This window comes from Streptomyces sudanensis, from assembly GCF_023614315.1.
In the GTDB taxonomy this organism is placed as follows: domain Bacteria; phylum Actinomycetota; class Actinomycetes; order Streptomycetales; family Streptomycetaceae; genus Streptomyces; species Streptomyces sudanensis.
Genome location: NZ_CP095474.1, coordinates 3,194,429 through 3,235,030, shown reverse-complemented (window position 1 = coordinate 3,235,030; position 40,602 = coordinate 3,194,429). Strand labels below are relative to the sequence as shown.

At 73.9% G+C, this 40,602-nt stretch carries 41 protein-coding genes and 1 pseudogene (1 of these 42 running past the window's edge); 16 read left to right on the top strand and 26 right to left on the bottom strand.

Annotation, left to right across the window (positions count from 1 at the left end; all coding sequences use genetic code 11):
• The first annotated feature begins 164 nt into the window (after positions 1 to 164).
• The 4 genes from MW084_RS15090 to MW084_RS15075 all read left to right on the top strand — a co-directional run bounded on the left by MW084_RS15090 (position 165) and on the right by MW084_RS15075 (position 3,011).
• Positions 165 to 791, top strand: a complete 627-nt coding sequence (locus tag MW084_RS15090) for a DJ-1/PfpI family protein (RefSeq protein WP_029553483.1) — start codon at positions 165 to 167, stop codon at positions 789 to 791.
• A gap of 272 nt (positions 792 to 1,063) precedes the next feature.
• Positions 1,064 to 1,936, top strand: coding sequence for a putative protein N(5)-glutamine methyltransferase (locus MW084_RS15085; protein WP_010470417.1), 873 nt, complete (start codon positions 1,064 to 1,066; stop codon positions 1,934 to 1,936).
• Positions 1,937 to 2,544: 608 nt separating this feature from the next.
• Positions 2,545 to 2,766 (top strand): hypothetical protein, encoded by a 222-nt coding sequence (locus MW084_RS15080; protein ID WP_158684317.1) that lies wholly within the window; start codon positions 2,545 to 2,547, stop codon positions 2,764 to 2,766.
• Entirely contained in the window at positions 2,763 to 3,011 is a 249-nt protein-coding gene (locus tag MW084_RS15075) for a hypothetical protein (protein WP_010470421.1), read from the top strand. Before MW084_RS15080 ends, MW084_RS15075 begins: the two co-directional genes overlap by 4 nt.
• Here MW084_RS15075 and MW084_RS15070 read toward each other — a convergent pair.
• Positions 3,002 to 3,424, bottom strand: a pseudogene (locus MW084_RS15070) (peptidase); the annotation flags it as partial. The gene MW084_RS15075 and the pseudogene MW084_RS15070 overlap by 10 nt on opposite strands.
• Before the next feature lie 157 nt (positions 3,425 to 3,581).
• The gene (locus MW084_RS15065; protein WP_010470423.1) at positions 3,582 to 4,517 is read right to left on the bottom strand and encodes a LysR family transcriptional regulator; all 936 of its coding nucleotides are present in this window, start codon (positions 4,515 to 4,517) and stop codon (positions 3,582 to 3,584) included.
• 213 nt (positions 4,518 to 4,730) lie between these two features.
• On the opposite strand from MW084_RS15065, the gene MW084_RS15060 reads away from it, so the two are divergent.
• A complete protein-coding gene (locus MW084_RS15060; RefSeq protein WP_010470424.1) occupies positions 4,731 to 5,228 on the top strand; it encodes a hypothetical protein in 498 nt (165 codons plus the stop codon).
• Positions 5,229 to 5,695: 467 nt separating this feature from the next.
• On the top strand, positions 5,696 to 6,571 hold the full coding sequence (locus tag MW084_RS15055; RefSeq protein WP_010470425.1) for an alpha/beta fold hydrolase: 876 nt from the start codon (positions 5,696 to 5,698) through the stop codon (positions 6,569 to 6,571).
• A 124-nt stretch (positions 6,572 to 6,695) separates the two neighbouring features.
• Here MW084_RS15055 and MW084_RS15050 read toward each other — a convergent pair whose 3' ends face one another.
• Positions 6,696 to 8,420, bottom strand: a complete 1,725-nt coding sequence (locus tag MW084_RS15050; protein ID WP_010470426.1) for a SpoIIE family protein phosphatase — start codon at positions 8,418 to 8,420, stop codon at positions 6,696 to 6,698.
• Between the two features lie 378 nt (positions 8,421 to 8,798).
• Entirely contained in the window at positions 8,799 to 10,082 is a 1,284-nt protein-coding gene (locus MW084_RS15045) for an adenylosuccinate synthase (protein ID WP_255114827.1), read from the bottom strand.
• A gap of 173 nt (positions 10,083 to 10,255) precedes the next feature.
• On the opposite strand from MW084_RS15045, the gene MW084_RS15040 reads away from it, so the two are divergent.
• The 5 genes from MW084_RS15040 to MW084_RS15020 all read left to right on the top strand — a co-directional run bounded on the left by MW084_RS15040 (position 10,256) and on the right by MW084_RS15020 (position 14,544).
• Complete coding sequence (locus MW084_RS15040; RefSeq protein ID WP_010474330.1) at positions 10,256 to 11,131, top strand: hypothetical protein; 876 nt, start codon at positions 10,256 to 10,258, stop codon at positions 11,129 to 11,131.
• Between the two features lie 94 nt (positions 11,132 to 11,225).
• Positions 11,226 to 11,413 (top strand): hypothetical protein (locus MW084_RS15035; protein WP_275563633.1); only part of this gene is annotated, 188 nt, incomplete at its 5' end.
• A gap of 58 nt (positions 11,414 to 11,471) precedes the next feature.
• A complete protein-coding gene (locus MW084_RS15030; RefSeq protein ID WP_029553782.1) occupies positions 11,472 to 11,924 on the top strand; it encodes a hypothetical protein in 453 nt (150 codons plus the stop codon).
• Positions 11,921 to 14,002, top strand: a complete 2,082-nt coding sequence (locus MW084_RS15025) for a hypothetical protein (protein WP_010474332.1) — start codon at positions 11,921 to 11,923, stop codon at positions 14,000 to 14,002. Before MW084_RS15030 ends, MW084_RS15025 begins: the two co-directional genes overlap by 4 nt.
• Entirely contained in the window at positions 13,999 to 14,544 is a 546-nt protein-coding gene (locus MW084_RS15020; protein WP_010474333.1) for a hypothetical protein, read from the top strand. Before MW084_RS15025 ends, MW084_RS15020 begins: the two co-directional genes overlap by 4 nt.
• Positions 14,545 to 14,617: 73 nt before the next feature.
• Here the strand turns inward: MW084_RS15020 and MW084_RS15015 are convergent, their stop codons facing one another.
• Positions 14,618 to 15,130 carry a GbsR/MarR family transcriptional regulator gene (locus MW084_RS15015; RefSeq protein WP_010474334.1) on the bottom strand — a complete coding sequence of 171 codons (513 nt, stop codon included), beginning with the start codon at positions 15,128 to 15,130 and terminating at the stop codon, positions 14,618 to 14,620.
• 92 nt (positions 15,131 to 15,222) lie between these two features.
• Here MW084_RS15015 and MW084_RS15010 point away from each other — a divergent pair, with 92 nt between their 5' ends.
• Positions 15,223 to 16,119 carry an ABC transporter ATP-binding protein gene (locus tag MW084_RS15010; RefSeq protein WP_010474336.1) on the top strand — a complete coding sequence of 299 codons (897 nt, stop codon included), beginning with the start codon at positions 15,223 to 15,225 and terminating at the stop codon, positions 16,117 to 16,119.
• Complete coding sequence (locus tag MW084_RS15005) at positions 16,116 to 17,738, top strand: ABC transporter permease (protein ID WP_010474338.1); 1,623 nt, start codon at positions 16,116 to 16,118, stop codon at positions 17,736 to 17,738. Before MW084_RS15010 ends, MW084_RS15005 begins: the two co-directional genes overlap by 4 nt.
• Before the next feature lie 784 nt (positions 17,739 to 18,522).
• On the opposite strand, the gene MW084_RS15000 is transcribed toward MW084_RS15005, so the two are convergent.
• From MW084_RS15000 to MW084_RS14935, 14 genes are all read right to left on the bottom strand, one after another.
• Positions 18,523 to 19,182 carry a response regulator gene (locus MW084_RS15000; protein ID WP_010474339.1) on the bottom strand — a complete coding sequence of 220 codons (660 nt, stop codon included), beginning with the start codon at positions 19,180 to 19,182 and terminating at the stop codon, positions 18,523 to 18,525.
• Positions 19,179 to 20,474 (bottom strand): sensor histidine kinase, encoded by a 1,296-nt coding sequence (locus MW084_RS14995; RefSeq protein ID WP_010474340.1) that lies wholly within the window; start codon positions 20,472 to 20,474, stop codon positions 19,179 to 19,181. The genes MW084_RS15000 and MW084_RS14995 overlap by 4 nt, the downstream gene beginning before the upstream one ends.
• Before the next feature lie 401 nt (positions 20,475 to 20,875).
• Positions 20,876 to 21,775: an alpha/beta hydrolase gene (locus MW084_RS14990; protein ID WP_010474341.1), complete on the bottom strand. Its 900-nt coding sequence runs from the start codon at positions 21,773 to 21,775 to the stop codon at positions 20,876 to 20,878.
• A 93-nt stretch (positions 21,776 to 21,868) separates the two neighbouring features.
• Positions 21,869 to 23,107 (bottom strand): kynureninase, encoded by a 1,239-nt coding sequence (gene kynU / locus MW084_RS14985; protein ID WP_010474342.1) that lies wholly within the window; start codon positions 23,105 to 23,107, stop codon positions 21,869 to 21,871.
• Positions 23,100 to 23,954, bottom strand: coding sequence for a tryptophan 2,3-dioxygenase family protein (locus tag MW084_RS14980; RefSeq protein WP_029553784.1), 855 nt, complete (start codon positions 23,952 to 23,954; stop codon positions 23,100 to 23,102). Before MW084_RS14980 ends, kynU begins: the two co-directional genes overlap by 8 nt.
• A gap of 194 nt (positions 23,955 to 24,148) precedes the next feature.
• Positions 24,149 to 24,562: a DUF3151 domain-containing protein gene (locus MW084_RS14975; RefSeq protein ID WP_010474344.1), complete on the bottom strand. Its 414-nt coding sequence runs from the start codon at positions 24,560 to 24,562 to the stop codon at positions 24,149 to 24,151.
• Positions 24,563 to 24,588: 26 nt separating this feature from the next.
• Positions 24,589 to 25,758 carry a MalY/PatB family protein gene (locus MW084_RS14970; RefSeq protein WP_275563632.1) on the bottom strand — a complete coding sequence of 390 codons (1,170 nt, stop codon included), beginning with the start codon at positions 25,756 to 25,758 and terminating at the stop codon, positions 24,589 to 24,591.
• Between the two features lie 77 nt (positions 25,759 to 25,835).
• Positions 25,836 to 26,918, bottom strand: a complete 1,083-nt coding sequence (gene fbaA / locus MW084_RS14965) for a class II fructose-bisphosphate aldolase (RefSeq protein ID WP_255119573.1) — start codon at positions 26,916 to 26,918, stop codon at positions 25,836 to 25,838.
• 108 nt (positions 26,919 to 27,026) lie between these two features.
• The gene (pyrE, locus tag MW084_RS14960) at positions 27,027 to 27,572 is read right to left on the bottom strand and encodes an orotate phosphoribosyltransferase (protein WP_010471761.1); all 546 of its coding nucleotides are present in this window, start codon (positions 27,570 to 27,572) and stop codon (positions 27,027 to 27,029) included.
• A gap of 35 nt (positions 27,573 to 27,607) precedes the next feature.
• Positions 27,608 to 28,399 (bottom strand): aldose epimerase family protein, encoded by a 792-nt coding sequence (locus MW084_RS14955; RefSeq protein ID WP_029553589.1) that lies wholly within the window; start codon positions 28,397 to 28,399, stop codon positions 27,608 to 27,610.
• Positions 28,400 to 28,410: 11 nt separating this feature from the next.
• Positions 28,411 to 29,346, bottom strand: a complete 936-nt coding sequence (locus MW084_RS14950; RefSeq protein ID WP_010471757.1) for an SRPBCC domain-containing protein — start codon at positions 29,344 to 29,346, stop codon at positions 28,411 to 28,413.
• A 191-nt stretch (positions 29,347 to 29,537) separates the two neighbouring features.
• On the bottom strand, positions 29,538 to 30,074 hold the full coding sequence (locus MW084_RS14945) for a DUF2617 family protein (RefSeq protein ID WP_010471753.1): 537 nt from the start codon (positions 30,072 to 30,074) through the stop codon (positions 29,538 to 29,540).
• Positions 30,075 to 30,459: 385 nt separating this feature from the next.
• The gene (locus MW084_RS14940; protein WP_158684339.1) at positions 30,460 to 30,651 is read right to left on the bottom strand and encodes a hypothetical protein; all 192 of its coding nucleotides are present in this window, start codon (positions 30,649 to 30,651) and stop codon (positions 30,460 to 30,462) included.
• A gap of 24 nt (positions 30,652 to 30,675) precedes the next feature.
• Positions 30,676 to 30,936, bottom strand: coding sequence for a hypothetical protein (locus MW084_RS14935; RefSeq protein WP_086024588.1), 261 nt, complete (start codon positions 30,934 to 30,936; stop codon positions 30,676 to 30,678).
• 144 nt (positions 30,937 to 31,080) lie between these two features.
• Between MW084_RS14935 and MW084_RS14930 the strand changes: the two genes are divergently transcribed.
• The gene (locus MW084_RS14930) at positions 31,081 to 32,265 is read left to right on the top strand and encodes a pyridoxal phosphate-dependent aminotransferase (RefSeq protein ID WP_010471750.1); all 1,185 of its coding nucleotides are present in this window, start codon (positions 31,081 to 31,083) and stop codon (positions 32,263 to 32,265) included.
• A gap of 55 nt (positions 32,266 to 32,320) precedes the next feature.
• Here the strand turns inward: MW084_RS14930 and MW084_RS14925 are convergent, their stop codons facing one another.
• Positions 32,321 to 32,860, bottom strand: coding sequence for a type III secretion system chaperone family protein (locus MW084_RS14925; RefSeq protein ID WP_029553588.1), 540 nt, complete (start codon positions 32,858 to 32,860; stop codon positions 32,321 to 32,323).
• Between the two features lie 142 nt (positions 32,861 to 33,002).
• Entirely contained in the window at positions 33,003 to 35,603 is a 2,601-nt protein-coding gene (gene clpB, locus MW084_RS14920; protein ID WP_010471746.1) for an ATP-dependent chaperone ClpB, read from the bottom strand.
• A gap of 126 nt (positions 35,604 to 35,729) precedes the next feature.
• Between clpB and MW084_RS14915 the strand changes: the two genes are divergently transcribed.
• Positions 35,730 to 36,143 (top strand): pyridoxamine 5'-phosphate oxidase family protein, encoded by a 414-nt coding sequence (locus tag MW084_RS14915; RefSeq protein WP_010471744.1) that lies wholly within the window; start codon positions 35,730 to 35,732, stop codon positions 36,141 to 36,143.
• Positions 36,144 to 36,276: 133 nt separating this feature from the next.
• On the opposite strand, the gene MW084_RS14910 is transcribed toward MW084_RS14915, so the two are convergent.
• On the bottom strand, positions 36,277 to 36,594 hold the full coding sequence (locus tag MW084_RS14910) for a Rieske (2Fe-2S) protein (protein ID WP_010471742.1): 318 nt from the start codon (positions 36,592 to 36,594) through the stop codon (positions 36,277 to 36,279).
• 334 nt (positions 36,595 to 36,928) lie between these two features.
• Between MW084_RS14910 and MW084_RS14905 the strand changes: the two genes are divergently transcribed.
• Complete coding sequence (locus MW084_RS14905; protein ID WP_255129612.1) at positions 36,929 to 38,014, top strand: helix-turn-helix transcriptional regulator; 1,086 nt, start codon at positions 36,929 to 36,931, stop codon at positions 38,012 to 38,014.
• Between the two features lie 113 nt (positions 38,015 to 38,127).
• Here the strand turns inward: MW084_RS14905 and MW084_RS14900 are convergent, their stop codons facing one another.
• The 4 genes from MW084_RS14900 to dnaK all read right to left on the bottom strand — a co-directional run.
• On the bottom strand, positions 38,128 to 38,580 hold the full coding sequence (locus MW084_RS14900; RefSeq protein WP_010471738.1) for a heat shock protein transcriptional repressor HspR: 453 nt from the start codon (positions 38,578 to 38,580) through the stop codon (positions 38,128 to 38,130).
• Positions 38,581 to 38,584: 4 nt separating this feature from the next.
• Positions 38,585 to 39,760 (bottom strand): molecular chaperone DnaJ, encoded by a 1,176-nt coding sequence (gene dnaJ, locus MW084_RS14895; RefSeq protein ID WP_010471737.1) that lies wholly within the window; start codon positions 39,758 to 39,760, stop codon positions 38,585 to 38,587.
• A 75-nt stretch (positions 39,761 to 39,835) separates the two neighbouring features.
• Positions 39,836 to 40,495, bottom strand: coding sequence for a nucleotide exchange factor GrpE (gene grpE, locus MW084_RS14890; RefSeq protein WP_010471735.1), 660 nt, complete (start codon positions 40,493 to 40,495; stop codon positions 39,836 to 39,838).
• A protein-coding gene (gene dnaK / locus MW084_RS14885; RefSeq protein ID WP_010471734.1) for a molecular chaperone DnaK crosses the window boundary here: on the bottom strand, positions 40,492 to 40,602 show its end. The gene runs 1,740 nt beyond the window's last position; 111 of the gene's 1,851 nt are visible here — the last part of the coding sequence; its start codon lies beyond the right edge, outside the window; it ends in the stop codon at positions 40,492 to 40,494. The genes grpE and dnaK overlap by 4 nt, the downstream gene beginning before the upstream one ends.

Genomic DNA, 40,602 nt, shown 5'->3' with positions numbered 1-40,602 from the left:
GNCGNNNNGNNNGACGGGCGGCGGTGAAAGGCGCTTGCGGCAACGGGCGGAGCCGGGTTTCGTGTGCGGTGAGCGCCACGACCGGCACGGTGCCGGGCCGCCCGCTCCCCGCGGACGCCGAGCGGCGGGGGCACGGGCGCGGGCGCGGCACCCGGGAGACCTCCGTGACCAGTACCACCGCCCACCGCGGGACCGTCCACCTCGCCGTCTACGACACGTTCGCCGACTGGGAGACCGGCCACGCGACGGCCTGGGCGGCCCGCGGCGGGTACCGGATCCGCACGGTCGGCCCGACGGCCGCCCCGGTCACCACGATCGGCGGCCTGCGGATCACGCCCGACCTGGCCCTGGCCGACCTGCGCCCCGGCGACAGCGCGATGCTGGTCCTGACCGGTGCCGACCTGTGGGACGAGGGCGACGACCTGGCCCCGTTCGCGGCGAAGGCCCGCGCGTTCCTCGACGCGGGCGTCCCGGTCGCGGCGATCTGCGGCGCGACCGCCGGGCTGGCCCGCGCGGGACTGCTGGACGACCGCCCCCACACCTCGTCCGCCGCGGTCTACCTGGCGGCGACCGGGTACGGGGGCGGCGGGCACTACGTGGAGGCGGACGCGGTGGCGTCCGGGGACCTGATCACCGCCGGGTCGACGGAGCCGGTCGCGTTCGCTCGCGAGGTCCTGGGCCGGCTGGGCGTGTTCGAGGGCGAGCGCCTCGACGCCTGGTACCGGCTGTTCCACCACTCCGACCCGGCCGCGTACGAGCTCCTGAACTCCGAGGAGGAGGACGGTTCCTGAGAGTGCGTGGGAGGGAGCCGCGCCGGGGTGTGTTCCGCCCGGACCGGCCGGCTCCCGGCACTCCCCGGGGCCGGCCGGTTCGGCCGGCGGAAGGCCGTTGTCGGATAGGGTGTCCCGAACGCCACGAGGACGTACGAGGAGTGGGGAGGTGGGACCGGTCAACGCCAGGCAAGGACGGGTGCTCCCCTCCGAGGGCGGCACGGCGGTCACGCCGCGACCGTGACACGACCGCCGGGAGCACACCGCGTACGCGGCCCCCGAGAGGTTTCCACGTGTCCACGATCCCCGCGCCCCGCACCCCCGGAGGACCCGCTTCCGGCGCCGCCCCGGCATCCGCCGGCCGCACCTGCCCGACCGGGTCGGCCGGTGTGGCCGGCGCCCTCCGCGCCGCCGGGTGCGTCTTCGCCGAGGAGGAGGCGGAGCTGCTGCTCGCCGCCGCCCGGACCCCCGCCGAACTGACCGCCATGGTGGCGCGCCGCGCCGCCGGGCACCCCCTGGAACACGTCGTCGGCTGGGCCGGCTTCGGCGGCCTGCGGATCGCCGTCGACGAGGGCGTGTTCGTCCCGCGCCGCCGCACCGAGTTCCTCGTCGAGCGGGCCGCCGCACTCGTCCCGCACGGCGCCCGCCCGCTCGTGGTCGACCTGTGCTGCGGTACGGGAGCGCTGGGCGCCGCCCTGGTCACCGCCCTGGGCGGCGCCGCCGGCCTGCACGCCTCCGACATCGACCCGGCGGCCGTGCGCTGCGCCCGCCGCAACCTCGCGCCCCTCGGCGGGCACGTCCACCGCGGCGACCTGTACGACGCCCTGCCGCCCGGCCTGCGGGGCCGCGTCGACCTGCTGCTGGCCAACGTCCCGTACGTACCGACCGACCAGGTCGCCCTCCTTCCGCCGGAGGCCCGCCTCCACGAGGCCCGCGCCGCCCTCGACGGCGGCGCCGACGGGCTGGACGTGCTGCGGCGGGTCGCGGCGGACGCGGCACGCTGGCTGGCGCCGGGCGGGAGCCTGCTGTTCGAGACCGGCGCGGCCCAGGCCCCCGCGGCCGTCCGGATCGCCGAGGCGTCCGGCGGGCTCGCCGCCCGGGTCGCGACCTGCGAGGACCGCCGCGCGACGGTGGTCGTCGCGACCCGGGCGCACGACGCGGCCTGACCGGGACGCGGACCGGGGGCGCGTGCACGGACGGGGGGACGGGCCTGAGCGGGAGCCGCGCGTACGGGCCTGAGCGGGGCCGCGCGTACGGGCCGGGGCCCGCGGCCCGTGGTGGCGGCGCCGTCGCGCGGAACCGCCCTGCCGCCCCGGCGGCTCCCCCCGGCGGCTCTCTCCCGGCGCCCGCGCCCATCGGTCCGCGCCCGCCGGTCCGTGCGCTGCCGGTCCTCCCCCGCGGGGCCGCGCTGTGGGGCCGTGGGGCGGGTAGGCGGGAGGGAGGAAGCCGAGGTGCGTACGCATGTGCGGTGATATGCGAAGATCCGGAGGGCGGGTCCTCATCTTCCGTGAATCACCGTGCCCCATCCAGCGGTTGGCAGGAGAGCAGTCATGAGCGACAGTCCCCGGCGGCCCGGGCCCGGGCCCGACCGCGGCAGCGGCGGTCCCGTCGGGGCGGCTCCCGACCGGCGCACACCACCCTCCGGCGGCCCCGGCGGCGGGCGCACCGGGGCCGCCGCCCGCGTGCGCGCCGTCCGCGCCCGGGGCTCCCGGAAGCCCGCCGCGCCCCCGGCCCGGAGGGCGCCCCTCGCGGGCGCCGCGGTCCTGTGAGGACCGTGATCGCCGGGCGGCTGGTCGAGCTGCCCGGCACCATCGCGGCGATCCGGGCCGCCCTGGACGAGGAACGGGCGCGGATGTTCGACGCGGAGATCCCGCACGTCCCCGTGGCGGAGCTGCCGCTCGCACTCGCCCGGTGGGCGCTGTCCACGACGGACGCCGACCGGGAGGACGCGGAGCTGTTCGACCGCCTGGCACGCGGCGAGGGCGTACCGGAGTGAGCCGCTACCACCTCCAGTACGCGCCCCCGGCGGACCTCGCCCTCGACTCCATGGACGCGTCCCTGCGCACCCGGTTCGACGCCGGGATGCACGCCCGGCTGGTCCCCGACCCCTACGGGTACGACTCGGTGCCGATAGGCCCGGACGAGGACCGGCGGGAGGCGACGGTGTCGGGCGTGGTGATCCGGTACTACGTGAGCCGCGGCGTCCGCACGGTCACGGTCGTCCGGGTCGTCTACCTCTGAGGGGCCCGCTCGCCGCCGGCCCCGTGGAGGAGCGCGGCGAGCCGCGGCGCCGGGGCGGGCGATCCTTCCGCGCGGGCGGGCACCCTGCCGCAGAACTCCGCCTCGATCACGTCGGTGTACAGCGAACCGTCGCGCAGCCAGTCCCCGTTGACGTCGAACGCGAGCCGGTGCCCCCCGTCCACCGTGCCGACCATCGCGGACAGGGAGCCGTTGGCGCGTCCGCTCTTGCCGACCGCCCTCACCCCGCAGGACAGCCGCGCGAACTCGACCCCCGGCCCGTACCCGATCCCCCCGCCCGCCGGTACTTCCCGGAGGAGCTCCCGCATCTGCGCGGGCGGGAGCAGCTTCCCTCCGAACAGGGCGCGGTGGAAGCGGTCGAGGTCGCCGGTGGTGGTGATGACATCACCGGCCGCGCTCCGGATGACGCCGGGTCGGTCCCCGGAGGTTGACCACCGCGGCGCACGCCGAAGTGCGCGGCGTGCGGCCCCGGGTGACGCAGTGCCGGCAGGGCGGTCGGCTGCCGGGACGGGTGGTCGCGGTCGTGCGGGCCGTCCGCCTCCGGAGGGCTCCTCACACGGCGGGGGACGGGGCCGTCGTCTCCCACCACCACCCCGGCGTCCCGTCGGGGCGGCACCCGACCGCGGTGGTACGGGTGCGGGCGCGCAGGACGCGCAGGAGCGCGGCGAGGGCCGGCGGGGCCGGCCGGGAGGCGGACCAGGCGAGCACGGCGTGGCACGGCGGCAGGTCGGAGACCGCGACGTACCGGATGCCGGGGCGGGGCATGAGCTGCCGGCAACTGGCGGGGATGAAGCGGATGCCGTGCCCCAGGCCGACGTGGGTGATGCACGCCTCCAGGGTCGTGACGGCATGGGACGTGTAGGCGACGGGCGCTCCGCCGGGACGCGGGTCGGCCGCCCAGAAGGCGCGCCACTCGGGGTTCAGGGCGGGTGAGAAGCCGATGACGGGGAGGCCGTCGAGCTCCGCCAGGGCGACCTCTGCACGGTCGGCGAGCGGGTGGCTCCCGGGCAGGCACACGTACCGCTCCTCCGTTCCCAGCCGGAGCGTGCGGACGCCGTCGGGCACGGGCGCGTAGCAGACGACCGCGTCGACGCCGCCGTCGAGCAGGGCCCGCACCTGGCCGACGTTGTCCACGTCCCGCCACTCGACGACGGGGGCGCCGTCGTGGCGCCGGAGCGCGTCGAAGAGGATCCGCAGGGCGGGCAGCGCGGACAGGTAGGAACCCAGCACCAGGCGGTCGGTGTCGTGCCGGGACGCCTCCCGCGCGGCCTCGCGCAGCGCGTCCGCGGCGCGCACCGCCGCGCGCACCGACGGCAGCAGCGCCTGCCCGGCCCCGGTGAGCCGGACACGGCGCGTGGAACGCTCCACCAGGGCGACGCCGAGGAGTTCCTCGAGGGCCCGGATCTGCCGGCTGAGCGCGGGCTGGCTGACGAAGACCCGGTCGGCCGCCCGGCCGAAGTGCAGTTCCTCCGCCAGTGCGAGGAACATGCGCAGTTGTTGCGTACTCGGATCCGTGGGCATCGCTCCCCCGCCTGCCGCCCGGTCGCCGCCGTCGATGAACGCAGGGTATCAATACCCTTTTTTCGCGCATCAATTGAGCCTTCCGCAACGGGCTTTCACGGGTCCAGGATGAAGGGGAATCGAAAAGGAGCGGCGAATTCGGCGGCAGCCGGTCCACCGCTCAGGGGGAAAGGCAGTGACATGCAGGTGAAGTCATGGCCGGCGAGGGCTCTTTCGGTCGCGGTCGCGACCCTGGCCCTGTCGGCGGGCGCCCTGACGGGTGCCGCCCGAGCCGACTCGCACGCCGGCTCGCAGACGCGGACGGCCTCGGCCCCGGCCGGGGCAGCGGGCGGTTTCTACTGGAAGTGCACGCACAAGAGCGCTCCCAGTCGCACCGATCCGGGAGGGCGCGACGCCTGGATCAACTACGACGCGCCCAACAAGAGGGACCGGGCCGGAATGAGGTTCACGGCCGACGGCGAAATCGTCACGGTGTGGAACAACAGCCGGATGGCCATGGAATACGAGGTCTATTTCCAGGGCACCAAGGGCCCGATCGTGTGGCGTTGGATCCTGGAGCCCGGCGGCCGCCACCACACGGCGAACCTCTCGATCGCCGAGGGGCACCGGGTGCAGATGTCGGTCCTGCCGTGGCAGATCACCCTCGGCAGTTGCGTCGACAACGGCGGCCGCACCTGAGCCGCCGTCACGGGCGGGCCGTACGACGGTGGCGGCCCCGGTGAGGCGCACGTGCCCGGCGGGGCGCTCGCCGCACCCGGGGACGGGTGCGCCCCGTACGGCCTCCCCGCCGGGAGCACGACGTCGATCCGGCCCGGCCCGCCGCCTCGACCGGCTTCCCCGCCCCGGCGGGGGCGCGGTCGCGGCCGCGGCCGGAGGAGCGTGGGTGCCGGAACCGGCTCCGGCGCGGCCCGCGGCACGACCGGCCCCCACCCCNGCGCCGGGGACGGGGTGGCGGGCCACCCGGCGCGAGAGGCCCCGCGTCCGGCCCCGGAGACGGGGGACGGTGGGCGGTGGTCGATTCGCCGGGGCGAGCGGGCCGGGGTGTGGAAAAGCCGTGCGGGCGGCCCGGCGGGTGCGTTACGGTGACTGGCGAGACGATACGTCTCGTCTGATTTCTGATCCGATCGCATCCGAGGGAGCGCACCGTGCACCGTGAACACCTCGTCGACGCCGCGCCCGGCGTCCGCCTGTGGGTGGAGGAGCGGGGGGACGCCGACGCGCCGGCGCTCCTGTTGATCATGGGCGCCCAGGCGTCCGGCGTGGGGTGGCCCGACGAGCTGGTGGACGCGCTGGCCGCGCACCACCGGGTCGTCCGGTACGACCACCGCGACACCGGCCGCTCGACCTGGTCGTACGAGACGCGGCCGTACGCGATCACCGACCTCGCGGACGACGCGCTGGCGGTGCTGGACGGGCTCGGGGTGGAGCGGGCGCACGTCGTCGGCATGTCCCTGGGCGGCATGCTGGCCCAGCTCCTGATCGCCGACCACCCGGAACGGCTCCGCACCGCCACGCTCCTCGGCACCTGCGCGCTCAGCACCACTCCGTACACCGCGCCGGACGGGACCGTCACACCGGTCGGGGAGCTGCCGCCGATCGACCCGCGCATCCTGGACATGTGGGCCCACCGCCCCGTGGACCTCGCCCCGGAGGACGAGATGGCCTGGCGGGTCGAGCACTGGCGGCTGCTGAACGGCGACGCGATCCCGTTCGACGCGCAGGCCGCGCGGGAGACGGAGCGGCGCGTGCTCGCCCACACCGGGCACGCCCGGATCAGCACCGCGCACGGGCGGGCCGACCACTCGGGGATGCTCCGCACCGAGGCCCTCGCCGCGACCGACGTGCCGACGCTGGTCGTGTCCGCCCCGGCCGAACCCGTCTTCCCGCCGCCGCACGCGCGGCACCTGGCGCAGGTGATCCGCGGTGCGCGGCTGGTGGAGGTCCCCGGCATGGGGCACGCGCTGCCGGGGCCCGTGCTGGAGCCGCTGGCGAAGGCCATCCTCGACCACACGGCGGCCTGACCCGGGCCGTACAGCGGGCCGCGCGGGCGTACGGCCCCGGACCGGCCGCGCGGTCCCGGATCCGGCCCGGGTCCGGGACCGCGCCCGCGCCCGCGCCGTACGACCGCCGTCGCCGCGGCGGCGGTCAGTCCGGGATCCGCAGGACCAGCAGCGCCACGTCGTCCTCGTTCTGCTCCGGTCTGGCCCGCTGGAGCAGTTCGTCCGCGAACGCCTCCACGGGCCGGTGCGCCAGCGCCGCGGCGTGTCCGCGCAGCCGGTCCAGGCCCTCGTCGAGCGAGCGGCCCGGTTCCTCGATCAGGCCGTCCGTGTAGAGCATCAGCGTCGATCCGGGCGGCAGCTCCGCCGTCGCGTCCGCACGGGCCACCCGCCCCTTGTACGCACCGAGGCCCAGGAGGACGCCGTGGCCCTCGGAGAGGTACCGCGCCGCGCCGTCCCGCGTGACCAGCAGCGGCGGCGGGTGCCCGGCGTTGGTCCAGGACAGCCCCCACCGCCCGTCGGCCGACACGGACATCCGGCCGAAGACCAGCGTGGCCATGGAGACCTCCGCGATGTGCAGCGACGCCTGGTCCAGCCACTCGACGATCCCGCTCGCCGGCCCCTGCTGCGCCCACGCGTACGCGCGCAGCATGTTGCGCAGCTGCGCCATGCCCGCCGCCGCCTCCAGGTCGTGACCGACCACGTCCCCGATCGCCAGCGCCAGCGCCCCGTCGCTCAGTACGAACGCGTCGTACCAGTCGCCCCCGACGTGCGAGGCGTCCGGCGCGGGCAGGTACCGGGCCGTGATCCCCAGCCCCGGCACGGTCGGCAGCTGCGGCAGCAGATGGCGCTGCATGGTCTCCGCGACCTTGCGCTGCCGCTGGTACAGCCGGGCGTTGGCCAGGGCGAGGCCCGCCCGGCGCGTGATGTCCTCCAGCAGGGCCACGTCGGCCGCCGTGAACGCCTCCGACCGCTCGGAACGGCCCAGGGTGAGCGCCCCGAGGATCTCCCGCAGGCCCCGGATGGGCGCGATGACCGCCGAGTGCATCCCCGTCGCCTCGAACAGGCGGCGCTGCTCCAGCGCGACCTCCGAGTCCGGCGGACCCTGGTACGTCTCCGGGCCCGCCAGCGCCGACGACTCGCCGCGCAGCGCCCGTGACAGGGGCATCGGCGACTCCGCCGGCACCGGCGGCATCGGGCCCTCCAGCTCCTCGACGTGCACCAGGGTGTCGTCCTTCGCCTGCACGACGGCGGTGCGCCACACCTCGTCCGGCTCCCTGAGCAGGTCGATCACCGCCCAGTCCGCGAGCCGGGGCACCACCAGGCCCACCAGCCGGTCCAGGGCCTCGTCCACGTCGAGCGTGGACGTCAGCGCCGTGGTCGTCTCGGCGAGCAGCGCCAGCCGGTCCAGCTCCGACAGCGACGCGGAGGGCCGCCGCGGGGACCGGGTGGCCGGGGGCGCGGAGTCGGGCGGATGGAAGAGCACCAGGGTGACCGGTTCCCGCCCCTCCTGGTCCAGGCAGGTGACCAGCCACGACAGCGGGATCAGCGATCCGTCGCCGCGCTCCGCCCACTCACCGGGGCTCTGGGCCGTGTGCCCGGCGAGGGCGGCCTTCCGCAGCGCGCAGTGCGCCCTCGGGGTGGGGTCGCCGTGCCGGTCGCGGTGGAGCAGCTCGTGCGCGTCCCGGCCGACGAGCTCCGCGGCGGGCCGGCCCAGGATCTGCTCGGCCGAGGCGTTGACGGCGGTGATCCGGCCGCTGTCGTCCAGCAGGCAGGCGCCCGCCGCGAAGGCGTCCAGCACCGCGGCGAGCGTCCCGCTCGCGAAGTCCGGCGACTCCCGGCCGGACGCGCCCGCCGTCTCCGCGGCCGTCATCTGCTCGCTCGCCTCCCGCCCGCCCTGTCCGGGAGCCGTCTCCCGGTGCTTCTTCCTGCACCCACTCTCCCCCACCACCGGACGCCGACGCCACGGCCCCCGGGCGCGGACCGCGAACCGGACCTCCCGCCACGGCGGAGTCGAACCTCACGGAACGTACGGCACCCCCGCCCCGCCGCGTCTCCGCGGGCCTGCCGCGCCCGCACCGGTCCCGCCGGACGCGCCCGCCGCGAGCGGAGGGCGGGCGTCCGCGAAGCGGCCCGGTGACACCCGCGCGCCCCACGGGGCGCGGCCCCGGCGGCGGGGCGGGAGACGGGCGAAGCCCCCGTACCGGGCCGCCGGCGCGGGGGCTTCGCGCGGGCCGCGCCCGCCGCGGACCTACAGGAACGAGTTGATCTCGATCGTCTCGGTGCGGCCGGGGCCGACGCCGATCGCGGAGATCGGGGCGCCCGACATCTCCTCCAGCGCCTTCACGTACGCCTGCGCGTTCTTCGGCAGGTCGGCGAAGGTCTTCGCCTTGGAGATGTCCTCCGACCAGCCCGGGAGGTACTCGTAGACCGGCTTGGCGTGGTGGAAGTCGGTCTGCGAGTACGGCAGCTCCTCGACGCGCCGGCCGTCGATCTCGTACGCCACGCAGACCGGGATCCGCTCCCAGCCGGTCAGGACGTCCAGCTTGGTGAGGAAGAAGTCCGTCAGGCCGTTCACGCGCGTCGCGTACCGGGCGATCACCGCGTCGAACCAGCCGCAGCGCCGGTCGCGGCCGGTGGTGACGCCCCGCTCGCCGCCGATGCGGCGCAGCGCCTCGCCGTCCTCGTCGAACAGCTCCGTGGGGAACGGACCGGCGCCGACGCGGGTCGTGTACGCCTTCAGGATGCCGATGACGCGGCTGATCTTCGTCGGGCCGACGCCGGCACCGGTGCAGGCGCCGCCGGCGGTCGGGTTCGACGAGGTCACGAAGGGGTACGTGCCGTGGTCCACGTCGAGGAGCGTGCCCTGGCCGCCCTCGAAGAGGACGACCTTGCCCTCGTCGATCGCGTTGTTCAGGATCAGCGTCGTGTCCGCGACGAACGGCCTGAGCTGCTCGGCGTACTGGAGCATCTCCTCCACGACCCTGCCGGCCTCGATCGCGCGCCGGTTGTAGACCTTGGCGAGGAGCTGGTTCTTGACCTCCAGGGCCGCCTCGACCTTCTGGGCGAGGATCGACTCGTCGTAGAGGTCCTGGACGCGGATGCCGACGCGGTTGATCTTGTCGGCGTAGGTCGGGCCGATGCCGCGGCCGGTCGTACCGATCTTCCGCTTGCCGAGGAACCGTTCCGTCACCTTGTCGAGGGTGACGTTGTACGGCGTGATGAGGTGGGCGTTTCCGCTGATCAGGAGCTTGGAGGTGTCGACGCCGCGCTCGTTCAGCCCGCTCAGCTCGGAGAGCAGGACGGCCGGGTCGACGACGACGCCGTTCCCGATCACGGGGGTGCATCCGGGGGAGAGGATGCCGGAGGGAAGGAGATGCAGCGCGTACTTCTGGTCGCCCACGACGACCGTGTGGCCGGCGTTGTTGCCGCCCTGGTAGCGCACCACGTAGTCGACGGATCCACCGAGGAGGTCGGTGGCCTTTCCCTTGCCCTCGTCACCCCACTGAGCACCGAGCAGCACAAGTGCGGGCACAGGCGTACACCCCTTCCGGGCGGGGCATGTCCAAGGCCAGGGGCGGAGAACGCCGTACGTCGGCGTACGACGGCAGCCCGAGCCGCTGGACCGGTGCCCCGGAATAGACGAAGCCCCTGGCGCAATAGCGCAAGGGGCTCTTGCACAAAGATGCTACCCGAGGAAGGACCGAGGTGTCGGCTCCCGACCAGCTCCTGGTGGTCATCGACCCGGTAGCGCGCCGTTGCGACGGCGAATCCGTGCGGATCGCGAGGGACGTGCTGTGCGGCGGCGCGGCCGCGAAGGTGTGCCTCCCCGACACCCCGCAGGAGTTCGCGCGGGCCCTGGCGCGGCGGGGCGCCCGGCGGCCCGTGGTGGTCGGCGACGACCGGGCGCTGGTACGGGCCGTGGCGCTGCTGCACCGGGGCGGCGAGCTGGGCGGGCAGGCCCTGGCGCTGGTGCCGGTGGGGCCGCGCGAGACGGTGTGCATCGGCGTGTCGCTGGGGGCGCCGCCGGGGGCGGTGACGGCGGCGCGGGCGGTGCTGGACGGGGTGGCGCGGCGGCTGGACCTGCTGGTGGACGACGGGGGCGGGGTGGTCGTGGGCGGGGTGCGCGTCCCGGAGGGACCGCCGTCGCCGGAGCCCCCGGCGGCGCCCGGGGCGCGGTTGCGGCCCCCGGCCGGCGGGACGCCGGTGCCGTCGGCGTGGGGGACGTACCGTTCGCTGGTGCGGACGCTGGTGAGGCCGGGGGCTGGGCGGGCGCCGCGGACGTGGCGGCGGCTGCGGGTGGAGGCCGACGGGCGGCTGCTGGCCGACGTGGACGACCCGGTGGAAGGGGTGACGGTGCTGGCGCGGGGCGGGGTGGCGGAGGTCGTGGTGCGCCCCCGGGCGGACGCGCCCCGGTGGTCGGCCGCCCGGGCGGTCACCGTGTCGGGCCCGGGCGGTACGGGCTTCCGCTACCGGGCGGACGCCGAGCCGGCCGGTCCGGTGCGCAGCCGTACGTGGACGGTCCGCCCGGCCGCCTGGTCCCTGCTGGTGCCGGCCCCGGCCCTGTCGCCGAGCGGGGCGTAGGGGGCCGCGGCGACGGGTCCGGAGCCCACCGGCAGGTGAGCGGGCTCCGTGGAGCGCGATCCGACGGGCGGCGCGGTGGCGGGGGCCCGGGGNNCGGGCGGCGCCGTGGCGGGTTCGGGTGCTGAGCCTGACGGTACTGAGACCGACGAATGTCGCGCGCTTGAGCCGCCCACCGCGACCGCGACCGACGCCGGCCGAAGCGACGACCGGCTTGTTCCCGTCATGGCTCCATCCGGTAAATCCCGTCCGGGCGTTGTTAAGTTGGCTTTCCACAACCGCTGAACAAGACAGAGTCAGGCGCAGAGGCGGTACAGGTCGACACGGGGGAGGTGTCCCGTTCGTGGCATGGGACGAGTGGGAGCGACTCAAGAGGGAAGCCGCCGACAGGCAACCGACGGCGATGCGGCTGAACCAGGTCGCACCGGACGGCGGCGGATCGCCGTCGCCGCAGGGTGACCTCAAGGTCAACCAGCAGGACCTGGCGGCGGTCGGCGACAGCGCGTTCAAGCTGTTCGACCGCCTCGGCAAGGACGGCCGCGACGCCTGGTCAGCAAGCCAGTCCGCCGCGAGGGACCTCACGACGCAGGGCTTCGCGCTGGGCGGCGCCCTCGACCATGTGCAGGAACGCTGGGAGAAGCAGCTCAAGACGCTGCTGGACGCCTGCGCGCACATCTCCAACCACATGGATTACACGAAGAACGCGCACGCCGGCGACGAATACCACATCGCGACCACCGTCAGCAGCATCGCGACGCTGGAGGCGGGCTTCTCCGAAGGGACGCGGCGCCGATGAACCTGGACACGCTGCGCAACGCAGAGTTCGGCCGGCTCGACCAGGCCATCACCGCCTGGAACGGTGTCGTGACCAAACTCAAGGCGTTGGAGACCGAAGCCCGCGACGACCTGAAAGCGAAAGCCGACAAGGCCAACTGGGCCGGTGTCAACGCAACCGTCACCCGGGGGTTCGTCACGAAGACGGCCGGGGAGTTCGCCGACGCCCACGCGCAGGCCAAGACCATCCACGACGTCCTCAAGGACACTCGGGACGAGCTTCAGGGCCACAAGGAGGAACTGGACCGGGTCCTCGCCCGGGGGCTGAAGAAGAACCTCACGGTGACGTCCACCGGGGACGGCGGCTTCACCGTCACGATGAACATCCACCCGGACCGGGCCGCGAAGGGCCACGACGTGCCCGACCACTCCCCGCAGGACATGGAGCACCTGCGGGACGACGTGGCGCGCATCCTGGGCCGTGCCACCGACAGCGACGACTCCGCGGCGAGGGTGCTGCGGGCCGTCGTCGACCAGGCCGAGTACGGCTTCTCCGGCGCCGGGTACAAGGACCGCGACTCGGCGGCCGACGCGCTGAAGAAGGCGGAGGAGGCGGCGAAGCTCATCGCGGAGAAGGGCGACGGGATGTCGCCCGAGGAGTTCCAGCGGTTGAACTCGACGCTCGCCCTCTACAAGAACGATCCGCTGTTCCAGGAGGAGTTCGCCACCACGCTGGGTCCCAGGCGCACCCTGGAGTTCTGGTCGGACCTGTCCAGCCCGGACAGCCCGAACGAGTTGTCGCGCACGCAGCTCAACCAGCTGGGCGAGTTCCAGAAGAACCTCGGCCTCGTGCTGGGCGGCGCCACCCAGTCGGACAGCCCCGCCATGCGGAGCTGGGAGAACGACATGGTGAAGCTCGGCAGCGAGCGCTTCACCTCGCGCCACGGCGACGCCTACGGCTTCCAGATCATGAGCAACCTCATGCGCACGGGCGACTACGACGACCGGTTCCTCAACAAGTACGGCACCGAACTGGTCGCCATGGAGAAGAAGATGCGGCTCCCGGACCGCTACTACCTGATGGAGCCGGTCCCGAAGATGAACTTCATCGGGGACGCGGAGTTCGGCCGCGACCCGATGACCGGTTTCATGACGGCCCTCTCCAACAGCCCGGACGCGGCGACGGAGTTCTTCAACGCGAAGAAGCCGCAGGACAACGCCCAGTGGGTCCTCGCGGACCGCCCGTCCTTCGACGACTCCCCCCTGAAGGACGGCCCGAACGAGGCCCTGGACGCCACGGGCCGTGCCATGTTCGCGGCCGTGTCGGGGGTGTCGGACCCGAAGGCGCCCGGTGTCGAGTTCCCGCCGCACTCGCCGGAGCACCGGGAGGCGATGAAGCGGACCCTGGGCATCCTGGCCGGCACGGGCAACGACTTCCCGGCCGAGTTCCGCGACGACATGGCCCTCGCCTTGGGCAACCACGGCGACTGGGTGCACAAGGCGATGAGTGCACCGCTCGTCGAACACGAGCTGAACTCCGAGGAGCTGATGGAGGTCAGCAAGCAGATCTCGCGGAACAAGGACGCCTACACCGAACTCGTCCGACAGATGCACGGGGCCGTCACGGCCGACATCTACACGGAGAAGGCGCACCCGGAGGACAGCCTCGACCGCGCCGGCCGCACGGTTGGTTTCCTGGAGGAGGCCCGCTACCAGGCGACCAACGACGAGAAGGGTGAGAAGCTCACCGACGCGTCGTGGGAAAAGGTCGGCAGGTACCACATCATCGGCGGCCTCGTCACCCCGTGGCACCCCGCCGGCGACGCGGCGCAGCGGGTCGTCGACGCGGTCACGTCGAAGATGCTGGAGGACGAACAGGCTCGGATCAACGCCCAGGCCACCGCGGACCACACCGAGACGTACAAGAACCGCAGGCAGGAACTCCAGAACCTCGCCGACATCTGGTACGCGCAAAACGAGAAGTGGGCGGAGGATCCGACACACGAGGGTTACTCGAAGGGACACGGCATCTACGCGCAGATCGAGGCCGCCGCGAACGACGGCAACAAGAAGGCCGAGGGGGTGTCGGGCAACCAGTGAACAGCACCCGGCGCGCCACCGCCTGCGTCATCACCTGCTGTCTCGCCCTGTCGCTCGCCGCGTGCGGCGGTGGGCGCGAGTACGCCGTCCCGAAGGAGGCGTGCGGGGTGCCTCTCGACGCGAGGAAGCTCGACCCGTTTCTCCCGGACGGCAAGGAATTCGAAGAAGTGGGCGAGCCCTTGGGCGCGCGTGACGGGACGTACCCGAGAGGCTGCGACCTCCGGGTGGACGGCTCGACGGTGGTCTTCCTCCACCTCTACCGGGAGGAGGAGCTCGTGGACCCGATGGGCGAGCTGGTGAGCCACCAGTTCGAGAACAGGGAGAAGATCGCGCACCTGCCCTTCGGTGGCCTGGGTGCCGTGGGCGATCGAAATGCCCTGGTCAGCACCAGGTGCGCTATCCCAGAGGCGGAGTACCTTGTCGTGGACATGGATTTCACCGACAAGGCCGACGGTGACGTCGCCGAACGCCGCCGGGATATCCAGGGCTTCGCCCTCGACTTCGTCCCGAGGCTGAAGAAACAGCTCGGCTGCACGAAGTGACCCGTGGCGGTGGGCGGCCGGCACCACGGGTCGGCCGTCCACCTCCACGGTGCCCCGTCGGGGCCCCAGCCCTTCAGGCGGAGGACGGCGGGCTCGCGGACTTGCGTTCGCGCCAGCGGGCCATGATCTGGAGCAGTTCGTCGTGGAGGAACTCGAAGAACTCCGCCGTCTCCGCCAGCCGCTCCCCCGCCGCCGTGTCCGTCCCGAGGGTTTCGGCGCCCTCGCGGAGGGTCTTCCGCCAGCGGACCAGCACCTCGTCGCGGCGGGTGAACACCTCGTACCACATGCCCTCGTGGAGTACGTACCGCTCACGGCGGGAACCCGGGTCGCGCTCGCGGCCGATCATGTCGACCTGCGCCAGGTAGCGCACCGCGCCCGAGACGGCGGCCGGGCTGATCCGCAGCCGCTCGCCCAGCTCGGCTGCGGTCAGGGCCGCTTCCTCCGAGGCGAGGAGCGCGGCGAAGACCCTGGCCGCCATGCGCTGCATCCCGGCCTGCGCCAGCTCCCCGGCGAAGCGCTCGACGAAGCGGCCCACCGCCTCCTCATCACGCTCCGGCCGCTCCGCGAGCCGGTCATCGGTCCCCATGCGCCCATCGTCTCCCGTCGTCCGTGGATCCGGCCGATTTTATACACTTTCTTAACTTCACAAATCTGTGAAAGAAGGCGTAGCGTCGAACCATGACGAACGCCATCACCGTCACCGGACTGCACAAGTCCTTCGGGCGTGCCCGCGCGCTCACCGGCCTCGACCTGACCGTCGCCACCGGCGAGGTCCACGGCTTCCTCGGCCCCAACGGCTCCGGCAAGTCGACTACCATCCGGATCCTCCTCGGACTGCTCCGGGCCGACTCCGGCACCGCCCGCCTCCTCGGCCGCGACCCCTGGCAGGACGCCGTCGAACTGCACCGTCGCGTGGCCTACGTCCCCGGTGACGTGACGCTCTGGCGCAACCTGTCCGGCGGCGAGGTGATCGACCTGTACGGCAGGCTGCGCGGCGGCCTGGACAGGGCGCGCCGCGCCGAGCTGCTCGAACGGTTCGAACTGGACCCGACGAAGAAGGGCCGCACGTACTCCAAGGGCAACCGGCAGAAGGTCGCCCTCGTCGCCGCCTTCGCGTCCGACGTGGACGTGCTGGTCCTGGACGAGCCGACCAGCGGCCTCGACCCGCTGATGGAGGGCGTCTTCCAGACGTGCGTCCGGGAGGAACGGGACCGGGGCCGCACGGTCCTGCTGTCGTCGCACATCCTCAGCGAGGTGGAGAGCCTCTGCGACCGGGTGAGCATCATCCGCAAGGGCCGCACCGTCGAGTCCGGGTCGCTCGCCGAGCTGCGCCACCTGACCCGCACCAGTGTGGAAGCCGAGCTGGCCGCCCCACCGAACGGGCTCTCACAGCTGCCCGGCGTCCACGACCTGCGAGTCGAGGGCAACCGCGTACGGCTCCAGGCCGACACGGACCGGCTCGACGCGGTGCTGCGCTGCCTCACCGAGGCGGGCGTGCGGTCGCTGACCAGCGCGCCGCCCACCCTGGAGGAGCTGTTCCTGCGCCACTACGAAGACGAGGCGGTGGCCCGGTGAGCGCCACCACCACCAGGGCCGCCGCCCCGCCCACGGCGGCCGGCGGCCCGCGCCACCTGGCCGGTACGGGCGCGCTGCTGCGCCTCGCGCTGCGCCGCGACCGGGTGATGCTGCCCGTGTGGGTGCTGGCCCTCGGCGTGGTCGTGGTCAGCGGTGCCGGGTCGATCGACGCCCTCTACCCGACCGCCGCCGACCGCGCCCAGGTCGCCACGTCGATGACGGCCAACAGCTCGCTGCGATCCCTGTACGGGCCGGTGTACGGGGACTCGGTCGGCGCGCTGGTCGCCTGGCGGTTCGGGGTGTTCGCGTCGGTCCTCGCGGCCGTGATGAGCCTGATCATCGTCGTCCGGCACACCCGCGAGGAGGAGGAGACCGGCCGCCAGGAGATGCTGTCGGCCGCCGTGGTGGGGCGGCGGGCACCGCTGACCGCCGCGCTGCTCGCCGCGCTGGTCGCCGACACCGCGCTGGCGCTGATCGTCACCGTCGGCCTGGCCGGGCGGGGTGCGGGCGGTGCGCTCGCGCTGGGCCTGGCGGTCGGGCTGACCGGCATGGTGTTCGCCACGATGGCGGCCGTCGCGGCGCAGCTGACGGAGAGCGCCCGGCTCGCGAAGGGCCTCACGGCCGGGGTGCTGGGCGTCGCGTTCGTGCTGCGCGCGGCGGGCGACGCGGGTGACGCCGGGGGTGGTTCGCTCCTGACGTGGCTCTCACCGGTCGGCTGGGCGGAGAACGTCCGGGCGTTCGCCGGGGACCGCTGGTGGGTACTGCTGCTGTCGGTCGCCGCCGTGCTGGTGCAGGGCTTCCTCGCGTACGGGCTGACCGGGCGCCGCGATGTCGGGATGAGCTTCCTGCCGACCCGGCCCGGGCCCGCCGAGGGGCGGCTCGCCACGGCGGGCGCGCTGGCCTGGCGGCTCCAGCGGGGCGGGCTCGCCGGGTGGGCGGCCGGGTTCCTCCTCGCGGGCCTCGTGTTCGGCGGGATGGTCGAGGGCGCCGCCGACCTGGTCGGGGACAACGAGCGGGCGCGGCAGATCTTCGAGCGGATGGGCGGCGCCCGGGCCATCGGCGACGCGTTCCTGAGCGCGCTGCTGGGCCTGTTCGGGATGATCGCCTCGCTGTACGCGGTCGGGTCGGTGCTGCGGCTGCACGGCGAGGAGACCTCGCAGCGCGCCGAACCGCTCCTGGCGAGCCCGGTCGGCCGGGTGCGCTGGGCGGCCGGGCACCTGGTGATCGCATTCGCCGGGTCCAGCCTGCTGCTGTGCGCGGCCGGGGCCGGAATGTACCTCTCGTACGGGCGGGACCTCACCGGAGTGATGGGCGCTGCGGCCGTGCAGCTGCCCGCCGTGTGGCTGCTGGGCGCGGTGGCGGTACTGCTGCACGGCGCCTTCCCGAAGGCCGCGGTCGCGGCGTGGGGCGTGGCCGGTCTCGCGGTCGCGATCGGCTGGATCGGTCCGGCGCTGGACCTGCCGCAGGCCGTGCTGAACCTGTCGCCGTTCGGGCACCTGCCGAAGCTGCCCGGCGCCGACATGGCGTGGCGGCCGGTGCTGGCCCTGCTGGCCGGAGCGGCGGTGCTGGTCGCGGCGGGGCTCGCGGGACTGCGGCGCCGGGATGTCGTCACCCCCTGACCGGAGGCTCTCCGGCCGGCGGCTCGTACCGGGTGCGGTTCGTGTGGCCCGCGGTTCGCACGGCCGCCGCTTGTACGGACCGCGGGCCGTACGGGCCGCCACCGACAAGGGCCGTCGTTCACACGGGCCTCCGCTCCCACGGGCCGGCCGTCCCCGCGGGCCCCACCGGGCACGGGCCGAAGGCCCGGTGCACGGCGCGGGACGTACGGCATGGGGACGGGACGGAAGCGAGACCGGTGGGCGGGACGTACGGCATGGGAACAGGACGGAAGCGAGACCGGTGGGCGGGACGTACGGCATGGGAACAGGACGGAAGCGAGACCGGTGGGCGGGACGTACGGCATGGGGACAGGACGGAAGCGAGACCGGTGGGCGGGACGTACGGCATGGGGACAGGACGGAAGCGAGACCGGTGGGCGGGACGTACGGCTGTCGGGCGGAGGCCGGTGCGGCGGGCCCGCGGGGTGACGGGCCGGCCACCGGCGGGGCACCGGCCGGCCATCGGGGCGAAGTGCCGCACGCGGCCGAGCGGAGATCCTCCGGAAGCGGGAAGCCGGAAGCCGGAAGCCGGAAGCGGGAAGCGGGAACAGGCCGGTCCGTCCCGCCGTCCCGGCCCGTCCCCGCCGTCCCGCCGAAGTCCGACTCGCCGTCGAAGGGGCCGGGCGATCACCGCCCCGGGACCGGGACCGTCCGTTCCCGCATCACGCCGGGCCCAGGACGCCGGACCGGGGGCACCGCGCCGGATACGCGACGTCCGGCCGGGCGCACCGTACCGGGGCGGTGCTCAGCCGGGGGTCACCAGGCGGGCCTCGTAGGCGAAGACCGCGGCCTGGGTGCGGTCGCGAAGGCCCAGCTTCACCAGGATCCGGCTCACGTGCGTCTTGATCGTGGACTCCGCCACCACCAGGCGCGCCGCGATCTCCGCGTTCGACAGGCCCTGCGCGATCAGTACCAGGACCTCCACCTCCCGTTCCGTCAGGGCACCGACCTGGGACAGCGCCGCTGACCGCGGCGACTCCACGCGCTTGGCGAACTCGGTGATCAGCCGCTTCGTCACCGTGGGCGCCAGCAGCGCCTCCCCCGCCGCCACCACGCGCACCCCGTCCGCCAGCTGCTGCGCCGACGCGTCCTTCAGCAGGAACCCGGACGCCCCGGCGCGCAGCGCCTGGTACACGTACTCGTCCAGGTCGAAGGTGGTCAGTACGAGCACCTTCGCGTCGCCGTCCGCCGCGACGATCTCCCGTGTCGCGTCGATGCCGTTCATCTCCGGCATGCGGATGTCCATCAGCACCACGTCCGGCCGCAGCACCGCGGCCCGCGCGACCGCCTCGCGGCCGTCGACCGCCTCGCCGATCACCTCGATGCCCGGCATCGCGTTCAGCAGGACGGAGAAACCCTCCCGCACCATCATCTGGTCGTCCACGACCAGGACCCGGATCGTCATGCCGCCCCGTCCCGCGCCACCGGTATGAACGCCGCCACCTCGTACCCGCCGTCCTCCGTCGCCCCCGCCGTCAGCTCGCCGTCGAGCATCGCGACCCGCTCCCGCATGCCGGTGATGCCGTGCCCGGCACCCGGCGACGGCTTGACCAGGCCGCGCGGCGGGCCGTTCACGACCCGCAGCCCCAGTCCGCCCAGCACGTAGCCGACCTCCACGCGGGCCGCCGCGCCCGGCGCGTGCCGCAGCACGTTCGACAGGGCCTCCTGCACGATGCGGTACGCGGACAGCTCCACGCCCTGCGGCAGTTCCCGCACCGCGCCGGTCACCACCTTCTCGACGCCCAGCCCGGCGTCGCGGACGTTGGCTATCAACCGGTCCAGATCGGCGAGGGTGGGCTGCGGGGCCTCGGGCGCCTCGTAGTCCTCCGCGCGGACGACGCCGAGGACGCGCCGCAACTCGGTCAGCGCGGCCACCGCGTTCTCCCGGATCGTCAGGAACGCCTGCTCCAGCTCGGGCGGCGGGTTCTCCACCCGGTACGGGGCGGCCTCCGCCTGGATGGCGACGACCGACATGTGGTGGGCGACCACGTCGTGCAGCTCCCGCGCGATCGTGGTGCGCTCCTCCAGCAGGGTGCGCATCGACCGCTCCTGCGCGGTGGCGGTCCGCTGCGCCGTCACCTCCTCCCGCGCCGCGCGCCGCACGTGCCACACGGTGACGACGAGCAGGGCCATCGCGGCGAAGAACAGCAGCTCCGGCGTGCTGGCACCGCCGTACCAACCGCCGAACAGGCCCTCGACGCACACCCCGTACACGCCGGTGACCACCCACATCCACGCCCCCGCGCGGGGCCGGCTCCGGGCCGCGACGACCGTCATGACCAGGATCTGCGTGAGGAAGGTGACGGGCAGCCACGGCCCACCCCCGCCGGCGACGAACGCGTACGCCGTCGCGGCCGACAGCGACGTCCAGAACGCGGCGACCGGCCGGACCAGCGTCATCAGCACGGCCACCGCCGGGAGGAGCCCGGCGAGGAAGAAGTCCGTCGTGCTGTACCCGATGGCGAAGACCAGCAGGGCTCCCGCCCCGACCACGGCGTGCGGGGCCCACACGCCGTACCGGCGCAGCCTGTCGGGCAGCCGCCGGAGGACGGGGCCGTCCGCGGCCAGGGGTGAAAGGGGCCGGTAGGCGAGGGCGTCCCGCAGGAGGTCCTCGCGCAGTCCCCGGAGCATCTCCGCCGCGTAGCGGAACTCGGGGCTGCGGCCGGCCGGAGCGATGCGCTGCGTCGTCTCGGTCACGAGAGTCACCGTACGGGCGCGACCGCCGCACGGCGTCGGACTGGAGAGGGTTTCCCGATGTCCCCCCTGAGTACTACGGGGCTCCCTGACGAGAAGGCCGCCGCGCCTTCTCGCATCCCGGCGGACCCCCTGCCGGAGGGCCCGCGCCGCAGGGCCCGTAGGGGCAGACCCGTGCGGGGCCCCGTGCCGGAGGCCCCCCGCCGGGCGCCCGAGGGGAGAACCGGCCTGGAGGACCCCCTACCGGAGTACGAGGTCCTCGTACGGAAAGCCGTGCCCCGTTCCACGGCGACGTGCCCGGCGCGGACCGCCCCGGGACCCTCCCGCCCGCGCCGGACGGAGGACCGGCCACGGGCCGGAACGGGCGAGGGCCGACCGGCGGCCGAACCGGCCGGATCGCGCCGTCACCGGGCGAGCCGGGTGATCTTCTCCGCGACCACGCCGCACGCGTCCGCCGCCGGGTCGATCAGCGGGAAGTGCCCCACGCCGTCCAGTACGGTCAGTCCGACCGCGCCGCCCGCCCGCGCGGCCGCCTCGGCGTACGCCTCGGCGACCGGCAGCGGCACCACGGTGTCCTCGCGGCCCTGCACGACGACGGTGGCGATGCCCGTGGGCGGCAGGACGGCGGGATCCGCCGACGCGGCCCGCTCCTCGAAGCCCTCCTCACCGCCCAGGAGCTGCGTCACGGCGCCGCCGCACACGCCCAGCTCCACGGCCCGCCCGAAGTGCGCGATCGGCGCGAGCGCGACGACACCGCGCAGCTCGGGCGGTTCCGGCCGCCGCCACGGCGACCCGGCGGGCAGGACGTGCCGGGCGGCGGCCCACAGCGCGAGGTGGCCCCCGGCGGAGTGGCCGGTGACGACGGTGCGGCGCGGGTCCGCCTGCGGCAGGTGCTCGGCGGCCAGCGCGGGCAGCGCGTCCAGTGCCGCCGCGACGTCGTCGAACGTCTCGGGCCACCGCCCCGCCACCGGTTCGGCGCCCGAGGGCGCGGGGAGGGCGGCGCCGCGCCGGTACTCGACGTTGGCGACGGCGAAGCCGCGGCGGGCGAGGCGGTCCGCGAAGGGGGAGACGTGCCACCGGTCGTACGGCGCCCGCCAGGCGCCGCCGTGCAGGACGACGACGAGCGGGACCCGGCCGCTCCGGTCACGGGGCGCGTAGAAGTCCACGACCTGATCGGGGTGCGCGCCGTACGGGGCGGTGGCGTCGGGCGCGACGGCCGGGTGCGACAGGGCCGACGCCTCCTCGGCCGCGTCACGAGCGGCGGCATCGCGAGCGGCGGCATCGGGAGCGGCGGGGTCGGGCATGCTGCTCAGCCTTTCGGTGACGGGTCCAAACCGGCCCGGCCTGCGGCGACCGCGCCGGGGCGAGGGTCTCCGCAGGCCGGGTCGAACGGCGGGCTACCGCCCGGCGCACACCTCCGCGAGCACGCGGGCCGCGCGCTCGGCGTCGGCGAAGCCGACGTACAGCGGGGTGAAGCCGAACCGCAGCACGTCGGGACGGCGCAGGTCGCCGACGACACCGCGCTCGATCAGCCGCGCCATGACGACGGGCGCGTCGTCGCAGGACAGCGCGACCTGGCTGCCGCGCTCCGCGTGCGCGGCCGGGGTGAGGGAGGTGAGCCGCCCCTCGGGGACGTACGCGCCGACGCACTCCAGGAAGAAGTCCGTCAGCGCGAGGCTCTTGGCCCGCACCTCGTGCACCGACACCCCGTCCCACACGTCGAGCGCCGCCTCCAGCGCCAGCATCGACAGGATGTCGGGCGTGCCGACCCTGCCGCGCCGCGCGCCGTCCACCGCCGCGTAGCCCGGGGACATCGCGAACGGGTCCGCGTGCGAGTTCCAGCCGGGCAGCGGCGAGTCGAAGCGCTCCTGGTGGCGCTGCGCGACGTACAGGTACGCGGGGGAGCCGGGCCCGCCGTTGAGGTACTTGTACGTGCAGCCCACGGCCAGGTCGACGCCGTTCGCGTCCAGGTCGACGGGGAGGGCGCCCGCGCTGTGGCACAGGTCCCACACCGCGAGGGCGCCCGCGTCCCGCACGGCGGCGGTGATGCCGGGCAGGTCGTGGAGGCGTCCGGTGCGGTAGTCGACGTGGTTGACGAGCGCGGCGGCGGTGCGCGGCCCGACCGCGGCCGGCACGTCGCCCGGCGCCACGGGCACCAGGCGGCGGCCGGTCATCCGGGCGGCGGACTCGGCGATGTACCCGTCCGTGGGGAACGTCGTCGCGTCCACGACGATCTCGTCCCGGTCGTCGCCGGCCATGCGCACGGCGCCGACCAGCGCCTTGAAGACGTTCACGCTGGTCGAGTCGCCGACGACGACCTGGCCCGGCGCCGCGCCGACGAGCGGGGCGATCCGGTCGCCGATCCGCTCCGGCGCGGTCCACCAGCCGCTCTCGTCCCACGAGCGGATGCGCAGCTCGCCCCACTCGTGGGCGACGACGTGCGCCATCCGGGCCGGTACGTGGCGGGGCAGCGCGCCGAGCGAGTTGCCGTCGAGGTAGACCGCGCCCTCGTCGAGCGCGAACAGGTCGCGCCGCTTCGCCAGCGGGTCGGCGGCGTCCAGCTCGGCGGCGCGCGCCGCCAGGGCCGGGGCGGCCGGGACGTCCCGGCCGTCGGTGGTCCGCAGGGCGTCAGACATGGCTGCGCGCCGTCCACAGCTCGGGGAACACGTTCTTGCGGGCCCGCTTCTCCAGCCAGGCGACCCCGGCGGAGCCGCCCGTACCGGTCTTGGAACCCATCGCACGGCGGGTGGCGACCAGGTGGTCGTTGCGCCAGCGCCACACCAGTTCGGCCACGTCGGTGAGCGCCTCGCCCAGCTCGACCAGGTCGCGGTGGTCCTCCGGGGAGGCGTACAGCGCGGCCCAGACCTCCTCGACCTGCTGCGACGGCTCGTACCGCTGCGTCAGGTCCCGCTCCAGGACCTCCGCCGGCACGGGCAGCCCGCGCCGCGCCAGCAGCCGCAGCACCTCGTCGTACAGGCTGGGCTCGGCGAGCGCCTTCTCCAGCTCGGCATGGACGCGGGGCGTGCCCCGGTGCGGCACCAGCATGGACGCGGACTTGTCGCCGAGCAGGAACTCCAGGCGGCGGTACATCGCCGACTGGAAGCCGGAGCCCTCGCCGAGCGCGGAGCGGTACCGGTTGAACTGCCCGGGCGTGAGGCGGGCGATCGGGTTCCAGGAGGCGTTCAGCGCCTCCAGCTCGTGCGTCGAGCGGCGCAGGGCTTCCATCGCGTCGGGGATCCGGTCCTCGCCGAGCGCGCGGCTCGCGGTCTCCCACTCGTGGACGATGACGGTGAACCACAGCTCCATCACCTGGGTGGTCACCAGGAACACCATCTCTCCGGGGTCGTCGGAGCGCAGGTGCTGGAGGTGGGTGAGGACGTCCGCCTGGACGTAGTCCTCGTAGGGCGTGGTGCCCGCGAAGTCCAGGTTCGGCATGTCCGAACCGGTCTCGGGGGCAGTAGGGGGGGTAGGCGAAGTAGACATCGCTGTCTCCGTCAATGCGTGCTACCGGGTAGCGGTCCGCTCCTTCTCTGTGTGGTGGAGCCCCGGTCCCCTCGGGACCGGGCGTGATCCGCGCCTCGGTCCCGGTCGCATCATGACATGAACGCCCCGGCGATGTAACGGGCTCCTCCGCCACACCGCGGGCCCGGCGGCGACGGGCCCGCGGCGGCGGGGCCTCAGCCGAGGGTGTCGGCGGCGAGCGGGGAGGAGTCGCGCAGGAACGCCGAGCAGCGCTCGTACTCCTCCTGCTCGCCGATCTCCCGCGCCGCCCGCGCCAGGGCGTGCAGGGAGCGCAGGAAGCCGCGGTTCGGCTCGTGCTCCCACGGCACCGGGCCGTGGCCCTTCCAGCCGCTGCGGCGCAGCGCGTCCAGGCCCCGGTGGTAACCGGTGCGGGCGTAGGCGTAGGACTCGACGACGCGGCCCCCCTCGTACGCCACGTCCGCGAGACGGGCCCAGGCGAGCGAGGACGCCGGATGCTTGGCGGCGACCTCCTCGGGCGCGGTCCCGGACTCCAGCAGCTCGCGCGGCTCCGGGTCATCGGGCAGGTGGGTGGGGGGCGGTCCCCCCAGGAGGTTCTCGTGAATGGCCATGGCCCCAGTCTGCTACGGCCGGCCGGTCAGGCCGCCATGCGGGTCAGGGTGCGGACCAGCGCGTCGATCCCCCGCTCGGCCTTGCCGCGCGGGCAGCCCAGGTTGATCCGTACGAACCCCTTCGTGCCGTAGGTGGCTCCGGGCCGTACGGCGACCTTCTCGCGGGCCACCAGTTCGTCGTTCAGCGCCTCGTCGTCCACGCCCAGCGGGCGCAGGTCCAGCCACGCCAGGTACCCGGCCTGCGGCGGCGCGTACAGGGCGCGTCCGGGGAAGGCGTCCTCCAGCCGGTCGGCCAGCAGCCGCAGGTTGGCCAGCACGTACGGGCGCAGCCGGTCCAGCCAGGCCGCGCCGTGCCGGTAGGCGGCGGTGTGCGCGGCCAGGCCCAGTGCGGACGGCGAGTTCAGGCCCTCGCCGCGCTCCGTGCGCCGCTCGAACTCGGCGCGGTCCGCGGGATCGGCGACGATCCCGTAGGCGGCGTTGAGCGCGGGGAAGTTGAACGCCTTGGACCCGGAGGTGATCAGCGCCCAGCGCGTGCCCCCCGGCGCCACGACCGTCCACGGCACGTGCCGGTGCCCGTCGTGCGTCAGGTCCGCGTGGATCTCGTCGCTGACGACCGCCACGCCGTACCGCTCCGCCAGCGCCGCGAAGTCCCCCAGCTCCGCCTCGGTCCACACCCGGCCCGTCGGGTTGTGCGGCGAGCACAGCAGCAGCATCGTGCTGTCGGGCCGGGCCAGTTCCCGTTCCAGGGCGGCGGTGTCCCCGACGGGGACGCCCCGCAGTTCCCGCCCGTGCGCGTCGAGCGCCTTGAGGAAGCCGTCGTACGTGGGGACGTGCGCCACCACCCCGTCGCCGGGCCGCGTCCACATCCGCAGCAGCTGCGCCAGCTCGCTCAGCACGGACGGCCCGAAGACCAGCGCCGCCGGGTCGACGGCGACGCTGTGGCGCGTCGCCCACCAGTCCCGTACGGCCTCCGGGAAACCGGTGTGCCGCCAGTCGGTGTAGCCGAAGACGCCCCGCTCGACGCGCTGCCGGACGGCGTCCAGCACCTCGGGCGCGAGGAGGAAGTCCATGTCGGAGACGGTGAACGGGAGCAGGTCCGGCTCCCCGTACAGCTCGGGCAGCACATCCCACTGGAACGAGGCGGTGCCGCCCATCGGGACCACCGTGTCGAAGTCGTACGTCGTCTCGTGCGCCATGTTCCCCTCCTGCGGAGCGGGCCCGGCACCGCGCCCCCGCACGGTGCCGGGCCCCCGGCCTGCGGTCCCGGTGGCGCCTACTTCAGCCTCGTACCCGCCGAGCGCAGCGCCTGGCACGCCTCGACGACACGCTTGGCCATGCTCGCCTCGGCCGCCTTGCCCCAGGTGCGCGGGTCGTACGCCTTCTTCGAGCCGACCTCGCCGTCGACCTTGAGGACGCCGTCGTAGTTCCGGAACATGTGGTCCGCGACCGGGCGGGTGAAGGCGTACTGCGTGTCGGTGTCGATGTTCATCTTGACGACGCCGTTCTCCAGCGCCGTGGAGATCTCCTCCTGCGTGGAGCCGGAGCCGCCGTGGAAGACGAAGTCGAACGGGTCGGCCTTGCCGAAGCGCTCGGCGACGCCCTGCTGGAGGTCCTTCAGCAGCTCGGGGCGGAGCACGACGTTGCCCGGCTTGTACACGCCGTGGACGTTGCCGAAGGAGGCGGCCAGCAGGTAGCGGCCCTTCTCGCCCAGGCCGAGGGCCTCGGCGGTGCGGATCGCGTCGTCGACGGTGGTGTACAGCTCGTCGTTGATCTCGTGGGAGACGCCGTCCTCCTCACCGCCGGTCGGGGTGATCTCGACCTCGAGGACGATCCTGGCGGCGGCGGCCTGGGCGAGCAGCTCCTGGCCGATCGCCAGGTTGTCGGCGAGGTTCTCGGCGGAGCCGTCCCACATGTGCGACTGGAACAGCGGGTTCCCGCCCTTGGCGACGCGCTCGGCGGAGAGGGCCAGCAGCGGGCGGACGTAGCCGTCCAGCTTGTCCTTCGGGCAGTGGTCGGTGTGGAGCGCGACCGTGACGTCGTACTTCGCGGCGACGATGTGCGCGAACTCGGCCAGGGCGACCGCACCGGTCACCATGTCCTTGTTGTGCTGCCCGCCCAGGAACTCCGCGCCACCGGTCGAGACCTGGATGATGCCGTCGCTCTCCGCCTCCGCGAAACCGCGCAGGGCGGCGTGCAGGGTCTGCGACGACGTCACGTTGATGGCCGGGTAGGCGAACTTGCCTGCCTTCGCCCGGTCGAGCATCTCGTTGTAGACCTCGGGGGTTGCGATGGGCATCTGTCCGCTCCTTGTGATCTGCGGTTGCGTGGCTGATCCCTGACCTGGGGGCGACGTCATCGCCGCACCCATCTTCCCAGAAGGGCCCCNNCGGAGCCCGCCCCCCGGACGCCCGGAGGCGTGCGCCGTTTCACGTGAAACGGCGCACGCCTCCGGGGTCGCGGAACCTCAGGCCAGGCCCAGCTCGTCCAGCGCGTAGGCGTACCGGTACGGCACACCGGCCGTACCGGCGATCTTCTCGCCGGCGCCGGTCGCGCGGTCCACGATCGTGGCGACCGCGACGACCTCGGCGCCCGCCTCCCGGACCGCCTCCACGGCCGTCAGCGGGGAGCCGCCGGTGGTGGAGGTGTCCTCCACCACCAGCACGCGGCGGCCCCTGACGTCCGGGCCCTCGACACGGCGCTGCATCCCGTGCGCCTTGGCGGCCTTGCGGACGACGAACGCGTCCAGTGCGCGACCGCGCGCGGCGGCGGCGTGCAGCATCGACGTGGCGACCGGGTCGGCGCCCAGGGTCAGGCCGCCCACCGCGTCGTAGTCGAGGTCGGCGGTGAGGTCGAGCATGACCTGACCGACGAGCGGCGCGGCGGCGCCGTCCAGCGTGATCCGGCGGAGGTCGACGTAGTAGTCGGCCTCCAGCCCCGAGGAGAGGGTCACCCTGCCGTGCACCACGGCCTTGTCCTTGATCTGCTGGAGCAGATTCGCTCGTACGTCCATGTCCCGAGCTTAAGCCGCCCCGGACGGGCCCCGTGTCAGAGGCGGCGCCACGTCCAGGTCGAGGCGATCTCCAGCGGGTCGATGGGCGTGACGAGGCGCGGTGCCGTGTTGAGCCCGTTCGGCGGGCCCGACTGCGGTTCCACGCACACGGCGGCCTCCTGCTCGTCGTACACGACGACCCACGGGACGCGGCTGGTGACCCTCACCTCCAAGCGCTCCGGCCAGGTGAGGGTGACGTCCACCCCGTCCGGCATGCCGAAGCAGTCGTCCCACGGCCCGGGCCGGGGTTCGACGCGGCGGCCGGTGGGGAGGTGGTCCTCGCCGCGCTCCTCCTGCCACTCGGGCGCGAAGTCGATCTCGACCGCGCTGCCGTCGAGGACGCGGTTGAACCACGGATGCCAGCCGGCCTGCGCCGGGAAGGAGTCGCCGTACGTCTCGACTCCCAGGTTCAGGGTGAGTGCGGCGTCGGTCAGCTCGAAGGTCTGGGTGACCCTGCCGGGGTACGGCCACGGCTCGGCCAGGTCGTAGGTGAAGGCCGCCTCCGTCTCCCCGGTGCGGGCCGTGCGCCAGGCGGTGTCGCGGCCGGTGCCGTGGATGGCGTGCGGCGGGGAGTTGAGCGGCAGCCGGTGCCGTGTCGCACCGTTCAGGAACCGCCCCCGGTCGGTCCGCCCGCACCAGGGGACCATCGGGAAGCAGCCGTACCGCTCGCCCTGGCGCAGCAGTTCGGTGCCGGCCACCTTCAGGCTCGCGATGCGGCAGCCGTTCTCCGGCACGATGGTCAACTCGACGTCTCCGGCGGCCAGCCGGACCTCTTCGCTCATGCTCACACCACCCGACCTTACGTGCGCCGGGACCGCCTCCGGCGGCGCAGCGCACGGCCGAGGACGACCACCGAGGCGAGGACGAGTGCGGCGGCGGGGGCAAGCCAGCGCAGCACGCCGGTCCCGGCGGTCGTGTCGGGACCCGGCACGGGGGCGTACCGGCCGCGCGGCGGGGCGTGGTCGACCTCCTCGGCGCTGCGTCCGATCATCGTCCGCCGGGCGTGCGCGGCCTCGGCGGGCGGTTCGGTGTCGTCGACCGGGAAGTCGTCCGCGTCGAACGGGTCGAGCGAGGAGGGCGGAACGGACGCGCCGAAGACCCCGGGCGGCCCCTCGGAGGCGTCACCGGATCCCCCGTCGCCGACGCCGTCGAGGTCCGGGCCGTCCGGGTCGACGCCGTCGAGGTCCGCGCCGCCGAGGTCCGGGCCGTCGATGCCGCCAGGGTCCCTACCGCCGAGGTCCGGGCCGCCCAGGTCGACGCCGTCGAGATCCGGGCCGCCGAGGTCCGCGCCGCCGCCCGGTGTCCGGTCCGCCTCCTGCGCCAGGGCCTCGCCGAAGCGGTCCAGGAGGCGGCGCGCCGTCGTCGCGAGCGTGTCACCGGGGAGTTCCGCCAGGCGGCCCTCCGCTCTCGCCGTCCCGGTGAACGCCAGGACGGTGCCGCCCTCGGCGGGGACGAGCCTGGTGGTGAGCGTGACCTTCACCCCGCCGCTGCCGCGCGCCTCCACGCCCTCGCCCTCCAGGCCGCACCCGCCGTCGTCCCGTACGGCGAGGTGCAGCGCGCCCCGGTAGGTGACGGTCTGCCCGCCGGCACGCACCTTGAGGCGGCCCGCCAGCGGATCCGCCGACGCGTCGGCGTCCTGCTGGAGTCCCGGGACGCAGCGGGCGACGCGCACGGGGTCCGTCAGGACGGCCCGGAGGGACTGCACGGGAACCGGAACGAACACCTCATGCTCCATGACAGCCGAGCCTACCCACGCCGGACCGTCACGCACCCCCGCCGTACGCGGCCCGCCGTGAAGTCGGCGGACCGCGGCGCGCGGACCTGCGGGCCGTCCTCACGAGGCCCTTGCGGCGCCCCGCTCGGAAGGCCGGGCCGACGAGGTGCGGGGACGCCCGGACGCCCCCGCCGTACGGCTCCCCGCGGCGGTCACCCGTGCGGCTGCCCGCGGTGCCGGTCCCGCGGCGCGAACCCGACACTGGTGCGGGTCACCACCAGCTGCCTCTCCTGCGGGTACGCGTGCCAGGTGCGCCACCGCACCCGGTCCCCGTCCCGCTGCGCCAGCATGGCCGTGAACGCGTGCGGCGAACCCGGGAACGTACCAGCCAGGCCCTGCGGGTGATCCGCGACGAGTGCCAGCAGCTCCTGCGCGCGTTCCGCGAACGCCCCGGGCGACAGCGCCTCCACGTGCGCCGCGAACTCGTACTCCCGGCCGCCGACCTGCCTGGCCACGCCCAGGGGCAGCGGCGTGGAGCTGCCGGGCATGCAGGCGACCGTCTCCGAGCAGGTGGCGCCCCCCTCTTCCAGCAGCACCTGGTGGGACGCCCCGAGGAGCCTCATCTGGAGCCTGGCCCCGCCCAGTTCGAGGTCGAGGACGGCGAGGGCGGGAAGCGCCTCCCTCCCCAGCGTCCAGGCCAGATCGGCCGCACGCGTGTCGGTGTACGCAGTCTGAAGGGTGGTGAGCATGGGTCAGCTCCGCAAGCACGATGACGTGACGGTGGACCGGGGGGTGGCGTCGTCCCGCGAGACGCTCCGGGGAATCGAGGTACCGGCTCGGAACCCGCGCGGGGCCCGAGGGCTCGAAGCACTCGACAACGAGCCAACCACGAACCGGTGTTGCCCATAGCGCCTTTGACCAAGTCGGCCGCGAATCCGCCCCCCGAGAGCGCTTGGCGGCGCAACTGTTCACCCTTCAGGGGGGATTGGGGAATCCTTGTTCAGACGAACACCGGCTCCCCGGGTCTCCATGCCCACCGGGTCTCCATGCCCCCGGGTCTCCATGCCCACCGGATCCCTACGCGGCCGGCCCGGACTGCGGGCCGGCCGCGCCCTTCGGTCGCCGTCGTGTCCGTCAGTCGCCGCTCCCGCAGCCGCGGGACGGGTCGCCGTCGGAGCCGGCCCACGGGCCCGCCCCGTCGGCGTCACTGGCCGCACCGCCCCGGCCCCCACTGCCGTGGCCCTGCGGGGAGCGACCCCCCATGAGTACCGCCAGCCCCGTCAGGAGCAGCAGGACCGCACTGCACACCACGATCGCCCCACTCATGTCGAACACTTTCCCCCCCTCGTCTCAGGAGCCCCCGCCGCAACCACCGCCGCACGACGAACCGCCGTCCGACGACGAACTCCCGCCCGACGACGAACTCCCGTCCGACGACGAACCACCGTCCGACGACGAACCGTCCCCGGCCCACCAGCCGCCCCCGCCGGACGACGACGAGACGCGCCGACGGCTCCCGCTCCGCCCCCCGGCGCCCGCCCGCGCGACGGCGACGGTGATTCCCAGGAGCCCCACCAGCACCATCACCCCGATGACCGCAGCCAGTCCCATCCCGTGTCCTCTCCCCGTGTGATGTGTGCCCGGGAGATGCCCGCCCCGGCGACACGCCCAATCCGCACTTGAGGAACTCCAGAGGTTCGGGCCGCCCGCGCGCCCCTCCTTGAGGCGGCTCCCGCTTGCCCCCAGGATGACGCCATGACCAGAGCAGCGCTCAACCGCCGCCTCACCGGCTTCGGCACGACGATCTTCGCCGAGATGTCCGCCCTCGCGGCCGCCACCGGCTCCATCAACCTCGGCCAGGGATTCCCCGACACCGACGGCCCCGAGGAGATCCGCGAGGCGGCCGTCCGCGCCCTGCGCGAGGGCCTCGGCAACCAGTACCCGCCCGGCCCCGGCGTCCCGGAGCTGCGCACCGCGATCGCCGACCACCAGCGGCGGCGGTACGGCCTCGAGTACGACCCCGACACCGAGGTCCTGGTCACCGTGGGCGCGACGGAGGCGATCGCCGCGGCCCTGCTGGCACTGGTGGAACCGGGAGACGAGGTCATCGCCCTGGAGCCGTACTACGACTCGTACGCGGCGTGCATCGCCATGGCGGGCGGCACGCGCGTCCCCGTCCCGCTGCGCCCCGACCCGGCGGGCGGCCGGTTCGTCCTCGACCTGGACGAACTGCGGGCGGCCGTCACCGACCGCACCCGGCTCCTCCTGCTCAACACCCCGCACAACCCCACCGGCACCGTCCTCACCCGCGAGGAGCTGGCCGCCGTCGCGGCGCTCGCCGTCGAGCGGGACCTGCTGGTCGTCACCGACGAGGTCTACGAGCACCTGGTCTTCGACGGGGCGGAGCACGTGCCGATCGCGACGTTCCCGGGGATGCGGGAGCGCACGGTGACCGTCTCGTCCGCCGGGAAGACGTTCTCCTTCACGGGCTGGAAGGTCGGCTGGCTGACCGCGCCGCCCGAGCTGACGGCCGCCGTGCGCACCGCGAAGCAGTACCTCACGTACGTGGCGTCGGGGCCGTTCCAGTACGCCGTCGCGGAGGCGCTGCGGCTTCCGGAGTCGTACTTCGACACGCTGCGGGCGGACCTGGAGGGCAAGCGGGACATCCTCGCCGCGGGGCTGGCGGCGGCCGGCTTCACGGTGTACCGGTCGCGGGGCACGTACTTCGTCACCGCGGACGCCGCCGCGCTGGGCGAGGAGGACGGGGTCGCGTTCTGCCGGTCGCTGCCCGAGCGGTGCGGGGTCGTCGCCGTCCCCAACGCGGTCTTCTACGACCGCGCGGACACGGGGCGGACGCTGGTCCGGTTCGCGTTCTGCAAGAAGGAGGCGGTGCTGCGGGAGGCGGCCGACCGCCTCGCCCGCCTCCGGCCGGGGCGGTGACCTCCTGCGGCCACCGCCTCCGGTCGGACCGCGGCCGTGCGGGCCGCGGGGCCGCTCAGGCCTCGTCGCCCTCGGCGGGCTCGCCGCCCTCACCGGGCTCCAGGCCCAGCTGCTCCACCATCCACTTGTCGAACTCGATCGACGCGCGGACCCAGCTGACGGTCGACGACACGAAGTGCTCCAGGCTGACGCCCATGCCGATGAGCATCTGCGCCTCGCCGATGAGCCGGACGGTGGCGCCGCCCTGCTCGTCCTCGTGGAGGTGGGTGTAGACCTTGGGCCACAGGGTGCGGCGGTTCCAGTCGTCGACGAGTTCGAGGATCTTGGCGCGGTCCTCGGACGGGTGCGGGCGGTCGTAGAACGTGCGCACGGAGAAGACCTGCTGCTCCGCCTCGCCGCGGAACATGAAGTAGGTGCGGAAGTCCTCCCACGGCGCCGCGAGGTCGCCCTCGTCGTCGACGACGTACTTGAGCTCCATCTGCTCCAGGAGCTGCTTCACCAGGTCCTGGTCGGGGACGACGGGGCCCGCCGGTCCTGCGGCCTGAGGCTGGGGCTGTCCCCCGAAATTCGGAATCGAGGACGGGTCGATGCTCACCGGGTAATTCCCTTCGTACGGATACCCGCCATCCTCCCCCATCCCGGCCCGTCGGTGGCAACCCCGAACGGCTCCGATCCACCGCGGTCCGTGCCGCGCCGCCGCCCCGACAGGGTGGCGGCGCGGCACGGGCCGGCGGGGATCACCGGACCGGCGCCACCGACAGGTCGCCGTCCTCCCGGTCCACGCGGACCGTGTCGCCGTCCCGGATCTCGCCGGACAGGATCTCCCGCGCCAGGCGGTCCCCGATGGCCGTCTGGACCAGGCGGCGCAGCGGCCGCGCGCCGTACGCCGGGTCGTTGCCCTCGTCGGCGAGCCACTCCAGGGCCGCCGGGGTGACGTCCAGGGTGAGGCGGCGCTCCGCGAGGCGGCGGGCCAGCCGGCCGATCTGGAGCCGCGCGATGTGGGCGAGCTCGTCGCGCGTGAGGGCCGAGAAGACCACGATGTCGTCCAGCCGGTTCAGGAACTCCGGCTTGAAGGAGGCGCGGACCACCTCCAGGACCTGCTCCCGCTTCTCCGCCTCCGTCGTCGTCGGCTCCATCAGGAAGTGGCTGCCCAGGTTGGAGGTGAGCACCAGGATGGTGTTGCGGAAGTCGACCGTCCGCCCCTGCCCGTCCGTGAGCCGGCCGTCGTCGAGGACCTGGAGGAGGATGTCGAAGACCTCCGGGTGGGCCTTCTCCACCTCGTCCAGCAGGATCACACTGTACGGGCGGCGGCGCACCGCCTCCGTCAGCTGGCCGCCCTCCTCGTAGCCGACGTACCCGGGGGGCGCGCCGACGAGGCGGGCGACGGAGTGCTTCTCGCCGTACTCCGACATGTCGATGCGGACCATCGCCCGCTCGTCGTCGAAGAGGAAGTCCGCGAGCGCCTTGGCCAGTTCCGTCTTGCCGACGCCGGTCGGCCCCAGGAAGAGGAACGAGCCGGTCGGCCGGTCGGGGTCGGCGATGCCCGCGCGGGTGCGGCGCACGGCGTCGGAGACCGCCCGGACCGCCTGGGCCTGCCCGATCAGGCGCCTGCCGAGCTCCTCCTCCATGCGGAGCAGCTTCTGCGTCTCGCCCTCCAGGAGCCGCCCGGCGGGGATGCCGGTCCAGGAGCCGACCACGTCCGCGATGTCGTCGGGGCCGACCTCCTCCTTGACCATCTTGTCGGTGCCGCCGGTCGTCTTGGCGGCCTCCTCCTCCGCCTCCGTCGCCGCGGCCAGTTCCCGCTCGACGGCCGGGATCTCCCCGTACAGCAGCTTGGACGCCGTGTCGAAGTCGCCGTCGCGCTGGGCGCGCTCGGCCTGCCCGCGCAGGTCGTCGAGGCGCTCCTTCAGCTCACCGACGCGGTTGAGGCCCTGCTTCTCCTTCTCCCAGCGGGCGGTCAGACCGCGCAGCTCCTCCTCCTTGTCGGCGAGGTCGCGGCGCAGCTTCTCCAGGCGCTGGACGGAGGCGGGGTCGGTCTCGCTCTTCAGCGCCAGCTCCTCCATGCGGAGGCGGTCGACGGCGCGCTGCAGCTCGTCGATCTCCACGGGCGACGAGTCGATCTCCATCCGGAGCCGGGAGGCCGCCTCGTCGACGAGGTCGATCGCCTTGTCGGGGAGGAAGCGGGATGTGATGTACCGGTCGGAGAGCGTCGCCGCGGCGACCAGTGCCGAGTCCGCGATCTGCACCTTGTGGTGGGCCTCGTACCGGCCCTTCAGACCGCGCAGGATGGCGATCGTGTCCTCGACGGTCGGCTCGGCGACCAGGACCTGCTGGAAGCGGCGCTCCAGCGCCGGGTCCTTCTCGATGCGCTCACGGTACTCGTCGAGCGTGGTGGCACCGACCATGCGCAGCTCGCCGCGGGCCAGCATCGGCTTGAGCATGTTGCCGGCGTCCATGGCGGAGTCGCCGCCGGCGCCCGCGCCGACGACCGTGTGCAGCTCGTCGATGAAGGTGACGATCCGGCCCTCGCTCTCCTTGATCTCGGAGAGGACGGTCTTCAGCCGCTCCTCGAACTCGCCCCGGTACTTCGCCCCGGCGACCATGGCGCCCAGGTCGAGGGAGACGAGCCGCTTGTCGCGCAGCGACTCGGGCACGTCGCCCTTCACGATGCGCTGGGCGAGGCCCTCGACGACGGCGGTCTTGCCGACGCCGGGCTCGCCGATGAGGACGGGGTTGTTCTTGGTGCGCCGCGACAGCACCTGGACGACGCGGCGGATCTCCTGGTCGCGGCCGATGACCGGGTCGAGCCTGCCCTCCCGGGCGGCGGCCGTGAGGTCCGTGCCGAACTTCTCCAGTGCCTTGTACTGGCCCTCCGGGTCCTGGGTAGTGATGCGGCGCGTGCCGCGGGAGCCGGTGAAGGCGGCCAGCAGCTTCTTCGCGTCGGCGCCCTGCCGGGTGAGCAGTTCGCCGGCCGGTCCGCCCTTGGCGGCGATGCCGATGAGCAGGTGCTCCGTCGACAGGTACTCGTCGCCGAGCTCCCGGGCGCGGGCCTGGGCGTCGGCGACGACGGCCAGCAGGTCGCGGTTGGGCTGCGGCGGGGCGACGGTCGACCCGGTGACGCTCGGGAGGGCGGCGAGGAGCCGCTCGGCGCCCGAGCGCACGGCGGCCTGGTCGGCCTCGACGGCGGCGAGCAGGTCGGTGAGGTTCTCGTTGTCCTGGCCGGAGAGCAGCGCCAGCAGCAGGTGCGCCGGGGTCAGGTCCGGGTGTCCGTCGGACACGGCGCGGCTGGTGGCGGCGTTGAGGGCGTCCCGGCTCTTGTTGGTCAGCTCGGCGTCCACGTGTGCTTGGTCCTCCTCGGGTGCCGGTGCGCCTGCACACCGGCTTTGACTCAGCCAACGTCCACAAAATTGAGTCTATTCCACTCAAGGTGGTGGAGGCCAGCGACCGCCGGTAGGTTCCGGCCCATGGCCATCGACCTGCGCAACCCCGACCCCTCCTACGTCAGCTTCTGGCGGGAGCGGCACATGTGCACCCTGACGACCCTCCGCCCGGACGGCACCCCGCACGTCGTGGCGGTGGGCGTGACGTACGACCCCGAGGGCGGCGAGCGGGGCCTGGCGCGCGTGATCACCAACAGGAACAGCCGGAAGGTGGCCAACATCCTGGCCGCCGGCCCCGGCGGGGCGCGGGTCGCCGTGTGCCAGGTGGACGCGGGCCGCTGGGCGACGCTGGAGGGCCGCGCGACGATCCGCACGGAGCCCGAGGCCGTCGCGGACGCCGTCGCCCGGTACGCGCGGCGGTACGGCCGCACCCCCGCGCCGAACCCGGACCGGGTCGTGGTGGAGATCGCCCTCACCCGGGCCATGGGGCGCGCCTGAGCGCGTGCGCGGCTTCGGGGGCGCGGCCCGTTCCGTACGCGCGCAGCACAACGGCGCCATCGTGTTTCAGGTCCACGATGGCGCCGCTGTGTGGGGGAAGCACCTGAACGATCTGGAACGACGGGGGAATCGCTCAGGCGCTGCGGGGGGTGGCGGTGGTGGTCTCGGTCTCGACCAGCTGATGGTCACGCTGGTCGAGGTTGACGAAGATCATTCCGTAGCGGACGGCGCAACGGACGGGCTTCGGCGCGCCGCGCGGCCGGCGGAGGCACCGGTAGGCGCGGATGTCCTCGTCGTCTCCGCGGGTGATGACGATCGGCTCGCCGAAGAGGGTGACCATCAACGAATCGCCACCCTGGGGGACGGCGGTGACGAGGTCGATGAAATGCCACCCGGACCGGTAGGCGGACGCCATCTCGCGGCGGAAGCGGGAGTCGTCGGGGACGTTCATGCGACGGCACCCGCCGGCGCGGATCCGGCGCTCTCCCACGAGGGCTCGCGCGGGCTCGACGGGGCGACCTCCCACGAGGGCTCGGACGAGCCGGCCGGTCCGAGTTCCCACGAGGGCTCACCTGCGACGACACTGCCCGAGGACACCGTTTCCCACGACGGTTCGCCGCTGAGGTCGACGACACCGCACGCGGCCGCCGCGGCGACAGCTATGACGCTAAGTGCACGAACCATCCTGGTCATGGACGATCTCCACCTCTTTTTGTCCTTACCTCCTCCCCCGCGTCTACGACGATGGCTCACTCCGAACGCTTCCACCAGCCGATACAGGCATCATGTTCCTGAAATACAGGACCCTGAGGGGGGTGCAGATGCGGTCGAAGGCGGACAGTCCGGAAACCGAGCACAGTCACGACGAGCTGTGTGAAGCCGGAAAGCACCTGTACGCGGCCGCCCTGCGCGCCGGCCGGATAGCCCGCTCCGAGGTCGACGCGGCACCCTGCCTCATCGACCTCGCCCTGCTGCACCCGGATCCGGACGACCCGCAGTGGCTGCGCCCCGTCCCCCCGTCCATTGCCCTCAACCAGCTGATCCACCCCATCGAGCGGGAGATCCAGCAGCAGCGGCAGCGGGCGCTGTCGCTCACCGACGCGTTCGAGCCGTTCATGACGATCACTGCGGCGACCCCCTGCACGAGCGACGCGATCAACGTCCTCGAAGGGCTCGCCGTCATCAACGCCGAACTCGACCGCGTGACGGAGGAGTGCGCGGTCGAACTCCTCACGATCCAGCCCGGCAGCGGGCGCAGGCCCGAGAACGTCAAGGCCGCCCTGCGCCGGGTGGAACCCCTCCTCGGCCGCGGTGTCCGGATGCGGACCCTCTACCAGCACACGGCCCGGCACCACTCGGCGACCATGGGATACGTCGAGCGGATCACCCCGTACGGCCTGGAGGTGCGCACGCTGGAGGAGATCGTCGACCGGTTGATCATCATCGACCGCAAGGTGGCCTTCATCCCGGCCCGCAGCGACCGCCAGGTCGCGCTGGAGCTGCGCCACGAGGGGCTCGTCCAGTACCTCGTCGGCGTCTTCGACCAGTTCTGGCAGCACGGCATCCCCTGGGAGGAGGAGGTCGTCACGTACGCGCCCGCCCTCAACGGGATAAGCGGCATCCAGCGCTCCATCGCCAAGCTGCTCGTCGAGGGCCACGTCGACGAGGCCATCGCCCGCCGCCTCGGCATGAACGTCCGCACCTGCCGCGCCCACATCGCGAAGCTCGCGTCCACGCTCGGCAGCGGCAGCCGCGCCCAGCTCGGCTACCTCATCGCCCGGTCCGGCATCCTCGACCAGGAGCAGGGCCACGACCACTTCCCGGACCCGGAGGCGGGCCGGGACCGGGAGCAGGTGCGCGGGCACGGCTGACCCGCCGCCCCGCCACGGCCCCTCCGGCGCCCGGCCAGGCATGCGTGAGGCCCCCTCCGGAGAAGGGGGCCTCACACGGGTCCGCCGGTGCTCCCGGCGCCTTCCTCCGGGGGCTACTCGCCGCCGCGCCTGCCGGCCGGCCGCCACACCACCAGGGCGCTGGTCTGCTGGACGTCCTGATAGGGCACCAGATCACGCCGGTACGAGGCGTGCACCTGCGCCTCCCGCTGGCGCATCGCCACCGTCGCGCCCTCCAGGGCCGCGGTCAGCTCCGCCACGCGGGCCTCCAGCGCGGTGACCTGGTTCTCCAGCTCGATGATCCGCTTGATCCCGGCCAGGTTGACGCCCTCGTCCTGCGACAGCTGCTGCACCTGCCGGAGCAGCTCGATGTCGCGGGCCGAGTAGCGCCGGCCCCGGCCGGCCGTACGGTCCGGGGAGACGATCCCCAGCCGGTCGTACTGGCGCAGCGTCTGCGGGTGCAGCCCGCTGAGCTGCGCCGCCACCGAGATGACGTACACCGGGGTCTCGTCGGTCAGTTCGTACGGGTTGCGTCGACGTGCGTCCATCGCCTCAAGCCCCCTTCGCGGCTTGGAACAGATCCGCCCGCGGGTCCTCGTCCGCGGTGGCTCGACGGTACGCCTCCAGAGCCTCGCGCGCCTTGTCGTCCAGCTTCTTCGGTACGGCGACCTCGACCGTGACCAGCAGGTCGCCGCGCGTGCCGTCCTTGCGGACCGCGCCCTTGCCGCGGGCCCGCATCGTACGGCCGTTGGGGGTGCCCGGGGGGATCTTCAGCGTGACCGGAGGCCCTCCGAGGGTCGGCACCCTGATCTCGCCGCCGAGGGCCGCCTCCGGATACGAGACGGGCACGGTGACGGTGAGGTTGTCGCCCCTGCGGCCGAAGACCGGGTGCTCGCCGACGTGGACGACCACGTACAGGTCGCCGGCCGGGCCGCCCCGCTCGCCGGGCGCGCCCTTGCCGCGCAGCCTGATCCGCTGCCCGTCGGAGACCCCCGCCGGGATGCGGACCTGCATGGTGCGCGAGGACTTGGCACGTCCGCTGCCGCGGCACACCTCGCACGGGTCCTGGGCGATCAGTCCGCGTCCCTTGCAGTCCAGGCACGGGTCGGTCAGCGAGAAGCCGCCGCCCGAGCCGCGCGACACCTGGCCGGTGCCGACGCACGTGGGGCAGACGCGGGGCGTGCCGTTCTTGTCGCCCGTGCCGGAGCACGCCCGGCAGGGCTGCTGGCTGGACATGCGCAGGGGGACGGTGGCCCCGTCGACCGCCTCGGTGAAGCTGAGCGTCACCTCGGACTCGACGTCCTGGCCGCGGCGCGGCTGCGTACGGGTGCCGGCGGTGCCGCCCCGGTTGAACAGGCCGCCGAAGACGTCCCCGAGCCCGCCGCCGAAGCCGCCGGCACCGCCCGTCCCGCCCTGGCCGCCGAACAGGTCGCCCAGGTCGAAGTTGAACGTGCCGCCCTGGCCGCCGGGGCCGGGCCGGAAGCCGCCGTTGCCGAAGAGGGCGCGTGCCTCGTCGTACTCCTTGCGCTTCTTGGGGTCCCCGAGGACGTCGTTCGCCTCGGAGACCTCCTTGAAGCGGGCCTCCGCGGCGGCGTCGCCCTTGTTGGCGTCCGGGTGGAACTCGCGGGCCAGCTTCCGGTACGCCTTCTTGATCTCGGCTTCGGTGGCGTCCTTGGGGACGCCGAGGACCTTGTAGTAGTCCTTCTCGACGAAGTCCTTCGTGCTCATCGACGTCCCTCCTCCCGGACGGTCACCGCGTCGGGTCCGGGGCCGGCGGTCCCGCGACCGCCGGCCCTGCGGCCGTCAGCCCTCCTCGGGGCCACCGCTCTCCTCGTCGGCCGGCTGCTCTTCCTTCGAGGCCGGCGCGGCGCCCGGCTGGGGCTCGGCGACGGCGACACGCGCGGGACGGATGGTCCGCTCGCCGATCCGGTAGCCCGGCTGGAGGATCGCCACGCAGGTCGTCTCCTCCACGTCCGGCGCGTACGAGTGCATCAGCGCCTCGTGCACGGTCGGGTCGAAGGGCTCGCCCTCCTTGCCGAACTGCTGGAGGCCCATCTTCGCGACGGTGGCCTCCAGCGACTCGGCGACCGACTTGAAGCCGCCGACCAACTCGCCGTGCTCCCGCGCCCGGCCGATGTCGTCGAGCACGGGCAGCAGTTCGGACAGGAGGTTCGCGATGGCGACCTCCTTGACCGCGACCCGGTCCCTTTCGACTCGGCGGCGGTAGTTCTGGTACTCGGCCTGGAGCCGCTGGAGGTCGGCGGTGCGCTCGGCGAGCGCGGTGCGGACCTGGTCCAGCTCGGCGGTCAGGCCGATCGACTGGTCCGTCTGGTTCGCGTCCCCGGCCGGGGCCGCCGCGCCCTCCTCGGTGGAAGGGCTCTCGGCGGTCTCGGCGGCGTCGTCGGAGGTGGCGCCGGAGGGGACGTCGGGCTTCTCCTCGAACCCCGGGGTCTCCTCCGTCATGCGGCCCCGCCCTTCGGCTTCTCGTCATCGACGATCTCGGCGTCGATCACGTCGTCGTCGGCTTTGGCGCCGTCGGCGTCCGCCTGGGCGCCGCCCGCCGCCTGGCC

What these genes read in the sequence shown, in the direction of transcription:
- MW084_RS15065 (WP_010470423.1), bottom strand. Translation starts at nt 4,517, where the DNA reads ATGTTCCTCGCACTGGCGGAGGAACTGCACTTCGGCCGGGCGGCCGAC.
- MW084_RS15060 (WP_010470424.1), top strand. Translation starts at nt 4,731, where the DNA reads ATGCAGGTGAAGTCATGGCCGGCGAGGGCTCTTTCGGTCGCGGTCGCG.
- MW084_RS15050 (WP_010470426.1), bottom strand. Translation starts at nt 8,420, where the DNA reads ATGACGGCCGCGGAGACGGCGGGCGCGTCCGGCCGGGAGTCGCCGGAC.
- MW084_RS15025 (WP_010474332.1), top strand. Translation starts at nt 11,921, where the DNA reads ATGAACCTGGACACGCTGCGCAACGCAGAGTTCGGCCGGCTCGACCAG.
- MW084_RS15015 (WP_010474334.1), bottom strand. Translation starts at nt 15,130, where the DNA reads ATGGGGACCGATGACCGGCTCGCGGAGCGGCCGGAGCGTGATGAGGAG.
- MW084_RS15010 (WP_010474336.1), top strand. Translation starts at nt 15,223, where the DNA reads ATGACGAACGCCATCACCGTCACCGGACTGCACAAGTCCTTCGGGCGT.
- MW084_RS15000 (WP_010474339.1), bottom strand. Translation starts at nt 19,182, where the DNA reads ATGACGATCCGGGTCCTGGTCGTGGACGACCAGATGATGGTGCGGGAG.
- MW084_RS14990 (WP_010474341.1), bottom strand. Translation starts at nt 21,775, where the DNA reads ATGCCCGACCCCGCCGCTCCCGATGCCGCCGCTCGCGATGCCGCCGCT.
- kynU (WP_010474342.1), bottom strand. Translation starts at nt 23,107, where the DNA reads ATGTCTGACGCCCTGCGGACCACCGACGGCCGGGACGTCCCGGCCGCC.
- MW084_RS14980 (WP_029553784.1), bottom strand. Translation starts at nt 23,954, where the DNA reads ATGTCTACTTCGCCTACCCCCCCTACTGCCCCCGAGACCGGTTCGGAC.
- MW084_RS14975 (WP_010474344.1), bottom strand. Translation starts at nt 24,562, where the DNA reads ATGGCCATTCACGAGAACCTCCTGGGGGGACCGCCCCCCACCCACCTG.
- MW084_RS14970 (WP_275563632.1), bottom strand. Translation starts at nt 25,758, where the DNA reads ATGGCGCACGAGACGACGTACGACTTCGACACGGTGGTCCCGATGGGC.
- fbaA (WP_255119573.1), bottom strand. Translation starts at nt 26,918, where the DNA reads ATGACGTCGCCCCCAGGTCAGGGATCAGCCACGCAACCGCAGATCACA.
- pyrE (WP_010471761.1), bottom strand. Translation starts at nt 27,572, where the DNA reads ATGGACGTACGAGCGAATCTGCTCCAGCAGATCAAGGACAAGGCCGTG.
- MW084_RS14950 (WP_010471757.1), bottom strand. Translation starts at nt 29,346, where the DNA reads ATGGAGCATGAGGTGTTCGTTCCGGTTCCCGTGCAGTCCCTCCGGGCC.
- MW084_RS14945 (WP_010471753.1), bottom strand. Translation starts at nt 30,074, where the DNA reads ATGCTCACCACCCTTCAGACTGCGTACACCGACACGCGTGCGGCCGAT.
- MW084_RS14940 (WP_158684339.1), bottom strand. Translation starts at nt 30,651, where the DNA reads ATGAGTGGGGCGATCGTGGTGTGCAGTGCGGTCCTGCTGCTCCTGACG.
- MW084_RS14935 (WP_086024588.1), bottom strand. Translation starts at nt 30,936, where the DNA reads ATGGGACTGGCTGCGGTCATCGGGGTGATGGTGCTGGTGGGGCTCCTG.
- MW084_RS14930 (WP_010471750.1), top strand. Translation starts at nt 31,081, where the DNA reads ATGACCAGAGCAGCGCTCAACCGCCGCCTCACCGGCTTCGGCACGACG.
- MW084_RS14915 (WP_010471744.1), top strand. Translation starts at nt 35,730, where the DNA reads ATGGCCATCGACCTGCGCAACCCCGACCCCTCCTACGTCAGCTTCTGG.
- MW084_RS14910 (WP_010471742.1), bottom strand. Translation starts at nt 36,594, where the DNA reads ATGAACGTCCCCGACGACTCCCGCTTCCGCCGCGAGATGGCGTCCGCC.
- MW084_RS14905 (WP_255129612.1), top strand. Translation starts at nt 36,929, where the DNA reads ATGTTCCTGAAATACAGGACCCTGAGGGGGGTGCAGATGCGGTCGAAG.
- MW084_RS14900 (WP_010471738.1), bottom strand. Translation starts at nt 38,580, where the DNA reads ATGGACGCACGTCGACGCAACCCGTACGAACTGACCGACGAGACCCCG.
- dnaJ (WP_010471737.1), bottom strand. Translation starts at nt 39,760, where the DNA reads ATGAGCACGAAGGACTTCGTCGAGAAGGACTACTACAAGGTCCTCGGC.
- grpE (WP_010471735.1), bottom strand. Translation starts at nt 40,495, where the DNA reads ATGACGGAGGAGACCCCGGGGTTCGAGGAGAAGCCCGACGTCCCCTCC.